51 protein-coding genes and 1 riboswitch (1 of these 52 only partly in view) are annotated in these 57,267 nt (G+C 67.8%); of the genes, 18 read left to right on the top strand and 33 right to left on the bottom strand.

Annotation, left to right across the window (positions count from 1 at the left end):
* The 17 genes from AC1DGE_RS13880 to AC1DGE_RS13800 all read right to left on the bottom strand — a co-directional run.
* Positions 1-612 carry the 5' portion of an FtsB family cell division protein gene (locus AC1DGE_RS13880; RefSeq protein ID WP_476893263.1) on the bottom strand. Its footprint begins 138 nt before the window's first position, so 612 of the gene's 750 nt are visible here — the first part of the coding sequence; the start codon lies at positions 610-612; its stop codon lies off the left edge, out of view.
* A gap of 123 nt (positions 613-735) precedes the next feature.
* Entirely contained in the window at positions 736-2,016 is a 1,281-nt protein-coding gene (gene eno, locus AC1DGE_RS13875; protein WP_441418504.1) for a phosphopyruvate hydratase, read from the bottom strand.
* Between the two features lie 128 nt (positions 2,017-2,144).
* Positions 2,145-2,822 (bottom strand): MazG nucleotide pyrophosphohydrolase domain-containing protein, encoded by a 678-nt coding sequence (locus AC1DGE_RS13870; RefSeq protein ID WP_441418571.1) that lies wholly within the window; start codon positions 2,820-2,822, stop codon positions 2,145-2,147.
* 76 nt (positions 2,823-2,898) lie between these two features.
* The gene (locus AC1DGE_RS13865; protein ID WP_441418505.1) at positions 2,899-4,080 is read right to left on the bottom strand and encodes an adenosine deaminase; all 1,182 of its coding nucleotides are present in this window, start codon (positions 4,078-4,080) and stop codon (positions 2,899-2,901) included.
* Between the two features lie 32 nt (positions 4,081-4,112).
* Complete coding sequence (locus AC1DGE_RS13860) at positions 4,113-4,829, bottom strand: DedA family protein (protein ID WP_441418506.1); 717 nt, start codon at positions 4,827-4,829, stop codon at positions 4,113-4,115.
* Between the two features lie 182 nt (positions 4,830-5,011).
* The gene (locus tag AC1DGE_RS13855; protein ID WP_476893264.1) at positions 5,012-5,662 is read right to left on the bottom strand and encodes a DedA family protein; all 651 of its coding nucleotides are present in this window, start codon (positions 5,660-5,662) and stop codon (positions 5,012-5,014) included.
* Between the two features lie 151 nt (positions 5,663-5,813).
* On the bottom strand, positions 5,814-7,148 hold the full coding sequence (locus AC1DGE_RS13850; RefSeq protein ID WP_476893265.1) for a thymidine phosphorylase: 1,335 nt from the start codon (positions 7,146-7,148) through the stop codon (positions 5,814-5,816).
* Entirely contained in the window at positions 7,145-7,588 is a 444-nt protein-coding gene (locus AC1DGE_RS13845; RefSeq protein ID WP_441418509.1) for a cytidine deaminase, read from the bottom strand. Before AC1DGE_RS13845 ends, AC1DGE_RS13850 begins: the two co-directional genes overlap by 4 nt.
* A 2-nt stretch (positions 7,589-7,590) precedes the next feature.
* The gene (locus AC1DGE_RS13840; RefSeq protein WP_441418510.1) at positions 7,591-8,928 is read right to left on the bottom strand and encodes an ABC transporter permease; all 1,338 of its coding nucleotides are present in this window, start codon (positions 8,926-8,928) and stop codon (positions 7,591-7,593) included.
* Entirely contained in the window at positions 8,925-10,349 is a 1,425-nt protein-coding gene (locus AC1DGE_RS13835) for an ABC transporter permease (protein WP_441418511.1), read from the bottom strand. The genes AC1DGE_RS13840 and AC1DGE_RS13835 overlap by 4 nt, the downstream gene beginning before the upstream one ends.
* A complete protein-coding gene (locus AC1DGE_RS13830; RefSeq protein WP_476917644.1) occupies positions 10,342-11,955 on the bottom strand; it encodes an ABC transporter ATP-binding protein in 1,614 nt (537 codons plus the stop codon). The genes AC1DGE_RS13835 and AC1DGE_RS13830 overlap by 8 nt, the downstream gene beginning before the upstream one ends.
* A gap of 170 nt (positions 11,956-12,125) precedes the next feature.
* On the bottom strand, positions 12,126-13,235 hold the full coding sequence (locus AC1DGE_RS13825; protein ID WP_476917643.1) for a BMP family lipoprotein: 1,110 nt from the start codon (positions 13,233-13,235) through the stop codon (positions 12,126-12,128).
* A 306-nt stretch (positions 13,236-13,541) separates the two neighbouring features.
* Positions 13,542-14,567 carry an NADP-dependent oxidoreductase gene (locus AC1DGE_RS13820; protein WP_476893267.1) on the bottom strand — a complete coding sequence of 342 codons (1,026 nt, stop codon included), beginning with the start codon at positions 14,565-14,567 and terminating at the stop codon, positions 13,542-13,544.
* Positions 14,564-14,995, bottom strand: a complete 432-nt coding sequence (locus AC1DGE_RS13815; protein WP_441418514.1) for an organic hydroperoxide resistance protein — start codon at positions 14,993-14,995, stop codon at positions 14,564-14,566. The genes AC1DGE_RS13820 and AC1DGE_RS13815 overlap by 4 nt, the downstream gene beginning before the upstream one ends.
* Before the next feature lie 76 nt (positions 14,996-15,071).
* Positions 15,072-15,464 (bottom strand): MarR family winged helix-turn-helix transcriptional regulator, encoded by a 393-nt coding sequence (locus AC1DGE_RS13810; protein WP_476909391.1) that lies wholly within the window; start codon positions 15,462-15,464, stop codon positions 15,072-15,074.
* Positions 15,465-15,765: 301 nt separating this feature from the next.
* The gene (locus AC1DGE_RS13805; protein WP_441418515.1) at positions 15,766-16,965 is read right to left on the bottom strand and encodes an amidohydrolase; all 1,200 of its coding nucleotides are present in this window, start codon (positions 16,963-16,965) and stop codon (positions 15,766-15,768) included.
* Positions 16,966-17,049: 84 nt separating this feature from the next.
* Complete coding sequence (locus tag AC1DGE_RS13800) at positions 17,050-18,207, bottom strand: mannose-1-phosphate guanylyltransferase (protein WP_441418516.1); 1,158 nt, start codon at positions 18,205-18,207, stop codon at positions 17,050-17,052.
* A gap of 269 nt (positions 18,208-18,476) precedes the next feature.
* Between AC1DGE_RS13800 and sdhC the strand changes: the two genes are divergently transcribed.
* From sdhC to AC1DGE_RS13775, 5 genes are all read left to right on the top strand, one after another.
* Positions 18,477-18,857 (top strand): succinate dehydrogenase, cytochrome b556 subunit, encoded by a 381-nt coding sequence (gene sdhC, locus AC1DGE_RS13795; RefSeq protein WP_082575171.1) that lies wholly within the window; start codon positions 18,477-18,479, stop codon positions 18,855-18,857.
* A gap of 3 nt (positions 18,858-18,860) precedes the next feature.
* Positions 18,861-19,325: a succinate dehydrogenase hydrophobic membrane anchor subunit gene (locus tag AC1DGE_RS13790; RefSeq protein ID WP_175323591.1), complete on the top strand. Its 465-nt coding sequence runs from the start codon at positions 18,861-18,863 to the stop codon at positions 19,323-19,325.
* Positions 19,326-19,448: 123 nt separating this feature from the next.
* Positions 19,449-21,248 (top strand): succinate dehydrogenase flavoprotein subunit, encoded by a 1,800-nt coding sequence (sdhA, locus tag AC1DGE_RS13785; RefSeq protein ID WP_476917642.1) that lies wholly within the window; start codon positions 19,449-19,451, stop codon positions 21,246-21,248.
* Position 21,249: 1 nt separating this feature from the next.
* Complete coding sequence (locus tag AC1DGE_RS13780; protein ID WP_138770016.1) at positions 21,250-22,032, top strand: succinate dehydrogenase iron-sulfur subunit; 783 nt, start codon at positions 21,250-21,252, stop codon at positions 22,030-22,032.
* A gap of 92 nt (positions 22,033-22,124) precedes the next feature.
* Positions 22,125-22,895, top strand: a complete 771-nt coding sequence (locus tag AC1DGE_RS13775) for an alpha/beta hydrolase family protein (RefSeq protein ID WP_476917641.1) — start codon at positions 22,125-22,127, stop codon at positions 22,893-22,895.
* Here the strand turns inward: AC1DGE_RS13775 and AC1DGE_RS13770 are convergent.
* From AC1DGE_RS13770 to glyA, 11 genes are all read right to left on the bottom strand, one after another.
* Entirely contained in the window at positions 22,852-24,015 is a 1,164-nt protein-coding gene (locus tag AC1DGE_RS13770; RefSeq protein ID WP_476909392.1) for a YihY/virulence factor BrkB family protein, read from the bottom strand. The genes AC1DGE_RS13775 and AC1DGE_RS13770 overlap by 44 nt on opposite strands.
* Positions 23,960-24,637, bottom strand: coding sequence for a 2'-5' RNA ligase family protein (locus AC1DGE_RS13765; protein WP_441418520.1), 678 nt, complete (start codon positions 24,635-24,637; stop codon positions 23,960-23,962). Before AC1DGE_RS13765 ends, AC1DGE_RS13770 begins: the two co-directional genes overlap by 56 nt.
* Positions 24,638-24,641: 4 nt before the next feature.
* The gene (gene trpS, locus AC1DGE_RS13760; RefSeq protein WP_441418521.1) at positions 24,642-25,763 is read right to left on the bottom strand and encodes a tryptophan--tRNA ligase; all 1,122 of its coding nucleotides are present in this window, start codon (positions 25,761-25,763) and stop codon (positions 24,642-24,644) included.
* A gap of 16 nt (positions 25,764-25,779) precedes the next feature.
* On the bottom strand, positions 25,780-26,613 hold the full coding sequence (locus AC1DGE_RS13755; protein WP_441418522.1) for an exodeoxyribonuclease III: 834 nt from the start codon (positions 26,611-26,613) through the stop codon (positions 25,780-25,782).
* 10 nt (positions 26,614-26,623) lie between these two features.
* Positions 26,624-27,196 (bottom strand): hypothetical protein, encoded by a 573-nt coding sequence (locus AC1DGE_RS13750; protein WP_441418523.1) that lies wholly within the window; start codon positions 27,194-27,196, stop codon positions 26,624-26,626.
* Positions 27,197-27,283: 87 nt separating this feature from the next.
* The gene (locus tag AC1DGE_RS13745; RefSeq protein ID WP_441418524.1) at positions 27,284-27,640 is read right to left on the bottom strand and encodes a VOC family protein; all 357 of its coding nucleotides are present in this window, start codon (positions 27,638-27,640) and stop codon (positions 27,284-27,286) included.
* Between the two features lie 40 nt (positions 27,641-27,680).
* Positions 27,681-28,541 (bottom strand): ABC transporter permease, encoded by an 861-nt coding sequence (locus AC1DGE_RS13740; protein WP_441418525.1) that lies wholly within the window; start codon positions 28,539-28,541, stop codon positions 27,681-27,683.
* Positions 28,538-29,404 (bottom strand): ABC transporter permease, encoded by an 867-nt coding sequence (locus tag AC1DGE_RS13735; protein ID WP_441418526.1) that lies wholly within the window; start codon positions 29,402-29,404, stop codon positions 28,538-28,540. Before AC1DGE_RS13735 ends, AC1DGE_RS13740 begins: the two co-directional genes overlap by 4 nt.
* Positions 29,397-30,347 (bottom strand): ABC transporter ATP-binding protein, encoded by a 951-nt coding sequence (locus tag AC1DGE_RS13730; RefSeq protein ID WP_441418527.1) that lies wholly within the window; start codon positions 30,345-30,347, stop codon positions 29,397-29,399. The genes AC1DGE_RS13735 and AC1DGE_RS13730 overlap by 8 nt, the downstream gene beginning before the upstream one ends.
* 173 nt (positions 30,348-30,520) lie before the next feature.
* Positions 30,521-31,462, bottom strand: coding sequence for a bifunctional methylenetetrahydrofolate dehydrogenase/methenyltetrahydrofolate cyclohydrolase (locus AC1DGE_RS13725; protein ID WP_476917640.1), 942 nt, complete (start codon positions 31,460-31,462; stop codon positions 30,521-30,523).
* Between the two features lie 4 nt (positions 31,463-31,466).
* On the bottom strand, positions 31,467-32,768 hold the full coding sequence (gene glyA / locus AC1DGE_RS13720; RefSeq protein WP_441418529.1) for a serine hydroxymethyltransferase: 1,302 nt from the start codon (positions 32,766-32,768) through the stop codon (positions 31,467-31,469).
* 171 nt (positions 32,769-32,939) lie between these two features.
* Positions 32,940-33,025: riboswitch (ZMP/ZTP riboswitch) on the bottom strand.
* Between the two features lie 31 nt (positions 33,026-33,056).
* Here glyA and purU point away from each other — a divergent pair.
* Positions 33,057-33,917 carry a formyltetrahydrofolate deformylase gene (purU, locus tag AC1DGE_RS13715; RefSeq protein ID WP_476917639.1) on the top strand — a complete coding sequence of 287 codons (861 nt, stop codon included), beginning with the start codon at positions 33,057-33,059 and terminating at the stop codon, positions 33,915-33,917.
* Between the two features lie 66 nt (positions 33,918-33,983).
* Positions 33,984-34,397 carry a class I SAM-dependent methyltransferase gene (locus AC1DGE_RS13710; RefSeq protein ID WP_441418531.1) on the top strand — a complete coding sequence of 138 codons (414 nt, stop codon included), beginning with the start codon at positions 33,984-33,986 and terminating at the stop codon, positions 34,395-34,397.
* A gap of 91 nt (positions 34,398-34,488) precedes the next feature.
* Here the strand turns inward: AC1DGE_RS13710 and AC1DGE_RS13705 are convergent, their stop codons facing one another.
* A complete protein-coding gene (locus tag AC1DGE_RS13705) occupies positions 34,489-34,977 on the bottom strand; it encodes a DUF2231 domain-containing protein (RefSeq protein WP_441418532.1) in 489 nt (162 codons plus the stop codon).
* 106 nt (positions 34,978-35,083) lie between these two features.
* Here AC1DGE_RS13705 and AC1DGE_RS13700 point away from each other — a divergent pair, with 106 nt between their 5' ends.
* Positions 35,084-35,602, top strand: a complete 519-nt coding sequence (locus AC1DGE_RS13700) for a gamma carbonic anhydrase family protein (RefSeq protein WP_441418533.1) — start codon at positions 35,084-35,086, stop codon at positions 35,600-35,602.
* A gap of 45 nt (positions 35,603-35,647) precedes the next feature.
* Here the strand turns inward: AC1DGE_RS13700 and AC1DGE_RS13695 are convergent, their stop codons facing one another.
* Together AC1DGE_RS13695 and AC1DGE_RS13690 are read right to left on the bottom strand one after the other, a co-directional pair.
* On the bottom strand, positions 35,648-37,372 hold the full coding sequence (locus tag AC1DGE_RS13695; protein WP_476917638.1) for a flavin monoamine oxidase family protein: 1,725 nt from the start codon (positions 37,370-37,372) through the stop codon (positions 35,648-35,650).
* Positions 37,369-38,907, bottom strand: a complete 1,539-nt coding sequence (locus tag AC1DGE_RS13690; protein WP_476917637.1) for an amino acid permease — start codon at positions 38,905-38,907, stop codon at positions 37,369-37,371. Before AC1DGE_RS13690 ends, AC1DGE_RS13695 begins: the two co-directional genes overlap by 4 nt.
* A 160-nt stretch (positions 38,908-39,067) precedes the next feature.
* Here AC1DGE_RS13690 and AC1DGE_RS13685 point away from each other — a divergent pair, with 160 nt between their 5' ends.
* Entirely contained in the window at positions 39,068-40,825 is a 1,758-nt protein-coding gene (locus tag AC1DGE_RS13685) for a PucR family transcriptional regulator (RefSeq protein WP_476917636.1), read from the top strand.
* Here the strand turns inward: AC1DGE_RS13685 and AC1DGE_RS13680 are convergent.
* Entirely contained in the window at positions 40,804-41,622 is an 819-nt protein-coding gene (locus AC1DGE_RS13680; RefSeq protein ID WP_476917646.1) for a nitrilase-related carbon-nitrogen hydrolase, read from the bottom strand. The two genes, AC1DGE_RS13685 and AC1DGE_RS13680, sit on opposite strands and share 22 nt — an antisense overlap.
* Positions 41,623-41,863: 241 nt before the next feature.
* On the opposite strand from AC1DGE_RS13680, the gene AC1DGE_RS13675 reads away from it, so the two are divergent.
* From AC1DGE_RS13675 to AC1DGE_RS13640, 8 genes are all read left to right on the top strand, one after another.
* Positions 41,864-43,054 carry an ROK family transcriptional regulator gene (locus tag AC1DGE_RS13675; RefSeq protein ID WP_441418537.1) on the top strand — a complete coding sequence of 397 codons (1,191 nt, stop codon included), beginning with the start codon at positions 41,864-41,866 and terminating at the stop codon, positions 43,052-43,054.
* Positions 43,055-43,184: 130 nt separating this feature from the next.
* On the top strand, positions 43,185-44,741 hold the full coding sequence (gene mmsA / locus AC1DGE_RS13670) for a multiple monosaccharide ABC transporter ATP-binding protein (protein ID WP_175323572.1): 1,557 nt from the start codon (positions 43,185-43,187) through the stop codon (positions 44,739-44,741).
* Positions 44,742-44,786: 45 nt separating this feature from the next.
* Positions 44,787-46,055, top strand: a complete 1,269-nt coding sequence (gene mmsB / locus AC1DGE_RS13665) for a multiple monosaccharide ABC transporter permease (protein WP_441418538.1) — start codon at positions 44,787-44,789, stop codon at positions 46,053-46,055.
* A 63-nt stretch (positions 46,056-46,118) separates the two neighbouring features.
* Positions 46,119-47,219: a substrate-binding domain-containing protein gene (locus AC1DGE_RS13660; RefSeq protein WP_441418539.1), complete on the top strand. Its 1,101-nt coding sequence runs from the start codon at positions 46,119-46,121 to the stop codon at positions 47,217-47,219.
* Between the two features lie 152 nt (positions 47,220-47,371).
* Positions 47,372-48,442, top strand: coding sequence for a Gfo/Idh/MocA family protein (locus tag AC1DGE_RS13655; RefSeq protein ID WP_441418540.1), 1,071 nt, complete (start codon positions 47,372-47,374; stop codon positions 48,440-48,442).
* 1,873 nt (positions 48,443-50,315) lie between these two features.
* Positions 50,316-51,599 (top strand): serine/threonine-protein kinase, encoded by a 1,284-nt coding sequence (locus tag AC1DGE_RS13650; RefSeq protein ID WP_441418575.1) that lies wholly within the window; start codon positions 50,316-50,318, stop codon positions 51,597-51,599.
* Positions 51,596-52,117 (top strand): mucin-associated surface protein, encoded by a 522-nt coding sequence (locus AC1DGE_RS13645; RefSeq protein WP_476917635.1) that lies wholly within the window; start codon positions 51,596-51,598, stop codon positions 52,115-52,117. The genes AC1DGE_RS13650 and AC1DGE_RS13645 overlap by 4 nt, the downstream gene beginning before the upstream one ends.
* A gap of 166 nt (positions 52,118-52,283) precedes the next feature.
* Positions 52,284-52,874, top strand: coding sequence for an SRPBCC family protein (locus AC1DGE_RS13640; RefSeq protein WP_441418542.1), 591 nt, complete (start codon positions 52,284-52,286; stop codon positions 52,872-52,874).
* 131 nt (positions 52,875-53,005) lie between these two features.
* Here the strand turns inward: AC1DGE_RS13640 and AC1DGE_RS13635 are convergent, their stop codons facing one another.
* Positions 53,006-55,225 carry an NADP-dependent isocitrate dehydrogenase gene (locus AC1DGE_RS13635; protein WP_441418543.1) on the bottom strand — a complete coding sequence of 740 codons (2,220 nt, stop codon included), beginning with the start codon at positions 55,223-55,225 and terminating at the stop codon, positions 53,006-53,008.
* Positions 55,226-55,495: 270 nt separating this feature from the next.
* Here AC1DGE_RS13635 and AC1DGE_RS13630 point away from each other — a divergent pair, with 270 nt between their 5' ends.
* On the top strand, positions 55,496-56,470 hold the full coding sequence (locus AC1DGE_RS13630; protein WP_441418544.1) for a trypsin-like serine peptidase: 975 nt from the start codon (positions 55,496-55,498) through the stop codon (positions 56,468-56,470).
* Positions 56,471-57,267: the final 797 nt, after the last annotated feature.

Below are 57,267 nucleotides of genomic sequence, written 5' to 3'. Positions count from 1 at the left end.
GGTTTCGCCGGGCATAACCATGTTAATGCGGTCACGGGCTTGTTGTTTCACGTAGTTCGGGTCCTGCCAGCGCGAGACCTCACGTTTGAGGTCCGTCTGCTTCGCCTGCTGGGCCGAAATTTCGGCCTCCAGGTCAGCTATTTCGGCGCGCTTTTCAAGGAAGATCCTGACCGTGGGCGCCAGCATGATCGTGATGGCGATCATCACGACGCCGAGTGCCAGCAGTCGTCCGGAGAAGGCCTTGGCCGGGACGGGATCGAGCCCGTCGGTTTGCCCGGGCTGTCCGGACTTCGTGCCGGCTCCGCTGCCCGCAGCCGGCGTGGCTGGCCCGGTCTCGCGTGCGCCGGTCTTCGCAGCGCCGGTCTTTGCAGCTCCGGTCCGGGCGGGCGCAGCGGTTCCGCCGACGGGGCCGGGTTTGCCGGTTCCCGGCGCTTCAGACGCCGGCCGTCCGGCGTCGTGGCCGGCTGTCCGGCCGGCGGGTTCGATGCCGTGCCGCGGGCTGCCGAAATCAGCCCTGATGACGTCGCCGCCGTCGGCTTCCCCCCGGCCGGAGGCCGGAGACTTCGGGGCCGCAGCAGCGGCCCGGGGAACCTTGGGACGGCGGGTTGCCATGTCACTCCTTCAAACAGGCCAATCGAACCGGCCAAAACAGGCCGCCAAAAAAGAACGGGCCAAAACAGAACCGGTGGCCATGGTCTTTCCACCATAGCCACCGGTACCTGATTCTTGCGGGTACTAGCCCTTGAAACGCGGGAAGGCGCTGCGTCCGGCGTAGCGTGCGGCGTCGTCGAGTTCCTCTTCGATGCGCAGCAGCTGGTTGTACTTGGCGACGCGCTCGGAGCGGGCCGGGGCACCGGTCTTGATCTGGCCCGCGTTGGTGGCAACGGCGATGTCAGCGATGGTGGTGTCCTCGGTTTCGCCGGAGCGGTGCGAGGTGATGGTCGTGTAACCCGCGCGCTGGGCGAGGGATACGGCGTCGAGCGTCTCGGTCAGCGAACCGATCTGGTTGACCTTGACCAGCAGCGAGTTGGCGGTCTTCGAATCGATGCCGGTCTGGAGGCGCTCCGGGTTCGTGACGAACAGGTCATCGCCCACGATCTGGACCTTGTCGCCGATCGAGTCGGTGAGGGCCTTCCAGCCTTCCCAGTCGTTCTCGTCCAGCGGGTCCTCGATGGAGACCAGCGGGTAGTCCGCCACCAGCTCGGCGTAATAGGCGCTCATCTCGGCGGAGCTGAGGGCCTTGCCTTCGAACTGGTACGCGCCGTCCTTGAAGAACTCGGAGGAGGCGACGTCGAGGGCCAGCGCGATGTCCTTGCCCGGGGTGTAGCCGGCGTTCTTAATGGCTTCCTGGATCAGGTCCAGGGCCGCGCGGTTAGACGGCAGGTTCGGGGCGAAGCCGCCCTCGTCACCCAGGCCGGTGGCCAGGCCCTTGGACTGCAGCACCGCCTTGAGCGCGTGGTAAACCTCGACGCCCCAGCGCAGGCCCTCGGAGAAGGTCTCGGCGCCGAGCGGGACAACCATGAACTCCTGGATGTCGACGTCGGAGTCGGCGTGCGAGCCGCCGTTGAGGATGTTCATCAGCGGCACCGGCAGGACGTGCGCGTTGGGCCCGCCCAGGTACTTGTAAAGCGGCAGGTCGGCCGAGGCGGCCGCGGCGTTGGCAACGGCGAGGGACACGCCCAGGATCGCGTTGGCACCGAGCTTGCCCTTGTTGGCCGTGCCGTCCAGGTCGATCATGGCCTGGTCGATGCTGCGCTGGTCGGTCGCGTCGAAGCCGATGAGGGCCGGGGCGATCTGGTCGATGACGGCGTCGACGGCCTTCTGGACGCCCTTGCCGAGGTAACGGCCCTTGTCGCCGTCGCGGAGTTCCACGGCCTCGTGTTCGCCGGTGGAGGCGCCGGAGGGAACTGCTGCGCGGCCGATCTGGCCGTCGGAGAGCAGGACTTCAACTTCTACGGTCGGGTTGCCGCGGGAATCGAGGATCTCGCGGGCGTGGATGGCATCGATAAGCGCCATGAATATGCTCCTTTGGGTGAAGCGATCTGCTGGGAATCTGACTGCTGGAAATCTAGCGGTGGATCAAGCTGGAAACCGACGTCCTCGTCGCCCCTAGCCTAGTCGAGAGTGGGATAAGTTACGGAAAGCTATCCAGTCCCCGGACTCGGTGCTCCCGCGCCGGTGCCGCCGGGCTCGCTGCCGGGCTGGCTCTCCTGGAAATGGCGGTTGACCGCGCGCAGGGCGCGTTCGGCGTCCAGGCCGTTGCGCCGGGCGGCCGCGACAATGCCGAACAGCAGCTCGCCTAGCTCCCGCTCGGTCGCCGGGGCGGGTGGTCCCGCGGCGGGTGCGGAGGCGGCGGCCTCCAAGGCGGGGGCCTCCATCGCGGGCGCCGGCTCCAACGCAGTCGGCAGTCCGGCCCGTTCGGCCCGGTCCTGGAGCTTCTGCGCCCGGGCCAGCGCCGGCAGCGCGGCCGGGACGCCGTCGAAGGCGTGGCCCCGGCCGGGCTTTTCGGTTTTCTTGACCGCATCCCACTTCAGCACGATCTCCTGGACCGTGGCCGGGAAGGAGTCCTGCAGGGAGCCGTCGGCGCGGAAGACGTGCGGATTGCGCCGGACCATCTTGTCCCGCAGGCCGCGGGCGACGTCGTCGAAGTCGAAGGCGCCGCGCTCCTCGGCGAGCCGGGCATGCAGCACCACCTGCAGCAGGACATCGCCTAGTTCCGCCCGCAGCTCGGCGTCGCCGCCGTCTGACTCGATGGTTTCAGCCACCTCATAGGCCTCCTCGAGGAGGTATTCCACGAGGGATTCGTGGCTGAGGGCGCCCATCCAGGGGCAGTGGACGCGCAGCTCGGCGATGGTTCGCAACAAATCCCTGAGCGGCGCGTCCACCGGGTTGGAGTCCTTAGCCAAGGTCGGCGTAGGCCTCGTTGATGTATTCGACCAGGGCTTCCTTCTCCTCCAGCGGCAGGAACGCGGCTTCGGCTGCGTTCAGGGTCAGCTCGAGCAGGTCGTCCAGGTCGTAGTCGAACGTCTCCACGAGCAGTTCGAACTCGTCGGTGAGGGTCACGCCGCTCATCAGCCGGTTGTCCGTGTTGATCGTGACGTTGAAGCCCAGCTGGTAGAGCATGTCCACCGGGTGGCTTTCGATGCCCTCGCCGAAGCCGGCAATGGCGCCGGTCTGCAGGTTGGAGGACGGGCAGATCTCCAGTGCGATGCCGCGGTCCCGGACCCAGCTGGCGAGCTCGCCGAGGGTTACCAGGCCGATGTTGTCGTCGACCTCGTCGCTGTCGGCGTTGATATCGGAGACATCGTCGGCGTCGGCGGCGTCGGCCTCTTCGAACTCGACGGTGACGTCCTCGGCGATCCGAACGCCGTGGCCCAGGCGCAGGGCCCGGCCGTCAACGAGTGCGGATTGGATACTCTCCAGGCCGGCGGCCTCGCCGGCGTGGATCGTGGCCGGGAAGTTGTGCTGGGCAAGGTAGGTGAAGGCGTCCTTGAAGCGGGAAGGCAGGAAGCCGTCCTCGGCGCCGGCGATGTCGAAGCCGACTGCACCCTTGTAGCGGTGCCGGACGGCCAGTTCGGCGATTTCCTGGCCGCGGTCGGCGTGGCGCATGGCGGTGATCAGCTGGCCGACCTGGATCTCGCGGCCGGTCTCGGCGACGGCGTCGACGCCTGCATCGAGGCCCGCCTGGACGGCCTCAACGACGTCGTCCAGCGACAGGCCCTGCTGCAGGTGCTGTTCCGGGGCCCAGCGCACTTCGCCGTACACGACGCCGTCGTCCGCGAGGTCTTCAACGAACTCCTTGGCGACGCGGAACAGGCCTTCCTTGGTCTGCATGACGGCGATGGTGTGGTCGAACGTCTCGAGGTAGCGGACCAGCGAACCGGAGTCGGCGGATTCGCGGAACCACTCCCCCAGCGCGACCGGGTCGGTGGAGGGCAGCGTGTGGCCGACCGCTTCGGCAAGTTCAATGATGGTGGCCGGACGCAGTCCGCCGTCCAGGTGGTCGTGAAGGGAAACCTTGGGAAGGCCCTTCAGGTCGAATTCGAGGTCAGGGGCAGCGTCAAGAATAGTCTCAGTCACGTTCCAACCATAGGGTCGGACGGCTCCCCGCGCTACTTGCGGGAAGCGTCGGTCTCCTTCGACCAGGCGGTCAGCGCCGGCTCGGACCCGGAAGCCGCGGCATCGTCCGCCGCGTCGGCCTCCGCGGCTTCCGGCTCGTCGTGCCGGCCCAGGCGCTTGTGCCACCAGCGCAGCAGGTGGTCAACGGCCACGCCGAGGACAATAGCGAAGACGACGGCGATCCCGGCGCTCAGGAGCGGGTTGTGGTGCAGCCAGGGGAAGGAACTGGCCAGAATGCCGATCCCGAGCGAGTAGATCACCCAGGTGACGCAGGCGAAGGCGTCCAGGAGGAAGAACCTGCGGTGCGGGAACCCGGTGGTGCCGGCGACGTAGTTGACGGCCACGCGGCCCCACGGGATGTACCGGGCGGTGAAGATCAGCACCGCGCCGCGCTTTTCCAGTTCGTAGCGGGCCCAGGCGAAGACCCGCTGGACCTTGGGCTTGCGCATCCAGCGGAACCGTTCGATCCCGATTTTGCGCCCCAGCAGGTAGGCCATGTTGTCGCCGGCGATGGCGCCGATGAGCGCCGTGAGGCCGAGAATCCACAGATTGGGCTGTCCGCTGTGCCGGGAGTACGCGGCGAGGGCGACAATCAGCGTCTCGCTGGGGACCACCATGGCGAAGCCGTCGACGAAGAAGAACACCAGCAGGAGGGGGTAGATCCACCACTGGCCTGCTGCATGGAGGACTGCCTCATTAATGAACTCCACGCGGGCTGTGCTCCTAGAAAACTGAAGGGGTGGGACGTACCCGGGACGGACATGAGATACAGCTGGGCGCACACGGCACGGACGTGACGTGAATCGCACCTAAGTGTCCCACGGGCCGGGCGTCCTGCGCTACGCACCGCAGCGATGTTTCCGGCCGTGGCGCGGGCGTTCCCGGCACGGTCCTAGCCGTCGGCCGGCGGCGCGGGCCGGTCCGGGTCGTCCGGGACCAGCTCCCCCGGCGCACGGCCGCGAAGCCTGCTCAGGGTGAGGTCGACGGCGATGCCGAGGATGATCGCGCAGATGATCGCGATGGTGGCGCCGAGCAGGTGGTTGTCTTCGAACCATTGCCCGAAGAAAAGGCCGATTCCCACCGAATAGCCGGACCACAGCATCGCGGAAAGCACCGTCAGGGCCACAAAACGGGATTGCGCATAGTTGGTGGCGCCGGCGGTCAGGTTGACGGCCACCCGGCCGATCGGGACAAACCGGGCGACCATGATCAGCGACGCGGGCCGCTTCCGGAGCTCGCCGCCGGCCCAGAGGAAGGCCCGCTGCGCCCGGTATCCGCGCATCCACGCCCAGCGTCCGGTCCCGGTGGCCCGCCCGATCAGGTAGGCGATGTTGTCCCCGGAGAACGCCCCGGCGGCGGCCACGGCCACCAGCAGAAGCGGGTTGGGCACCTCGGCCGCCGCGGCGACGGCGGCCAGGCCCACCACCACCGATTCGCTGGGAACCGGGGGAAAGAACCCGTCGATCAGGCAGCACGCGAACACGAGGAACAGGACCCAGGGTTGGCCTGCGGCGGCCAGGATGAAGTCGTTGATTGCCTGCACGGTTTCCTAACGCACGGCGGTGCCCGGTTTCTCCCGGAATACTGTGGTGCCAGTGTACTGCCGGACCCGGCGCCGTTGCCCTATCACTTGGGGCTGCCAACCCCCGGGGGTTGGGGACCAGGAGTGATAGGGCAAGGCGGCAGCCGGAGCCTCAGGCGATGCGGTCGATGATGAGTTGCTGGGCCGGGCGGGAGCCCTCGGGGGCGATCACGGCGGCGTGCTCGAGCGCTTCCTTGGCACGTTCGAACTTCTCCGGGGTGTCCGTCAGCAGGGTCATCAGCGGCTCGCCGGCGCGGACCGTGGCGCCCGGCTTGGCGTGCATCCGCACCCCGGCGCCGGCCTGGACCTGGTCCTCCTTGCGGGCGCGGCCGGCGCCGAGGCGCCAGGCTGCGACGCCAACGGCCATGGCGTCGAGTTCCACCAGCACGCCGTCGGCCGGCGCGTAGATGGTCTCGGATTCCTTGGCCACCGGCAGTTTGGCGCGCGGATCGCCGCCCTGGGCCTCGATCATCCGGTTCCAGACGTCCATGGCGCGGCCGTCCCGGAGCGCGGCGCGCGGATCGGCGTCGTGGACGCCGGCGCAGGCCAGCATCTCCTCGGCCAGCCGGACGGTGAGTTCGACGACGTCTTCGGGGCCTCCGCCGGCGAGGACCTCCACGGATTCCTCGACCTCGATCGCGTTGCCCGCGGTGAGGCCCAGGGGCGTGTTCATGTTGGTCAGCAGCGCCACCGTGTTGACCCCGGCGTCCTTGCCCAGCGCAACCATGGTCTCGGCCAGCTCGCGGGCACGCGCCTCGTCCTTCATGAACGCGCCGCTGCCCACCTTGACGTCCAGGACCAGCGATCCGGTGCCTTCGGCGATCTTCTTGCTCATGATCGAGGAGGCGATCAGCGGGATGGCCTCGACCGTGCCGGTGACGTCACGCAGGGCGTAGAGCTTCTTGTCCGCCGGGGCCAGGCCGGCGCCGGCGGCGCAGATGACGGCCCCCACGTCCTGCAGCTGGGCCAGCATCTCCTCGTTGCTCAGCGCCGCGCGCCAGCCGGGGATGGACTCGAGCTTGTCCAGGGTGCCGCCCGTGTGGCCGAGGCCGCGGCCGGAGAGCTGCGGAACGGCGACGCCGAACACGGCCACGAGGGGTGCCAGCGGAAGGGTGATCTTGTCCCCCACCCCGCCGGTGGAGTGCTTGTCAGAGGTGGCTTTCACGCCGCCGTCGGGCCGGCGCAGACTGGAGAAGTCCATCCGCTCGCCGGAGGCGATCATCGCCGCGGTCCAGCGGGAAATCTCCGCGCGGTCCATTCCGTTGAGCAGGATGGCCATGTTCAGCGCGGCCATCTGCTCATCGGCGATGGCGCCGCGTGTGTAGGCGTCGATCGTCCAGTCGATCTGGGCGGCGCTGAGCACGCCCTTGTCGCGCTTGATGCGGATGATGTCGACGGCGTCGAAGGCTTCAGTGCCGCTGGCAGTGGTGCTGGTGGTCTGTGTCACCGGGTTTCCTCCAGGTGTTGGGGGCCAAATGCGTCGGGAAGCACCTGGTCCATCGTCTTGATGCCCTGTGTGGTCATGAGTTCCATGTCCGGGGCCCGGAATTCGTAGAGCAGCTGCCGGCAGCGCCCGCACGGCATCAGCACGTTGCCGTCCGCGTCCACGCAGTAGAAGGCGCGCAGCAGGCCGCCGCCGCTCATGTGCAGGTTGCCGACCAGCGTGCACTCGGCGCACAGCGTGAGCCCGTAGCTGGCGTTTTCGACGTTGCAGCCGCTGACGATCCGGCCGTCCGCGGTGAGGGCCGCTGCCCCCACCGCGAACTTCGAATACGGCGCATAGGCGTTCTTCATCGCCGCGACCGCGGCGGCCTCGAGGGCTGCCCAGTCCACGCCGGCGGCCGGGACCGCTGCCGGGCTGCCGTTCCCGCTAATGTGATCAGCCATGGTCAGCCCTTCACGTACGGGATGCCGCTGGCCGCCGGCGGCCGGGAGCGTCCGACGAGCCCGGCCACGGCGAGCACCGTCACGAGGTACGGCAGCATCGCCATGAACTGGCTCGGAACCGGGGTGCCGATGATCGTCACGATGCTTTGCAGGTTGTCGGCGAAGCCGAACAGCAGCGCCGCGAAGAAGGCGCCGATCGGGTTCCAACGGCCGAAGATCAGTGCGGCCAGGGCGATGAAGCCGCGTCCGCCGGAGATTTCCTTGGTGAAGCTGTCGATCGCCACGAGGGTGAAGAAGGAACCGCCGATGCCGGCGATGGCGCCGCCGAGGGTGACGTTCCAGAAGCGGGTGGCGTTGACCTTGATGCCCATGGTGTCGGCTGCCTGCGGGTGTTCGCCGACGGCGCGGACGCGCAGGCCCCACTTGGTCTTGAACAGCCCTACCCAGACCACGATCACGGCGATGTACATCAGGTAGCCGATCAAGGACTGCTTGAACAGGATCGGGCCGATCAGCGGGATGTCGCCCAAAACCGGGATGGTGATCGGATCCAGGTGCGCGGGAGAGTTGAACTTCTCCTTGTCCGCCTGCATGACCGTGCTGAACAGGAAGCCGGTGACGCCGGAGACGAGGACGTTGAGCACGACGCCGACGATGATCTGGTTGACCACGTACTTGATGCTGAACAGGGCCAGGATCATGGAGACGAGGGCCCCGGCGATGGCCGCCGCGAGCAGGCCCAGGAAGGGGTTGTGCGTCAGGGTGGCGATGATCGCGGCCGTGAAGGCGCCGCCCAGGAGCTGGCCTTCGATCGCGATGTTCACGACGCCGACGCGTTCGCAGAGCACGCCGGACAGGGAGCCGAAGACCAGCGGCACGGCCAGGGTCACGGACCCTGCGATCAGCCCGGCGAGGGAAATGCTGGTGGTGCGGGCCCCGCCGACCACCCAGATCAGGAACGCGGCGACAAACAGCGCGATGAAGGCGATCGTGACCCAGCCCGGGACCTTGCGGTTCCGGGTCTTGAGGAACACGGCATAGCCGGCCAGCGCCAGCATGATCACCGAGAGAACGATGCCGCCGAGGAAGGCCTGAACCTCCAGGGCCGGCAGCTGGAAGAAGTCGCTCCCGGTGGAGATTCCGAACTTGGCGGTCTGGTGCGGCCCCATCAGTCCGAAGAAGACGAACGCCACGATGGCCAGCACCAGCAGGGTGACCGGGAGCTTCCAGGTCACGGGCTTGGCGGTCACGGCCGTGTGGTGGTGCTTGGCCGCGGGAGCTCCGTCCAGGGGTGCAGGCTGCGGCTTCCCCGGCTGGGGCGACGTTGCTGTTGTGCTCATGCTGCTACTCCGGTGGTTGCTGCCGTCTTGGACTTGTTGGCCTTGACGGCCTTCTTCTTGCGCGGGTTCAGGCCGAACACCGCCCGCACCAGCGGCGGGGCGGCGATGAAGAGCACGATCAGCGACTGGACCACCAGCACGATGTCGATCGGGGTTCCGGTCTGGATCTGCATCTGGACGGCGCCGGCGCGGAAGGCGCCGAAGAGCAGGCCTGCGGCGAAGGTGCCCCACGGCGTCGAGCGTCCCAGCAGCGCAACCGTGATGGCGTCAAAGCCGTAGGTGGCCGCGACGCCGTCGGTGAGGACCTTTTCGGTGCCGGCCACCTGGGCGACGCCGGACATGCCGGCGAGGGCGCCCGCGATGGCCATCACCAGGATGGTGGCGCGCGGGACGTTGATGCCGGCGGTCAGGGCGGCCTTCGGGTTGGCGCCGACGGCCCGGAATTCGAAGCCGATCGTGGAGCGGTTCAGCACCCACCAGACGAAGACGGTCGCCGCGATGGCCAGGATGAAGCCCAGGTGCAGCCGGTACTGGGTGCCCAAAATCTGCGGGTAGACGGCGCTGGGGTCCAGGATCGGGGAAATCGGGTTGGTCTCGCCCGGCCGCTGGAACGCGGGGGTGTTGAGCAGGTAGCGCAGGAAGTACAGCGCGATGTAGTTGAACATGATCGTCAGGATCACCTCGTGGGCGCCGGTGCGGGCCTTGAGGAAGCCGACCAGGCCGGCCCAGAGGGCGCCGCCGAGGATGCCGGCCACGAGGACCAGCAGCAGGTGCAGGCCCATCGGCAGGTGCAGGGCGAAGCCGACCCACGAGGCGAGGATGCCGGCCATGATGATCTGGCCCTGAGCACCGATGTTGAAGAGTCCGGCGCGGAAGGCCAGGGCGACGCCGAGGCCGGCGGTGATCAGCGGGGTGGCGATGGTGAGGGTTTCCATCAGCGGGGCGAACTGCCCGGCCGCGCCGGTGCCGCGGGGGTTGAACACGGAGCCCTGGAAGAGCGCCACGTAGGAGCGGGTAGCGGCGGACCAGACGGCGGAGAAGAAGTCGCTGGGCCGGGCGAAGAGGTAGCCCGCGCTCGCGCTGACGGCCTTGTCCGTGCTGGCGATCAGCAGGCCGCCGAGGATCAGCGCGAGCAGCACGGCCAGCACGGAGACCATGCCGCTTCCGGTGAAGATTTTGCGCATGAGCGAGTCGGGGCCGCCGGGGACGATGCCGCTCTGGCCCGAGACCGGGACGGCCGAGGGGCGCATCGCCCCGCCAGCGGTGTCCAGCGAGGTGGCGGTGGTGGCGTCCGTGGCGTCGGTGGTTTCGGCGGTTTCGACGTCGGGGGTGTTCGGCGTCGCGGTTGGCTGGGCTGCGGTTCCCGCGGTTTTCGCCGGATCGGATTCAGCCGCGTGGCGTGGCCGGTTGGTTTCAGTCATGGTGCTCTCCTACGGCGCCGGAGGTGGACTCCTGTGCGGGCTGGGCGGCGGCGGCCGGGGCGGCGGCTGCGGTTGCCGGGGTCTTGGTGCTGTCGGCGTGGGCCTCGTCGGGCGACAGGCCGGCCATCATGAGGCCCAGGACGTCACGTCCGGTGCCGGCCGGGACGATGCCCACCAGCCTGCCCTTGTAAAGCACAGCGATCCGGTCCGCCAGCTCGATCACTTCGTCGAGTTCGGTGGAGACGATCATCACGGGGGTGCCGTGGTCGCGTTCCGCTACGATCCGCTTGTGCAGGAACTCGATGGAGCCGACGTCGACGCCGCGGGTCGGCTGGGACGCGATAAAGAGGCGCAGCGGGCGCGACAGCTCGCGAGCCATGACCACCTTCTGCTGGTTGCCGCCGGACAGGGTGCCCGCGGCGAGCGAGCCGGACGGGGTGCGCACGTCGAACTCGTCGATCCGGGTCTTCGCGTTTTCCAGCACCTTCGCCGGGCTCATGCTGATGCCCTTCGCGAACGGTTCCTGGTCGTAGCGGTCCAGGATCAGGTTCTCGGCGATCGAGAACGTTCCGATCAGACCGTCCACCGAGCGGTCCTCGGGCACGAAGCCGACGCCGGCCTTCAGCACGTCCTTGACGCTGCGGCCCACCAACTCCTCGCCGTCGAGCAGGATGGAGCCGTGGACCCGGTCCTGCAGGCCGAGGATCGCCTCGGTCAGCTCGGTCTGCCCGTTGCCCTGCACGCCGGCGACGGCCAGGATCTCGCCGCGGGCAATGTCGAAGCTGATCCCGTCCACGACGTGCTGGCCGCTCGGTGCGATCACGGTGAGGTCCTTGACCTGGAACGTGGTCTCCTGCGGCCGGGCCGGGGCCTTGTCCAGGGTCAGGTTGACTGCCCGGCCCACCATCATGGAGGCGAGTTCCGTCGTCGAGGCCGTGGGGCTGGCCGTGCCGACGACCTTGCCGCGCCGGATCACCGTGATGGTGTCCGAGACGGCCTTGACCTCGCGCAGCTTGTGCGAGATGAAGACGATCGAGGTGCCGTGGCTCTTGAGCTGGCGCATGATGTCAAGCAGCTCGTCGGTGTCCTGCGGGGTCAGTACGGCGGTGGGCTCGTCGAGGATGAGCACCTTGGCGTCGCGGACCAGGGCCTTGATGATCTCCACGCGCTGCTGGACGCCGACCGGCAGGTCCTCGATCAGGGCGTCGGGGTCGACGTCGAAGCCGTACCGGTCGGAGATCTCCTGGATCTTCCGGCGGGTGTCATCGAGATTGAGGAAGCCGCCGGCCTTGGTGGTTTCCGCCCCGAGGGCCACGTTTTCGGCGACCGTGAAGACCGGGACCAGCATGAAGTGTTGGTGCACCATGCCGATGCCTGCCGCCATCGCGTCCCCCGGGCCGCGGAAGCTGACGGGTTTGTCGTCGATGAGGATTTCGCCCTCGGTGGGTTCGTAGAGCCCGTAGAGGACGTTCATCAGCGTGGACTTGCCGGCGCCGTTCTCGCCGAGCAGACAGTGGATCTGCCCGGGTTCAACGACCACGTCAATGTGGTCGTTGGCTACCAGGGAGCCGAAGCGTTTGGTGATCCCCTTGAGTTCAAGTTTCAAAACTCTGACCAATCTCGAAGTGTGTCCGGGTCACGACCGGACGGGGTGATGGGGCTGCAGAACCAGCCTAGTGCCTGCCGCCAGCGCTGCGGCTAAGAGTAGCCGCAACGAAAAGCGCCACAGCCCGTGCGGTCTGGGACCGTCCGGGCCGTGGCGCTTAGCGGCGGAAGTTACGCCTTCGGGCTGGCTGCGGACTCAACCTTCAGCTTGCCGTCGGCGATGTCCTTCTTGATCTGGTCCAGCTCGGACTTCAGTTCGGCCGGAACCTGGGAGTCCAGGTCGTGGAACGGAGCCAGCTGGACGCCGTCGTTCGCGAGGGTGCCGACGTAGGGCGTGTTGGTGAACTTGCCTTCCGTGTCTTCCTTCACGACGGTCTCAACGGCCTCGCCCATCTGCTTCATCACGGAGGAGAGCATGATGTCCTTGTAATCCGGGGCGGTCAGGAAGCCGTCGGAGTCAACCCAGATGAGCTTGACGTCCTTGCCTGCTGCCTTGGCTTCCTTCAGCGCTGCGCCTGCACCCTTGCCGACCGGACCGGCGACGGGCATGACAATGTCCGCACCCTGGTCCAGGAAGTTCTGGGTGAACTGCTTGCCCTTGTCCTGCTTCTCGAAGTCGCCGGTGAAGGAGCCGTCCTGCTTGGCCTTGTCCCAGCCAAGAACCTTGACGTTCTTGCCCTCCTTCTCGTTGTAGTACTTCACGCCGTCGGCGTAGCCGTCCATGAAGATGGTGACGGTGGGGATCTTGATGCCGCCGAAGGTCGCGACGGTACCGGTCTTGGTGGTGCCCGCGGCGAGGTAGCCGGCCAGGAAGGCAGCCTGGGCCGTGTCATAGATGATCGGCTTGACGTTGGCGATCGGCTTGTCGTAGCCGAAGTCGATGATCGCGAAGTGCTTGTCCGGGTTCGCCGTGGCCTGGGCCTTGGTGGCGTCGCCGAGCAGGAAGCCGACCGTGATGGTCAGGTTGCAGCCGGCAGTGACCATGGCGCGCAGGTTCGGCTCGAAGTCGTTGTTGGTCTTCGACTCGACCTGGTTGACCTTGATGCCGAGATCCTTCTCGGTCTTCTTCAGGCCCTCGTAGGAGGACTGGTTGAACGACTGGTCGTCGAATCCGCCGGAGTCGGACACGATGCAGCCGGTGTAGTTGCTGGCGCTTGCGCTGGCGGTGCTGCTGGCGGTCGGGGCAGCCCCGCAACCGGTGAGCAGCAAAGCGGCCGCACCTGCGGTGGCGACGCCGGCCATTGAACCGCGCTTGAAAGTTGCGCGCAGTGAGTTCGTCAAAGTTCCTCCAGGAAGAAAGAGATAGGCGCTACGACGGGAGTTCAATGAGTGTCTGCTTCCGGTTTTCCCCCGAAACACTGTTGTCACTGACGGATTCGCAGCACTGCGCCGAGGCGCACTGATGCAAGTTACTTTAGTGTCATGGAACACGTCGAGTAACACACTTCACAGCCATTTCACAGATTGTTGAGAACTTGTTACCAAGCGCTGCGCCGTTCCCGCGCGACCGTACGCGTGAGGCCCCGAAATCGTGGAAATCGGGGCCCCAGGGGCAACGTTCGCGCCTGCGCTGGAGGCGGAGTTAGCTTAGAGGCGGACCAGCATCTTGCCGGTGTTGGCGCCCTCCAGCAGGTCCATGAAGGCCTGCGGTGCGTTCTCCAGCCCGTCCACCACGGTCTCGTCGTAACGGACGGTGCCGTCGGCCAGCCAGCCGGAGAGCTTCTCGACGAACTCGCCCATGTACTGCCAGTAACCGCCCACCAGGAAGCCCTTGAGGGTCAGCTGCTTGCCGATGGCCAGCATGAGGTTCCGCGGGGCCGGCGTCGGCTCGGTGGAGTTGTACTGAGAGATGGCGCCGCACATGGCGACGCGGCCGCCGACGTTGAGCACGGACAGCGCGGCCTCGAGGTGCTCGCCGCCGACGTTGTCGAAGTAGACGTCGATGCCCTTCTCCCCCGCGGCCTCCTTCAGCAGGTCCCGGACCGGGCCGTCATGGTAGTTGAAGGCGGCCTCGAAGCCGAGCTCCAGCAGGCGGGCCACCTTCTCCGGGGTGCCGGCGCTGCCGATCACCCGGGAGGCGCCCATGGCCTTGGCAATCTGCCCCACCAGCGAGCCGACGGCGCCGGCTGCGCCGGAAACGAAGACGGCCTCGCCCGGCTTGAACTCGGCGACCTTGAGCAGTCCGGCGTAGGCGGTCAGGCCGGTCATGCCGAGGGCACCCAGGAAGGCCGACGCCGGGGCCAGGTCGGTGCGGGCCGGCGTCGTCGCGGCGGCGTCCAGGACGGCGTACTCGCGCCAGCCGAGGCTGTGCACCACAGTGTCCCCAACCGCGCGGTCGGCCGAGCGGGAGGCGATGACCTCGCCGACGGCGCCGCCCTCCATGGCGGCGTCCAGGGCGAACGGCGCGGAGTAGGACTTCACGTCGTTCATCCGGCCGCGCATGTAGGGGTCCACGGAGATGAACAGGTTGCGGACCAGGACCTGGCCGTCCTGGAGCTCCGGCAGCGGGGATTCGGCCAGCCGGAAGTTCTCCGGCACGGGGCGGCCGTGCGGGCGGGAGGCCAGCTGGATCTCTCGGGTGGTGGCGGGAAGGGTGCTGTTCTCGGTGCTCATGCGGCGACCTCCAGGATGGTGATGTCTACGGTGATGTTGCCACGGGTGGCGTTGGAGTAGGGGCAGACCTCGTGGGCCTTGGCGACGAGCGCTTCGGCGGTTTCGCGGTCCACGGCCGGCAGCGCGATCTCGAGTTCGGCGGCGATGCCGTAGCCGGAGCCGCCGTCGAGGGCGCCGAGGTGGATCTTCGCGGCGACGGCGGAGTCGGTCAGGTCCGCCTTCTGCTGGCGGCCCACCAGGCGCAGGGCAGAGTGGAAGCAGGCGGCGTACCCGGCGGCGAAGAGCTGCTCGGGGTTGGTGCCTTCGCCGTTGCCGCCGAGCTCAACCGGGCTGGCCAGGGTGACATTGAGTTTGCCGTCGGACGTCTGCGCGTTGCCGTCGCGGCCTTCGCCGGAGGCCAGTGCTTCGGCCGTATAGAGGGTCTTCATGGGGATTCCAATCTGTTGGGGGAAGGGAAGCTTGTGGGGTTGCCGCGCGGCCGCAGCCCGCAATTGGCGGGGCCGGTCAGCGGCCGGACTGCAGCGCGGCGGTGAGCCGGCCCAGGGTCTCGCGGAGCTGGTCGAGCTCGTTAGCGGAGAGTCCGGCGGCATCGGCGAGCCGCTGCGGAATTCCGGTGGCACGGGCGCTGAGGGCGGCGCCGGACTCAGTGAGGAAGACCTCGACGCGCCGTTCGTCCGCCGCGGACCGCCGTCGTTCCACGTATCCCAGGGACTCGAGGCGCTTGAGCAGCGGCGAGAGGGTTCCGGAGTCCAGCCCGAGTTCCTCGCCCAGCTCGCGGACGCTGCGGGGCTGGTCCTCCCAGAGCACCATCATCACGAGGTACTGCGGGTACGTCAGTCCGAGTTCCTCGAGTATGGGCCGGTAGACGGCGGTAGCGGCCCGCGAAGCCGAGTACATGGCGAAGCACACCTGCCTGTCCAGGCGGGGGGCGTCGGTCCCGGCGGACGCAGGGGAATCAGTTTTGCTCACCTAAAAACCTTAGCGCACAACTAAGTTGCGCACAACTGAGTTGCGCACAACGCATTTACCGGTGCAGCCGCCCGCCGGATTTCCCCAACTTCAAGGGGCGCCGACGGCGTGTCCGCAGGCAGCGCTGGCGCGTCCCGGCCCCGCGAAGGGAAAGGTGGGGAATTTCCGCGGGCACGCCCGCCCTTGAGCAGGCGAAGGTGCGGCTCCGGAGCGTCGGCTGGCGCCTGCCCTAGAGGTCGCGGAGGGTGCGGAGGGCCGCCGCCGTGAGCACCCGGATGCCGAGGCCCAGGGCGCGTTCGTCCAGGATGTAGTCGCCGCGGTGCAGGTCGTACTCCTCGCCGCCGGGGGTTTTCGTGCCCAGCCGCATCATCGCGCCGGGCAGGTCCGCGAGGAACCAGGCGAAGTCCTCGCCGCCCATCGACTGCGGCGTCAGCACCACGGAGCTCTCGCCGATTTCGGCCCGGGCCGAAGCCTCGATCAGCGCGGTCTCGTGTTCGGAGTTCACCACGGGCGGCACGCCGCGGGTGTGCTCCAGGTGCACGTCGACGCCGTAGGGCGCCGCGATCTGCTGCACCACCTCGTCGAGGATCTCCCCCGCGCTGTGCCAGGCATCCCGGTCCAGGCAGCGCATGGTGCCGGCCATGTAGCCGCTCGCCGGGATGGCGTTCGGTGCGGAGCCAGCCGAGATGTGTCCCCAGACCACGGACACCCCGCTGCGGACGTCGACGCGCCGGGAGAGCACGGCCGGGACGTTGATGGCGATCTGCGCGAGGGCGAAGACGAGTTCCTCGGTCAGGTGCGGGCGCGAGGTGTGGCCGCCTCGGCCGCTCAGTTCAATCTTGATGGTGTCCGACGCCGAGGTGATGGCGCCGATCCGGGTGCCGATCTTGCCGACCTCGATCCGGGGGTCGCAGTGCAGCGCCAGGATCCGCGGCACCCCCTCCAGCACACCTTGTTCGATGCACGCGTGCGCCCCGCCGGGCATGGTCTCCTCGGCCGGCTGGAAGATGATCCGCACCGTGCCGCCCAGCGGCGAGGAGTCGTGCATCCGCTGCAGGATCAGGGCGATGCCCAGCATCGTGGTGGTGTGGACGTCGTGGCCGCAGGCGTGCGTCACGCCGTGGTTCTTGGACGCGAACGGCAGTCCGGTCTCCTCGATGATGGGCAGGGCGTCAATGTCGCCGCGGAGCGCGGTGGCGATGGGGCCCTCGCCGACATCCACGGTCAGCCCGGTACCCTCGAGCCGGCGCGGGGTCAGGCCGGCAGCCTCAAGCCGCTTGGCCAGCTTATCCGTGGTGCGGAACTCCTTGAAGGACAGCTCGGGGTGCGCATGCAGGTCGCGGCGGAAGGCGATCAGCTCCGGCAGGAGTGGCTCCAGCCACGGCCCCACCAGGGTGGTTGGCTCAGCTTCAGTAGTGTAATTGCGCACACAATCACTCTAGCGAGAGTCAGAAAAATAGCGGCATCGCAGTCGGACGGTTACGGCAGGACAGTCGCGCTTAGCTGAAGAAGACTAGAGGACGTCCGTGTCGCCGCTGGCCTTGAGCGCGTCCACGGCGGCCTTGACCCGCTGCGAATGCGCCTTCGTCATCACGAGCAGGGCATCGGGGGTGTCCACGATCACCACATCCTCGATGCCGATCAGGGCGATCACACGCTTGGTGTCGGAGACCACCACGCCGCTCGAGTTCTCAGTGAAGACCCGGGCACCCTCGCCGATCACGGTGACGTCGTCGACTTCCTTGGCACTGTTGAGCCGGCCCACGGAGGCGAAGTCCCCGACGTCGTCCCAGCGGAAGGTGCCGGGCACGACGGCGACGTCCCCGGCTGCCGCGGCGGGCTCGGCGACCGCGTAGTCGATGGCGATCTTGGGCAGGGTTGGCCAGACGCGGGAGGTGACCTCGTCGCGCAGCGGGGTGTCCCAGGCCTTGGCAATCTCCTGCAGGCCCGCGAAGAGTTCCGGCTGGTTGGCCTCCAGGTGCTTGAGCATGAGCGAGACCGGCGCGACGAACATGCCCGCGTTCCAGACGTACTCGCCGCTGTCCACGTACTGCTGGGCGACTTCCTCGCTGGGCTTCTCGACGAATTCGACGACTGTGTGGGCGCTCGGGGCGCCGGGCACACTCAACTTGTCGCCGGCGCGGATGTAGCCAAAGCCGGTGGACGGGTGCGTGGGCTTGATGCCAATGGTGACGATCTTGCCGGCGGCCGCCGTGTGGATGGCCTCACGGACCGCATCCTGGAACAGTGCGTCGGGGCTGATCACCTGATCCGCGGCGAAGGAACCCATGATCGTTTCCGGATCGCGCTCGAACAGGATCGCCGCGGCGAGGCCGATGGCCGCACCCGAGTCCTTGGGCTCGCTCTCCAGCACCAGGTCCGCCTCGCGCACCTCGGGCAGTTGGCGGCACACGGCCTCGCGGTGCGCCGTTCCGGTGACGACCAGCACGCGGCTGCCGGCGAGGGGTTCCAGCCGGTCGTAGGTGGCGCGCAGCAACGTGCTGCCGGATCCGGTGAGATCGTGCAGGAATTTGGGGGCGGCGGCCCGGGACAGCGGCCAGAGCCGGGTCCCCACACCGCCTGCCGGAATCACCGCGATGAAACGCCGCAGCGGGGAGTCCGCCGCAGCGTCCTGGGGTGAGTCATGGCTGGCCATATTGTCTGTAGTCATCACGGCTACTTTAGCGGAACGCCGCCCGCACACCCCGGAGTTGGCACGCAACGCACGCAAACGGAGTCGACGGCGGCGCAAGCGAATGTGGCGTTCGTCTCAAAAGCGGTCAAAAACCGCGCCGGGCGCCGTCACCATCGATCCGCTGAATTGAATAAGCTGAGGGCGAAGCCTAGATTTAGGCTTGAGCTTACGAGTGCTCTCGCAGCAGGCGTTCCCCCCGCGTGGATCCCATGCCAGCGCCGCTGTGTTGCAGGGAGGTTTATTCAGTGCCGACAAAACCAGCTGGCACCTTGTACCGCGGCCGTGAAGGCATGTGGTCCTGGGTTGGACACCGCGTTACCGGTGTAGTGATCTTTTTCTTCTTGTTGGTCCACGTGCTGGACACCTCATTGGTGCGTGTGTCCCCCGAGGCCTACACCGCCGTGATCGGTGCCTACAAGAACCCCCTTATGGCCCTGGGTGAAACGGGCCTCGTCGCAGCGATCGTATTCCACGCCTTCAACGGCCTGCGGATCATCGCCGTCGACTTCTGGAAGAAGGGCGCGAAGTACCAGCGCCAGATGCTGTGGACGGTCCTGGCCCTCTGGGTCGTCGTCATGGTCGGCTTCTCCATCCGCCACCTGTCCCTCGCCCTCGGAGGTCACTAAGCCATGAGTGCAACCATTCAGAGTCCGCGCAGCGGCAAGATTGCGCCGCAGTACCGCCGCAGCGGTTCGTCCAAGGGCAACTTCGAAATGCTGGCATGGCTCTTCATGCGGCTTTCCGGCGTCGTCCTCGTGGTCCTCATCTTCGGCCACCTGACCGTCAACCTGCTGGTGGGCGAAGGCATCCACGCGATCGACTTCGGCTTCGTGGCCGGCAAGTGGGCCGACCCGTTCTGGCAGGTCTGGGACCTGGCCATGCTGTGGCTCGCCATGCTGCACGGCACCAACGGCGTGCGCACCATCATCAACGACTACGCCGAAAAGGACGCGACGCGTCTCTGGCTGAAGATCGTGCTCTACGCCGCGGCCGCAGCCATCATCATCCTCGGCACGCTGGTGATCTTCACCTTCAACCCGTGCCCAGTGGTCGACGGCGTGCAGCTGCCCGGCGGGTTCTGCCCCGCTCCGTAGCGGCCCGGGCCTCCGGGCGCTAATCCTTGCCTGCCCGCGCGGGACACAGGGATCACGAGACTTCACTGCGCAGGCTCCGCCGGCGGTGTTTTACAGCGAATTTTGAGAGAAAGAGCATCTGGTATGCAGGTCCATAAGTACGACGTCGTCATTGTCGGTGCCGGTGGCGCTGGCATGCGCGCCGCGATCGAATCCGGTCAGCGTGCGCGAACAGCAGTACTGACCAAGCTTTACCCCACGCGCTCCCACACCGGCGCGGCACAAGGCGGCATGTGTGCAGCCCTGGCCAACGTCGAGGAAGACAACTGGGAGTGGCACACCTTCGACACCATCAAGGGCGGCGACTACCTGGTGGACCAGGACGCCGCCGAGGTCATGGCGAAGGAAGCGATCGACGCCGTCCTGGACCTTGAGAAGATGGGCCTGCCGTTCAACCGCACGCCCGAGGGCCGGATCGACCAGCGCCGCTTCGGCGGCCACACCCGCGACCACGGCAAGGCTCCGGTCCGCCGTGCCTGCTACGCCGCGGACCGCACCGGCCACATGATCCTGCAGACGCTGTACCAAAACTGCGTCAAGCACAACGTCGAGTTCTACAACGAGTACTACGTCCTCGACCTGCTCACCGTCGAGGAAGACGCAGTCCGCGAGGACGGCACGGCGTACAAGCAGAAGCGCGTTGCCGGCGTCGTGTCCTACGACCTCGCCTCCGGCGAACTGCACGTCTTCCAGGCCAAGTCCGTGGTGTTCGCCTCCGGCGGCGCCGGCAAGGTCTTCAAGACCACCTCCAACGCCCACACCCTCACCGGTGACGGCATGGGCATCGCGTTCCGCCGCGGCATCCCGCTGGAGGACATGGAGTTCTTCCAGTTCCACCCGACCGGCCTGGCCGGCCTGGGCATCCTGCTCTCCGAGGCCGCCCGCGGCGAAGGCGCGATCCTGCGCAACTCCGAGGGTGAGCGCTTCATGGAGCGCTATGCACCCACCATCAAGGACCTCGCCCCGCGCGACATCGTGGCCCGCTCCATGGCCAACGAAGTCCGTGAAGGCCGCGGCTGCGGACCGAACAAGGACTACGTCCTGCTTGACCTGACGCACCTCGAGCCGGCGCACATCGACGCCAAGCTCCCGGACATCACCGAGTTTGCCCGCACCTACCTGGGTGTGGAGCCGTACACGGAGCCGGTTCCGGTCTTCCCGACGGCGCACTACGCCATGGGCGGCATCCCCACCAACATCAGCGCCGAGGTCCTGCAGGACAACGACACCGTCGTCCCGGGCCTCTACGCGGCGGGCGAGGTTGCCTGCGTCTCGGTGCACGGTTCCAACCGACTGGGCACCAACTCGCTGCTGGACATCAACGTCTTCGGCAAGCGCGCGGGCATCGCCGCCGCCGAATACGCCAAGACCGCGGACTTCGTGGAACTGCCCGCGGATCCCGAGGCCTACACGCTGAACCTGCTGGAGCACGTCCGCACCTCTGACGGCACCGAGAAGGTGGCCCAGATCCGCAAGGAACTGCAGGACACCATGGACGCCAACATGCAGGTGTTCCGCACCGCCGAGACGCTCAACCAGGTCCTGAAGGACATCGCGTCCTTCGAGGAGCGGTACCAGCGCATCAGCGTCCAGGACAAGGGCAAGCGCTTCAACCTGGACCTGCTCGAGGCCGTGGAACTGGGCTTCCTGCTGGAGCTCGCCAAGGTCATGACCGTGGCGGCCCTGCACCGCGAGGAATCCCGCGGCGGACACTTCCGCGAGGACTTCCCCGAGCGCGACGACGAAAAATTCATGAAGCACTCCATGGCGTACAAGGATGACCACGCACCGGCGGACGGTTCCGCCGAGTCGATTGCCGGCATCCGGCTTGCCACCAAACCGGTGGTCTTTACGCGCTACGAGCCGATGGTGAGGAAGTACTAAGATGACCGCTGAACTCGCTGAGCCAGCCTCCAAGATCGAACTGCCCGCCGGCGTCGGCGGCGGCGGGGACATCCCGTCCTTCGACGTCCACCTGCGGGTGCGCCGCTACAACCCGGAGGTCTCCGACGAGTCCACCTGGGACGACTTCCACGTCACCATGTACGGCACGGACCGTGTCCTGGACGCCCTGCACAAGGTCAAGTGGGAGATTGACGGCAGCGTCTCCTTCCGCCGGTCCTGCGCCCACGGCGTCTGCGGTTCCGATGCCATGCGCATCAACGGCCGCAATCGCCTCGCCTGCAAGACCCTGCTCAAGGACCTGGACACCTCCAAGCCCATCACGGTCGAGCCGATCAAGGGCTTGCCGGTGGAAAAGGACCTGATCGTGGACATGGAGCCGTTCTTCCAGTCCTTCCGCGAAGTCATGCCCTTCCTGATCAACCGCGGCCACGAGCCGACCAAGGAACGCCTGCAGTCCGCCGAGGACCGCGAACGGTTCGACGACACCACCAAGTGCATCCTGTGCGCCGCGTGCACCTCGTCCTGCCCGGTGTTCTGGACCGACGGCCAGTACTTCGGCCCGGCCGCGATCGTCAACGCGCACCGCTTCATCTTCGATTCCCGTGATGACGCCGGCGACATGCGCCTGGAGATCCTCAACGACAAGGAAGGCGTGTGGCGCTGCCGCACCACCTTCAACTGCACCGAGGCGTGCCCGCGCGGCATCCAGGTCACGCAGGCAATCGCCGAGGTCAAGCAGGCCATCCTGGCCCGCAAGATCTAGCGCACGCCTGCCACCAGCTCCAACGACGACGGCGCCTCCCACCCTCCGGTGGGGGCGCCGCCGTCGTAAGCCCCCTAAATGAAAGGGCCCCCGTGTCCCGCTCCGAAAAAGTGTCCTTCGAAGGTTCCACCGGCGAGCTGCTCTCCGGCGTCATCGACCTCCCCGAGGGTCCGGTAAAAGGCTGGGGCGTGTTCTCCCACGGCTTCACGCTGGGCAAGGACAGCCCCTCGGCCTCACGGATGTGCAAGGCGCTGGCGGACAACGGGGTGGGCATGCTCCGCTTCGACAATCTCGGCCTGGGCGAGTCCGCGGGGCTCTGGTCCGAGGGGTCCWTCAGCCACAAGGTGGCGGACACCRTCCGGGCGGCCGAGTTCATGCGCGACTCCGGCCGCGCCGTCTCGCTGCTCGTGGGTCACTCGTTCGGCGGGGCCGCGGTGCTGGCGGCCGCCGGCAGCATCCCGGAGCTCGACGCCGTCGCCACGGTAGGCGCACCGTTCTCGCCCAAGCACGTCGCGCATGTCTTTGACGCCGCGCTGGACCGCATCCTGAGCGAGGGCAGCGCCGAGGTGGACCTCGGCGGCAAGCGGGTGGAGATCCGCCGGCATTTCGTCGAGGACCTGGAAAACGCGGACCTGACCGATTGCATTCGGCGGCTGCACAAGCCCCTGATGGTGCTGCACTCCCCCACCGACAACACGGTGGGCATCGACAATGCCAGCAGCATCTTCCAGACCGCGCGGCACCCGCGCAGCTTCGTCTCGCTCGAGGGCTCCGACCACCTGCTCACCGGCAAGGGCCAGGCAGCCCGCGCCGCCAGGATTATTTCGGCGTGGGCCGATCAGTACCTCGACGCCGGAAGCTAGCCGCCGGGCGGCGTCGCTCCCGCTGCTCGGCCGGCGTCTTCCCGGGCTGGACCTGGCGTGCACCCCAGCCGGCAGTCCTGGCGGACGGGGCGGTTGTGACGTCCTCTTCGCGGATCGCTGACCACGCGGCCGAGACGAGGTAGACCTGGCTGACCAGGTTGAACCAGATGAGCAGGCCGATGATGATGGCGAAGGGCGCGAGGATAGGGTTCCGGCCGGCGCTGGCGAGGAGTTCGGCGCTGAAGATCTGGAGGACGCTGGTGCCCACCGCGGCCAGGATGGTGCCTTCCAGCAGGGCCCGGCGCTGCAGTTTGAGCCCGCCGGCGAGCCGGAACATGATCAGCGCGGTCACCCAGCCCAGAACCAGCGGCACCGCGATCTTGATGGACGTGGTCAGCGGGCCGGCCACCAGCGGGTCCAGGTGGAGCTGTTCGGCCACCCAGCCGGCGGCGGTGCCGAACACGAGCGAGGCACCGGCGCTGATCACCAGGGCGACGCCGAGCAGCAGGAGGGTGCCGGTGTCGCGCAGTTTCAACAGGACCGGGTTGACCTTGAGCGGGGGAAGCCGCAGCACGCCGCGCAGGCCGTCACGCAGGCCGGCAATCCAGCCCAGCGAGGTCACCACGGTGACGACGGCGGCGATCACCGCCGTCCAGCCGAGGCCGCTGGGGTTCAGCAGCTCCTGCGGGTCCACCAGCCCCTCCCGGCCGCCGACCTTGAGCAGTCCGGGGGCACTGGTGGCGACGCTGCCGATGACCTTGTCCAGCAGCGCCGGCTGGCCGCGCAGCAACAGCCCGGCGATCGAAAAGCCGGTGGCCAGCAGGCCGGTGATGGAGAAGAACATGTTGAAGCCGATGCCGGCGCTCATCAGCGGGCCGTGCTGCAGGTTGTAATGCCGGAAGGCCCGCATCGGCCGGAACACGTTGAGCCGGGCGAGCAGCCACTGGACCATGGCCAGCGGCGCGGCCAGGCCTCCGCCGGCGGAGCGCCGAGCCTTGCCCCAGTCCACCCTTTTCCGGATGACTTCCAGCCTCAGCTGGGCGAGGTCGGTGGGAAGCGGAGGTTCAGCGGGCGCCTGTTGCGCCGGCCGCGCCTCGGTGGTCGTCAGGTTCGGTGCCAAAGTCAAGCTCTTCCCGTAGCTGCCAGATGCCGTTGTCGTCGTGCTCGTAAAGTCCCATGCTAGCCACCGGGAAGCTGGCCCTGTAATTCTTCAGCGCCGTCTCGGCCTCGTCGAGGCTTTCCGGGGCCACGTCGTGGGCCACGGTGACGTGCGGGTGGTAGGCAAACGGCAGTTCGCGCTCCAGCGGCCCGGTCTGGAGCTGCTGGTGCAGCCTGACGCACTCGCCGAAACCGGCCTCGACGTTCAGGTAGACCACCGGCGATACCGGGCGGAAGGACCCGGTGCCGGCGATCGTCACGGTGAACGGCTCCTGCCCCCGCGCCACCTCGCGGACGTGGTTGCGGGTTGCTTCCCAGTCCTGCGTCATGGTGGTGGTGACCAGGGTTATGTGCGCCGGTATGGACGCGGCCATCGGGTCCCCGAAGGAGGCCCGCCAACGCTGCAGTTCCTCGGCGATCTCCCGCGGGAAACCGAGGATGACGCCGATGCTGATGCCCTCATCCGGGGTCTGTCCGTTGCCGGCCGCCGCACTTTGGTGGGGTGCGGCGCCTGAACCCTTGCGTGCGCTGTGGTGGACGGCGCGCCCGGTGTCGTTGGCGGTGACTTTGCTGGCAGAGGACATTGCGCTAGTGGACTCCCCGTGCTCCGGCGTAGGGCAGGAAGCCGACCTTGGCGTAGACGTCCCGGAGGGTGACCGAGGCGATCTCCCGGGCTTTGTCCGCGCCCAGGGCGAGCAGCCGGTCCAGCTCCGCAGGATCGTCCAGCAACTGGTTCGCCCGGTCCCGGATCGGGCTCAGGTGTTCCGTGACCACCTCGGCGAGGTCCACCTTGAGGTGGCCGTACATCTTGCCCTCATACGCGGCGACGAGTTGCTCCACGCTCTGCCCGCTGATGGCCGAGTAGATCGTCAGCAGGTTGGAGACGCCGGGCTTGTTCTCGCGGTCGAAGCGGATTTCGGTTTCCGCGTCCGTCACGGCGGATTTGATCCGCTTGGCGATCACCTTGGGGTCGTCCAGCAGGTTGATCAGGCCGGCCGGCGACTCCGCGGACTTCGACATCTTCGCCGTCGGGTGCTGCAGGTCGTAGATCTTGGCCGACTCCTTCTGGATGAAGGGCTGGGGCACCGTGAAGGTCTCACCGAAGCGGGTGTTGAAGCGCTGCGCGAGGTCGCGGCTCAGCTCCACGTGCTGGCGCTGGTCCTCCCCCACCGGCACGCCGTGCGGCTGGTAGAGCAGGATGTCCGCGGCCTGCAGGATCGGGTAGGTGAAGAGTCCGACGCTGGCCTGGTCCGAGCCCTGTTTCAGGGCCTTGTCCTTGAACTGGGTCATCCGGGAGGCCTCGCCGAAGCCGGTGATGCAGTTGAGCACCCAGGCCAGCTGGGCGTGTTCCGGGACCTGGGACTGGACGAAGAGCGTGCACTTGTCCACGTCGACGCCGCCGGCAATGTACTGCGCGGCGGTGACGCGGGTGCGGTGGGCCAGCTCGGCAGGATCCTGCGGCACCGTGATCGCGTGCAGGTCCGGGATGAAGAAGACGGCGTCGTATTCGTCCTGCATCCTGACCCAGTTGACGAGGGCACCGAGGTAGTTGCCGAGGTGCAGCGAGTCGGCGGAGGGCTGCATGCCGGAGAGAATGCGGTGCCTGGCACCGGGAACCGCCGGAGCCTGTCCGGCGGGTGAGACGACGGCGTCCAGTGCGACGCCGGCGTCGACGCCGGCCAGAGTCGACGCGTTTGAAGGAGAGGTCATGGGAGGAACCTTAAGACTAGAGCCGGTAGTCCACTACCAGCGGGGCGTGGTCGGAGAAGCGTGTGTCCCAGGACGGCGCCCGGTCAACAACTGCTGACACCGCCGCGGCGGCGAGAGCGGGCGTGGCCATGTGGTAATCAATGCGCCAGCCGGTGTCGTTGTCGAAGGCCTGTCCCCTCTGCGACCACCAAGTGTAGGGGCCGTCGACGCTACCCGCCAGGCCCCTGTGAACATCCTTCCAGCCGATTTCCTCGCCGAAGAAGCGGTCGAAGTAGGCACGCTCCTCGGGCAGGAAGCCGGCACGTTTGACGTTGCCCTTCCAGTTCTTGATGTCCAGCTCGGTGTGGCCGACGTTGAGGTCGCCCACCACCAGGGCATGGTCGCTGTGCTTGGCCAGCTCCGGCAGCCGGTTTGCCATCACGTCCAGGAAACGGAACTTGTCATCCTGCTTCGGGGTGCCGGCCTCGCCGGAGTGCACGTAGGCGCTGGCCACGGTCAGCTGCGAGGCCTGGCCCGCGGCGTCGCGGACAATGTAGTCGGCTTCCACCCAGCGGCCAGCCGTCGCGAAGTAGTCGTCGCCGATGCCGGAACGGGTGGCGACGGGCTCGGTGCGGGAGGCAATGGCGACGCCGGCCCGGCCTTTGGCCTCGGCCTCGGCGTGCAGGATGTGCCAGCCCTCGCCGAGGAGCTCGTGGACGATCGCATCAGGCGCGCGCACTTCCTGGAGGCAGAGGATATCGACCTCACGCGGCGCCAGCCATTCCGCCATGCCTTTTTTGTAGGCGGCGCGGAGGCCGTTGACGTTAACCGATGCGATGCGAAGGTGGTCCTTCTTCAATGCCGAGCTCACCCGTTCCACTCTAGTCGATGATGGTTCCGTGGACCGGCTGGTCGGTGCCATCCGCGGACTTGATCATGTCCCGTGCATTGGTGGCCGTGATCTCGATGGTTTCCAGCGCCCGGCGAATGGTGTCCTGGTCTGCGGCGCCGCCCTTGGCCTGTTCCTGCTCCACCACGCGGACCTGCACCTGGACAATCTTGAAGGAGTGGTCCAGCTTCATGTCGCGGACCTCGTCCGCTCCGCGGCGGTCGCCGACAAGGCGGGTGCCGCCGTGGTCGGCGCTGCCGGACGACGGCGCCCGGCCCACCGCGGAGTTGAACGCGTTCTGCGCCTCGTTCAGCTTGGCGCCGGCTTTCTTGGCAGCCCGCTGGATGCTGAACACCACGAACGACGCCAGAGCGAGCCAAAAGGCGGCGATGACCGCGACAACCCAGCCCACGACGTCGTTCTGGTTCGCCGCGAAGATGACGGCCACCAGGAACGCGATGATGAAGACCGTCATCCCGAGACCGCCGATGCGGAACATCGAGAATTTTCCGGTGGCCGCGTTGAACGCGGACGGCTTGGCAGAAGGGTTGTCCAGAGATCGCATGTGCCTATTATCGCAAACCGGCCGGACCCGGGGTTGCGCTTCCACCCCGGGCGAACGGCGCGGGGGAACTACGCCGTCACTTCGCCGTCAGGACAGCACCAGGCAAAACGGGTGCCCGCTGGGGTCCGAGTAGACCCGGAAGGACTCTCCGCCGGCGAACAGGTTCGTGGCGCCGAGCTTCAGCACCTCGTCCTCCGCGGCGTCGAGGTCCCCCACCATCACGTCCACGTGCATCTGCTGCGGGTGGTCCGCGTCCGGCCACTGCGGCCGGACCAGCCGCTGGACCCGCTGGAAAGCGAGCGCGGGGCGGTCGGCCGCGTCGCCGATCGTGATCCAGTCCGCATCCTCGTCCACCCGGACCATGCCGAGCAGCTGCTGGTAGAAGGTCGCGGCCGTGTCCGGCTGCTCGCAGTCGATGACGAGGGCGTGCCATTTGCCGATCATGGGGTTCTCCTTTGCGCCGGGCCCGTGACGACCGGTTGTGTCACTTCAGGAACAGTTTGCGGAGCCGGCCGGTGGTCAACGCCACGCCGAGCACGATCATGGCGAGGTAGTAGCCGATGTGCACCGCGGTGGCGGGGGTGAACACGCCGACGCTGATCTGGCGCAGCAGCTCCACCCCGTGCCACAGCGGCATCGCCTGGATCAGCCACTGGATCCACTGCGGGTACACGCTCAACGGGTAGAAGGTGGCGCTGAAGAGGAACATCGGCAGCATCACGAAGTTGATCCAGTCCATCTGCTGGAAGGTCTTCATGAAGCTGGTGATGCCCATGCCGAAGCTCGCGAAACCGAACGCGATCAGCACCGACGCCGGGATCATCAGGATGGCCCACGGCGTGGTGATCAGGCCCATCACGCCCATCACGGCGGTGAAGCCGGTGGCGTACATGAGCCCGCGGAGCAGGGCGAGGAAAATTTCGCCCATCGCGACGTCGATCGGTCCCAGGGAGGTGTAGAGCATGCCCTGGTACAGCTTCGCGAAGTTCATCTTGAAGAAAACGTTCCAGGTGGAGTCGTAGACGGCGCCGTTCATCGCCGAGACCGCCAGCAGGGCCGGGGCGATGTAGGCCGCGTACGAGATCTGCTGCCCGCCGGGACCCTGAACCGCGCCGACGATCGCGCCCAGCCCCACGCCCATCGAGATCAGGTACAGCACCGGTTCGAAGAATCCGGAGACCATGACCATCCAGTTGCTGCTCTTGGTGGCCATCAGCCCGCGGGCGACGACGGCGCGCACGTTGCGCGAGTAAAGCGGCCCGAAGCGGCGGTTGCGGGCGGCCTCGGTGACGCTCTGGCCGCCCGCCTGGTTTCCCGGATCGCGGTGTCCGGCGAGCACGCTCATGATGCCATCCTTTTGGCGAACTGGCGCCGGGTCAGGACCCAGCCGAGAACGGCGAGGCCGAGCAGGAAGACGACGTGGACCACGGTGAGCAGCGGCGCTTCCTGATAGCCGTAGCTGAAGACGCGGCCCAGTTCGGTGCCGTGCCAGATCGGCGAGATCCAGCCGATCCAGCGGACCGCCAGGGGCAGGGTGTCCAGCGGGAAGAAGGTCCCGGAGAAAAGGAACAGCGGCATCACAATGAAGCGCATGACCATGGCGAACTGGCCCCTGTCGTTCTTGATGGTGGCCGCGTAGGCCATCAGCGGCAGACCGAAGGACAGCCCGGCCAGCGTGGCCACCAGGATCGAGACCCAGCCCCAGGCGCCCGGGGACGCACCGAAGAGTGCGACGACGCCGAAGTAGATGGCGGACTGCAGCACGAACCGCACCGTGACGGCAATGATCTGCCCGGCCGCGATCTGCTCCGGGGTCAGCGGCGAGGCGTGCGGACCGTAGTAGACCCGGCGCCATTTGAAACCGTCCAACACCGGGAAGGTGAACTCGTTGGCGGCGGTCATCACGGCGGCGGAAATTAGCAGGGCGGGCGCGATGAAGGCCAGGTAGCTGACGCCGCCGAAGGCCGCCGTGGAGTTCGTGTCCACCAGCGTGGCCAGGCCCACGCCCATGGCGAAGAGGTAGGCCACCGGCTGGCCGACGCCGTACATGACGATGGTCCAGCCGTAGCCCTTCATGACCCGCAGGACCTGCTCGGCGTAGTAGAAGGCGCCCCAGCGGCGGGCGCGGGCTGCCGAGACGGCCGGCGAATGAGCGCGCAGGGCGGGCGGTGCCGTCGTCCCCGCCGCGGCGTTAATTGAATTAGTCAACGAGGCTCCGGCCGGTCAGGCGCAGGAAGACGTCTTCCAGCGAGGAACGGCGGACCAGCGAGGTGACCGGGTGCAGTCCCCGGGCGGACACCTGCTCCAGGGCGGCCTCGCCGTCGTGGGCGTAAATGAGGACGCGGTCCGGCAGGGTCTCGATCCGTTCGCCGATGCCTTCGAGCTCGGAGCCGACCGTGGCGTTGCGTTCGGAGCCGAAGCGCAGCTCCAGGACTTCGCGGGTGGAGTATTCGCGGATCAGGCTCGCCGGGGACCCTTCGGCCATGATCTTGCCCTTGTCCACCACGATCAGGCGGTCGCAGAGCTGCTCGGCCTCGTCCATGTAGTGGGTGGTGAGGATCAGGGTGACCCCTTGTTCCTTGAGCCGGAACAGCCGGTCCCAGAGGATGTGCCGGGCCTGCGGGTCAAGCCCGGTGGTGGGCTCGTCCAGGAGCAGGATCCGCGGTTCGTTGATCAGGGAACGGGCGATCGTGAGGCGGCGCTTCATGCCGCCGGAGAGCGCGTCGACCTTGGACTTGGCCTTGTCCGTCAGCTGCGCGAACTCGAGCAGTTCGTCCGCCTTGGGTTTGAGGTAGCTCATCGGCAGGCCGAAGTAGCGGCCGTAGACCAGCAGATTGTCCCGGACCTTCAGTTCCTCATCCAGGTTGTCCTGCTGCGGCACCACGCCGAGGTGGGCACGGACTTCGGGGCCGTGCTGCTCCGGGTCCAGGCCCATGATGCTGAGGCTGCCGGAGGTGCGCTGCGAAACGCCGCCGATCATCTTCATGGTGGTGGACTTGCCGGCGCCGTTGGGCCCGAGCAGTCCGAAGGCTTCGCCGGCGGGCACGCGGAAGGAGATGCCGTCGACGGCGGTGATGTCACCGTACTTCTTGGTGAGGTTTTCGGCGGTAATGACGTACTGGGGAGAGCCGGATCCTTCGGGGCTGCTCACAGGGGATTCTTTCGAGACAAGTTCAGACACCCGAAACACGGTAGTCGATCCCGGCAAACTATGAAAGAGTCTCTTCGTAAAATATTCCAGACGTTTGCCAATCCGTGATGTCCGGCTTAAACGGCCAGGGCGCCCGCTCCCGAAGGAGGGGGCGCCCTGCGCGCTCAGTACACCTAGGCGGCGGGCCCGCTTGCCAGCTGGCGTTCCGCGGTTTCCACCACGTTGGCCAGCAGCATGGCGCGGGTCATCGGCCCCACTCCCCCGGGGTTCGGCGACAGCCAGGCGGCGACGTCGGCCGCGGCAGGCTCGACATCCCCGGTCACCACGGCCTTGCCGGTGCCGTCGTCGACGCGGCTGACGCCGACGTCGAGCACGATGGCGCCGGGCTTGAGGTCCTCTGCCTTGATCATGTGCGGCTGGCCGGCCGCAGCGATCACGACGTCGGCCTGCCGGAGTTCGGCGGGCAGGTCCACGGTGCCGGTGTGGGCCAGGATGACGGTGGCGTTGACGTCTTTGCGGGTGAGCAGCAGGCCCACCGGGCGGCCGATCGTGACACCGCGGCCCACCACGAGGACGCGTTTGCCGTTGAGGTCGATGCCGTGCCGGGTCAGGAGTTCCACGCAGCCCTTGGGCGTGCAGGGCAGCGGGGACTTCATGGGCCCGCTGACGTTAGCCACGAGCCGGCCCAGATTCATCGGGTGCAGGCCGTCGGCGTCTTTCTCCGGATCCATGGCCTCCAGGATGACGTCCTGGTCAATGTGCGCCGGCAGCGGCAGCTGGACGATGTAGCCCGTGCATTCCGGGTTCTCATTGAGCTCCCGCACCACGGCCAGCAGCTCCTCCTGGCTGGTCTCTTCCGGCAGGTCGCGGCGGATCGAGGTGATCCCCACCTCGGCGCAGTCCTTGTGTTTGCCGCCCACGTACCAGGTGCTGCCCGGGTCGGAGCCGACCAGGATGGTGCCGAGGCCCGGAACGATCCCGTGCGTCTTCAGCGCGGCGACGCGTTCGGTCAGTTCGGCCTTGATCGCGGCCGCGGTCGCCTTGCCGTCCAGGACCCGGGCGGTGTTCGCCTGCGTCGGTGCGGAGTCTGCGGGGACAGAGTCAGTGGCGGTCATCGGATCACCACTGCTCGTGCTGCGGGTACAGCGGGAAGTCCTCGGCAAGCTTGTCCACGCGGGTTTGGAGCGCTTCGACGTCGGTCGCAGAACCCGCCTTGAGCGCGGTGGCGATGATCTCCGCGACCTCGGTGAATTCCTTGGCGCCGAAGCCTCGGGTGGCCAGGGCCGGAGTGCCGATGCGCAGGCCCGAGGTGACCATCGGCGGGCGCGGGTCGAAGGGAACGGCGTTTCGGTTGACCGTGATGCCGACCGAGTGCAGGAGGTCCTCAGCCTGCTGTCCGTCCAGCTGGGAGTTGCGCAGGTCCACGAGGACCAGGTGCACGTCGGTGCCGCCGGTCAGCACGGAGACTCCGGCGTCGGAGAGATCGGACTGGTTCAGGCGGTCGGCGATGATCCGGGCGCCCTCCAGCACACGCTCCTGGCGCTCCTTGAATTCTTCCGTGCCGGCGATCTTGAAGGCGACGGCCTTCGCGGCGATGACGTGCATCAGCGGTCCGCCCTGTTGGCCCGGGAAGACGTTGGAGTTGATCTTCTTCGCCCACTCCTGCTTGGCCAGGATCACGCCGGAGCGGGGACCGGCGAGGGTCTTGTGCACGGTGGAGGTGACGACGTCGGAGTGCGGGACCGGGCTCGGGTGCAGTCCCGCGGCCACCAGGCCGGCGAAGTGCGCCATGTCGGTCCAGAGCAGCGCGCCGACCTCGTCGGCGATCGAGCGGAAGGCCGCGAAGTCGAGGTGGCGGGGGTAGGCCGACCAGCCGGCGATAATGACCTTGGGCTTCTCGGCGATGGCCTGCGCGCGGAGCTTGTCCATGTCGATCCGGAAGTTGTCTTCCTCGACCTGGTAGGCGGCGACCTCGTACAGCTTGCCGGAGAAGTTCAGCTTCATTCCGTGGGTGAGGTGGCCGCCGTGGGCCAGCGAGAGGCCCAGGATCTTATCTCCCGGGGTGATCATGGCGGACAGCGCTGCGGCGTTGGCCTGCGCACCGGAGTGCGGCTGGACGTTGGCGAACTCGGCGCCGAAAAGCTCCTTGACGCGGTCGATCGCGAGCTGCTCGGCGATGTCGACGTACTCGCAGCCGCCGTAGTAGCGGCGTCCCGGGTAGCCCTCGGCGTACTTGTTGGTCAGGACGGAACCCTGTGCCTCCATCACGGCGCGCGGCGCGAAGTTCTCGGAGGCGATCATTTCCAGGGTGCCGCGCTGGCGGCCGAGCTCCTGGGCCAGGACGGCGGCAATTTCGGGGTCGAGTTCAGCGAGCGGCTGGTTGCTCACGGCTGCTGAGGAAAGGCTAAGGGAAGTAGTCACGAAGAACTCCTGGCTTGGCAACGGTCACTGCTTTAAGGTCAGGTTACCGGCTGGCCCGCCGCGGCGCCGCTAAATTACGGGCACCCGAAACGGGGCCCATACTGCAGGCGCAGCACCCTGAGGGGATGCCGTCGGCGGGACGGCAGCGTGGCTGCCGTCCGGAAAAACATGACCCTCGGCCCAGGCGTACGATCCGTGGTCTGCGTGCGTGCCGCTCCCTGGTGGTTAGCCACCCAACGCCAGTTGCGACGGGTCCAGACTATCCCAGCCGCGGGTAGGCTGTCTTTCGTGACTGAAGACCAGCTGACTGCCTCCTACGTTCTGACCCTCTCCTGCCCGGACCGCCCCGGGATCGTGCACGCCGTGGCCGGCGCCCTCCTCGTGGCCGGCTGCAATATTACGGACTCGCAGCAGTACGGCAGCCAGGGCACCGGAACGTTCTTCATGCGGGTCGAGGCGACGACGGCGGCCGCGCCGGCCGAGTTGCACGCCGCGCTTGAACCGGTGGCCCAGGCCTTCGGCATGCAATGGAGCCTTAACCCGGCCGGGCGGAAGGTCCGTACCCTGCTGATGGCGAGCACCTCGGCGCACTGCCTCAATGACCTGCTGTTCCTGCAGCGTTCCGGCACCCTGCCGATCGAGATCCCGGCTATCGTCTCAAACCACCGGGATCTCGCGGGCCTGGCCGAGTTCTACGGCATCCCGTTCCACCACATCCCCGTCACCCGGGACACCAAGGTCGAGGCCGAGGACGCGCTGCGCAAGCTCATGGCCGAGCACGACATCGAGCTCACGGTGCTGGCCCGGTACATGCAGATCCTCTCCGACGAGCTGTGCACGGAGCTCACCGGCAAGGCCATCAACATCCACCATTCCTTCCTGCCCTCCTTCAAGGGCGCCAAGCCGTACCACCAGGCCCATGCCCGCGGCGTGAAGCTTATTGGCGCCACGGCTCACTACGTCACCGCAGCCCTGGACGAGGGGCCGATCATCGAGCAGGAAGTCATCCGGGTGGACCACCGGCGCACCGCCGAGCAGTTTGTCCAGATGGGCCGCGACGTCGAGGGCCGCACGCTCGCCCAGGCCGTCCAGTGGCACGCCGAGCACCGGGTGCTGCTGGACGGCAACCGAACCGTTGTTTTCAGCTAGGGCCGTCCAGCTAAGGGCGTTCAGCCAGGGCTTGTCTTCACTCCGGCTCCGCCCTTAACTGGAGCCATGGCATCAACGCGGCAGGACAATCTCTCCGGTTTTCTCGCCCTCCTCAAGGCCGAGGGCCGGCGGGGCGTGCTGGGCCTGGACTGCGGCTCCGGCGCGGACGGGCTGCTCTTTGTCCGCGCCGGGATCCACTTCACCGGCGTGGACGCCTCCGAGGAGAACATCCATGCCGCCCGGGCCAGGGGGCTCTCCGCCTCCGTCGCGACCGGCCGTGCGCTGCCCTTTGCCGATGCAGCCTTCCCCGCCGTCTGGGCGGTGGACGCGCTGGCGGGATCGCCGCCGTCGGAGTGGGACGACGTCGTCCGTGAGCTGCGGCGGGTGGCGGAACCCGGGGCGCCGGTCGCCGTCGTCGTGCCCGAACCCGGGCACCCCGGCCTCGGACGCGGCTTCACGGTCCTCCGCTCCCCCGCCTGAGCAGCGCCCCCGGCGTCGCCAGCACACGCTCCCGCACGTGTGGCGGGAGCGTTCCCCCGATTTCCGCCGGATCCGCGGGAGCGTCTGTCTGTCAGGGGCGCCGGACGCTGCGCATGTAGCCGCCCAGGAAGCCGCCCGCAACCAGCAGGACGGCGCCCACCCGTGCCAGGCGCACGCCCAGCCGGTGGCGGTCCTTGCGCCGCGCGCGCCAAGACGCCAGGAAGAGCAGCGTCGCAGCGAGGTTGGAGGCGGCATGGACGACGCCGACGCGCCGCGTGGCTGGGTCGGCCCGCGCCCATTCCGCCCAGCCGCTGAGTCCGGTCGGCGCCGCTGCGAGGAGGCCGAGGCCCACCAGCCGGCGGGCGGCGCGCCGGCTGCCCTCGTCCGGAAAGAGGTCCAGGAAGATCGCCATGAACCACGCCCCGAAGGGTACATCGGTGAGGATCACGTGCGGCGGGATGCCGGTGGCGTCGCCGCGGAAGAAGCGCCGGAGCCGGGCGTCGGCGATCAGGCGGGAGGCCAGCGGCTCCGCGGCCCGGACGGCCGGGTCGAGCACATCGGCGCCTTCCAAACGTTTCATCAACTGCAGGAACATCTCGGCCACCTCCAGGGGTGTGCGTTGGAATGGCCCCGATACTACTCAGCGCCGCCCTGCCCGCAAGAGGCCGGTGTCCTAGGCTGGAGGCATGAGTCCCGTTTACGCTTTCGCCGGTGACACCCCGGCCGTCCACGAATCCGCCTTCGTTGCCCCGAGCGCCTCGGTGATTGGCAGGGCCACGCTGGCAGAGAACTCCAGCGCCTTCTACGGCGTCTCGGTCCGGGCCGACACCGCCGCGATCACCGTGGGTGCCGGCACCAACCTGCAGGACAACGTCGTGCTGCACGCGGACCCGGACTTCCCCTGCACCATTGGCGCCCGGGTCAGTGTCGGCCACAGCGCCGTGGTGCACGGCTGCACGGTCGAGGACGACTGCCTGATCGGCATGAGCGCCACCATCCTGAACGGCGCGGTGATCGGCGCCGGCTCGCTCGTGGCCGCCGGCGCGGTGGTCCTGGAAGGCACCGTGGTGCCGCCCCGGTCACTCGTCGCAGGGGTGCCGGCGAAGGTCCGCCGCGAACTGAGCGATGAGGAGTTCGAGGGCGTCAAGCACAACGCCGCCCACTACCAGGAGCTCGCCCGCGCCCACCGCGAACTGCACGCCTGACCGCCCGGGTGCCAGCGCGGGGGCTGGACCCTCCGTCCGGACCGTTCAGTCCAGGGCGATCGGGCCCAGTTCGGAGAGCAGCTCTCCCGGTCCCGGGTTCCCCGGGGCGCTCCGGCCGCCGAGATGGTTGACCACGCCCCAGACCGCGTTCAAACCGGTGGTGACGGCACCCTCCGCCCAGCCGGCGGTGAAGGAAATGTCGTCGCCGGCGAGGAAGATGCCGCGCTGTTCGGCGGCCAGGGCATCCTGCTTGAAGTGGGTGAAGAGCCGCTGCTGGTAGCGGTAGTGCCCCGGCAGGTTGGCTTTGAACGCGCCCATGAAGTTGGGGTCGGCCTCCCATGAGACCGTGATCGGCTGGCCAACAATGTGGCTGGCAATGTCGACGCCCGGGTAGATCTGCTCGAGCGAGTGCAGCATGAGCTTCACGCGTTCTTCGGCATCGAGTGCCAGCCACTTCAGCGCGTCGTCGTTCCAGGTGTAGGACAGCAGGATCACGGCCGGCTGGTCCGGGCCGTTGTCCAGCAGGTACGTGGCCCGGTTCAGCCGGTCGGTCAGCGTCATGGACAGGACCTCACGGCCGCTCTCCGCGTCGATGTCCTTCCAGAACGGCCGGTCGACCATGACGAAGGTCTTGGAGGACTGCATGTAGTGCGAGCGCTCGATCGCGGTCCACAGCTGCGCCGGAAACAGGGACTCGTCCGTGTGGATGCGCGTCGACAGCAGCCACGACTGGCACGTGGTCACCACCGCCGGGTACGCCGCCTCGCGCCCCCAGCGTTCCCGGACCCGGAAGTCCCCGTCGCCGTCCCGCGCGATGCGGTCCACGGCGCCCCGCGGGGCGCCGGCGTGCAGGGAAGCCAGGGAGGTGCCGTCCGGCCAGTGGGCCATGCCCGACGGCGCGTGCTCCCACAGCGCCTCGGGGAGCCGCTGCGCGCCGCCGGCGATGAGCCGGTGCTGATCATCGGCGTCGGTGTAGACCACCCGAAGGATTTCGAGGATGGAGTTGGGGAAGTCGGTGTCCCAGCCGCCGGTGCCGAAGCCCACCTGGCCGAACGCCTCGCGGTGGGCGAAGCCGGCCTGCTTGAAGGCGTCGCTGCCGGCGATGAAGCCGTAGAACGTCTGCTCGTCCAGTTCGGGGAGCAGCGCGTTCCACAGCTCCTTGATCCGGGCCGTGTCCCGGGCCCGGATGGCCTCCTGCATCTCGGCGAACGCGGCGCCGTCGTTCACGGCCGCCTTCCAGGCGTCCGCCACCTCAAGGAAGAACGGCGGCAGGTCCGCGGCGGTCTCGGCGTAGTACTTCTGGCCCGCGAGCTCGATCACGGTGCTGGAGGTCGCCGGCGCCAGCGGATTCGGGAACTCCTGGGTCTGCAGGCCGAGGAGGTCGACGTAGTGGTAGAAAGCCTTGCCCGAGACCGGGAAACGCATGCCGCCGAGGTCCGCCACGACGCCGGGGGCGGACGGGAAACTGGCGGTCCTCAGCCGGCCGCCGATCCGGTCGGCCTCATAGACCACCGGCCGCAGCCCCAGCTTCATCAGCTCGTAGGCGGTCACCAGCCCGGACAGGCCGGCCCCGACGACGGCGACTTCGGTCCCGTACAGTTCGGGCGGCACGGATCCCAGGCCGTCCGGGTGGGCCAGGTAGTGGTCGTAGCTGAACGGGAAATCCGGATTCAGCATGGTGATGGGCGCCGCGGGCGTTCCGTCCCCGGCCGGGACATGAGCCGGGGTGGAAGCCGGACCGGGCGGCGGCAGTTCGGTGGCGGTGGTCATGAGATCTCTGCCTTCACTTCCTGGGTTGGGGTGGTGTTTGCGGGTTGGCGGCCGGATAGTTCACGGTATTCCTCGTGGCTCAGGGCTGCCACCCTGGAATTCTTCCGGCCGTAGCCGAAGTAGGCGGCAAGGCCCACGAGCATCCAGGCAGCGAAGACCGCCCAGGTCTCGGCACCGAGGTTGGCCATCAGGTAGGCGCACATGATGGCGCCGAGGACCGGTGTCAGCGGAAAGAGCGGGACGCGGAAACTGCGGGTGAGTTCCGGCCGGCTGCGTCGCAGGTGGATGACGGCCACGTTGACCAGCGCGAACGCGAAGAGGGTGCCGATGCTGGTGGCGTCCGCGAGGGCGCCGAGCGGTACCAGGCCGGCGGTCAGCGCGACGGCGGTGCCCACGATCAGGGTTCCGGCAACCGGGGTGCCGGTCCGGGCCGAGACCCGGCCGAAGACCTTGGGAACGAGGCCGTCGCGGGACATGGACAGCAGGATCCGGGTCTGTCCGTAGAGGACGGTCAGCACGATGCTGGCGATGGCGAGCACGGCGCCGACGGCGAACAGCACACCGACCCACGGCTGGCCGGTGATTTCCTCCAGGATTTTCACGAGCGCCGCTTCGGTGCCGTCGAACCAGCCCCAGGGCCGGGCGCCGATCGCGGCGACGGCCACCAGCACGTAGATGCTGGTGACGATCAGCATGGAGAGCAGGATGGCCCGCGGAAGGTCGCGCTTGGGATTGCGGGCTTCCTCGCCCGCCGTGGAGGCGGCGTCGAAGCCGATGTAGGAGAAGAAGACCCGGGAGGCAGCGGCCGAGACTCCGGCGGCGCCCATTGGCATCAGGGGTTCGAAGTGCCCGCCGTTGAAGGCGGTGAAGGCCACGGCGCAGAAGAACAGCAGGATGCCGACCTTGACCAGGACGATCGCGGTGTTGATCCAGGCGCTTTCCTTGGCGCCGCGGACCAGGAGCACCATGGCCAGGACGACTATGACGATCGCGGGCAGGTTCAGCACGCCGCCTGCTCCCGGCGGCTGCGAAACAGTGTCCGGAAGCGTCAGGCCGAAGACAGCCAGGGCCTCGTTGACGTACTGGCCCGCACCGACCGCGACGGCGGCCACGGAGACAGCGTATTCGAGCACCAGGCACCAGCCGCAGATCCAGGCCATGCCCTCGCCCATCGTGGCGTACGTGTAGGAGTAGCTTGACCCGGCGGCGGGCACCAGTCCGGCCATCTCCGCGTACGACACGGCCGAGAGCAAGGCCGCCAAGCCGGCGATGGCAAAGGAGATCCAGATGGCCGGGCCGGCCAGCGGGACCGATTCGCCCAGGATCACCAGGATGCCAGTGCCGAGCGTGGCGCCGACGCTGATCATGGTCAGCTGCAACACACCGAAGCTGCGGACCAGCCGCGTGCCGCCGTGCCCGGTTTCGGCCTCGCGGACCAGTTGTCCGATCGGCTTGCGGCGCAGGAGCTGGGCGGCGAGCCCGGGGCGGCTGGCGGCGGCCGGTGGGCGTTCCCCGAGCAGAGTTGGCACAGTCATCGTTGACGTCCTTATCTTCAGTAGTGGTCGGTTTCCCCAGACCAACCCTAGGGCTGTGAGCCACCTCTCACCGTTGTGCAAAATGACCTATAGTCTTCAGTCATGAGACATATTGCACCGGGACACGGCGCGCCGGGCCGCCGCCGGAAAGGCCCCGGCCGTGGCTGCTGAGGACGCCGAGCGCTTCGGCTTCGTCACGCTGGCGCAGTTCCTGCGCCAGCTCCCTGCTCTGGAGGTCCTGCACGACGCCGGCAACGGGGACGAGCGCTTACGCTGGGTCGAGCCGAGCGAGCTGGCCGACCCGACCCCCTACCTGCTCGACGGCGAGTTCCTGCTTACCGCCGGCCTTCCCTTCGAGGGCGGCGGCGGCAGCGAGGCGGCGGTGGATGCCTACGTGCAGCGCCTGGTCCGGGCCCGGGTCGGGGCGCTCGGCTTCGGCCTGGAACCCTATTTCGAGGCCGTGCCGGACGCTGTGGTCGCGGCCTGCCGGCGCCACGGGCTGACCCTGGTGTCCATCCCGGGCAGCCTCCCCTTCGCCGCCCTGGGACTCGAATTCTCCCGGCTCCTCGAATCCGACAACGCCAAGACTTTCCGCCAACTGGCCGACACCAACCGGCAACTGATGCGCGCGGTCCTGTCTGCGCGTCCCGAACATGAACTCCTCGCGGCCCTCGTGCAGCGCGTCCCGGTCTGGGCCGTGTTGTTCGGCGCGGACGGACGAGTCCGGGCCCGCGGCGCGGCCGGTTCCGCCGGGCTCCAGGCCGGCGCCGGCGCCGCAGCGGGAGTCGATTCCGCCGCTTTGCAGCCGTTGCTGACCCGGCTGCTCGCCGGCAGCGGTCCCCGGGTGGAAATGGATTCATTCGACGCCGCAGGCTCCTCGCTGGTCTTCGGGTATCCGTTGCGCAGCACCCGGGACGCCAACCTCGGCGCGCTTGTCCTCGGCACGGACGCACCGCTGACCCCGGCCCAGAACAGTGTCGTCTCCACCGCCGTCGGGCTGCTGGAACTGCTGGTCCGCCAGCGCACAAGCGGTTCCCTGGCCCCGAGCCAGCTGGCCACGGCGTTGCTGTTGCATCCGGAGACCGTGGCCTCCGGAACGGCACGGCACGTCACCGGCTTGAAGGACCTGCTGGCGCAGAGCATTTCCTCCACCCGGTCCGGGCAGTTGCGCGTCGTCCAGGGAGTCCGGGTCGGCGCCGCCGCCGGGGGCGCCCGGCCGGCGGACGGTCCGCGCCGCACAGGCGAAGCCCCGGTGCGGGAGCTGCTCGAATGGCGCCGGCTCTTCGACACCAAACTCGTGGAGCTCACCGACTACGGCTTTGCCGCCATTACCCGGCTCAGGGTCGACGACGCGCTGCTCGCCGAGGTGGAACGTCTCGGCTGGCGCCTGGTGATCGGCGGGGGCACCGACTTCGAGGGCCTGGCCGGCGCCCACCAGCGCGCCTCCTCGCTGCGAAACCAGGTCCTCACCGGCCGCCGGAGCGTGCGGGAGGACGACGTCACCTGGTCCGTGACGGGCCTGCTCGGCCCCGAGGCCGGCACCCTGCTGGCCGGGCGCCTGCTGGCACCCGTACTCGCCCTCGAACCGGAGCGCCGCGACAGCCTGCTCGGCATCCTGCGCGCGTGGCTTGGCGAGAACGGCAGCTGGGACGCCACCGCGAAGGCCACGGGACTGCACCGTAACAGCGTCCGCCGGCACCTCGGCGTCATTGCTGACCTGCTGGGCCTGGATCTCAACCAGGCCCAGGCCCGCGCGGAGCTCTGGGTCGCGCTGCAGTACCTGGGCGGCCCGGAGCTGGCCGACGCCGGGGCCGGCGCCACCGTCCCGGCTGTCTTCGCGGCCGCCGCTACCGACTCCCCGGCAGCCTCAACGTCCGCCGGACGGACGTCCGCCGCTCAGATCCCCCAGGCGCGGTAGAGCTCCGGGCGGCGATCGCGCAGATAGGCCACCGCGGCGTCGGCACCGTGCTCCGCGGCGTCCTCGGCGGCGTCCGCCGGCACACCGACGTCGGCGAACAGCAGCTCCACGCCGGGTCCGGCCGCGGCCAGGACGGAACCGTCCGGGCCGGCGACGATGCTGCCGCCCCGGAACTCGCAGCCCGCCTCCACGCCGGTGTGGTTGGCGTAGGCCACGGTCAGCTGGTTCTCCAGCGCCCGGGCCCGGACCAGCACCTCCGGCACGGCGTCGAATCCGCCGGCGAGGGCCGTGGGCACCAGCAGCAGTTCAGCGCCGCGCAGGGCGGCGGCCCGGGCGGACTCGGGAAACTCGATGTCGTAGCAAATGACCAGCGAGGTCTTGAACCCGTGGAACTCCACGACATCCGGGGCCTCGGTGGCGGCAGCAAACGCTTCCCGTTCATCGGGGCCGAACAAGTGCACCTTCTCGTAGCGGAGCAACTCCTCGCCGGACTCATCCACCAGGGTGGCGGAGATCCGCCACTCCCCTGCCGGCGTCACGGCGGGCAGGCTGTACACCAGCGCGATCCGGTTCCGCCGGGCCACCCCGGCCAGGGCCGCGCGGAGCGCCGGCAGCGTGGCAGGATCAAAGGCCGCACGCAGCCGGATCGGCGCGTACCCGACCGGAAAGAGTTCCGGCGTCAGCAGCAGCTGCGCGTCCTCGGCGGATGCTGCACGCGCAGCCTCCTCGACCGCCGCCACGTTCGCCGCCACGTCGAGCACGGCCGAGTTCGCTTGCATCAGGGCCAGCAGCACCATTACCACCTCGAGATTCTCCGGACTTTCCGCAGGCCTGCCGCGGACTCTATTCCAGCCTAGCCTCGGCCCGGTAAGGCCGGCCTGGTGCAAATCCGCCCGGTCGGAGGGCGGTCAGGGCGGAACGTCCCTGCGGCGGGGCGCAGGCCGGGTGGCACCCCGCGGCGCCGCCGGAATCCCGTAGCGCCGCACTCCATGCGTTAACTTCTTGACTACAAGCCCCGGATGCGGCACTCTTCATTGCATGCCCTCACCAACGCGCTCAACGAGGAGCCGCACTAAAAACCCCGGGTCGCAGTCCGCGCTTCGACATCTGAACCAGCAGCGGATCATTGAATGCCTACTGGCCGGCCCCTCCACCCAGGCGGAACTGGCCCGGCAGACCGGACTCTCCACCGCCACGGTCTCCAACATCGTCAAGATCATGCAGGACGCGGGGCTGGCGTCCACCGAACCAATCACCAGCTCCGGGCGCCGCGCCCTGAACGTCCGGCTCAACAGCAACGGTGCCGTCGCCGTCGGCATCGACTTCGGCCGCCGCCACCTGCGGGTGGTCCTGGCCTCGCTCAGCTACCACGTGGTGGCGGAGGAATCGGTCCTGTTGCCACTGGGCCACCACGCCGAGGAGGGCATCACCGCCGCCGTCGGGGTGCTCGACCGGCTGCTGGCCAATAGCGGCGTGGAACGCAGCGCCCTGGTGGGGGCCGGCGTCGGCATCCCGGGCCCTATCGACCGCCGTACCGGCACTGTGGCGCAGGGCGCCATCCTGCCCGAGTGGGTGGGCATCAACATCCTCAAACGCCTTGAGGAAGCGCTGGATCTGCCGGTATTCGTCGACAACGACGCGAATCTGGGCGCGCTCTCCGAGGTGACGTGGGGCCCGCACACCGGCATCAGCAACCTGCTCTTCCTGAAGATCGGCTCGGGCATCGGCGCCGGGCTGATCCTGAACGGAATGCCGTACTACGGGAACGTCGGGATCACCGGCGAAATCGGCCATGCCACCATCCACGAGCACGGCCTCGTCTGCCGCTGCGGGAACCGCGGCTGCCTGGAAACCATCGCCTCCACCACCACCATGATCGAGCTGCTGGGCCGGGGCGAGGACGCACCGCTGACCCCGGAGGACATCGTGCGCAAGGCACGCGCCCGGGACTCGGCAACGCTCCGGGTGGTGGACGACGCCGGGCTCGCCGTCGGCCGCGCGCTGGGCAACGTCGCGAACCTCATCAACCCGGAGGTGATCGTGGTGGGAGGCCCGCTGGCGGGGCTCGGCGAACTGCTGCTGGACCCGATCCGGCGCGGCCTGGTGCGCCACGCGGTCCCCGTCATCGGTGAAACCACCACCCTGACGATGTCCTCGCTTGGCGACCGTGCCGAGGCCCTTGGCGCCACCGCGCTGGTCTTCCAACATGCCGGAATACGGCGAAACTAAAGCAGCCGTTACCTAGCCGTTGCGTTAAAGACTTGACGACAACGGCGTGATCCAGTTTACTTTTCCATCAGACGGCCCTGCGGTTTGCAGGGGCGGACAACGAAGTCATGCATTGGAGGCGTAAGGGCAGATGACGTCCCTCAACACGCACAGCGATCCGATAATTCTCGAGATGCGCTCCATCACCAAAGAGTTCCCCGGCGTTAAAGCATTGGCCGAGGTGAACCTGCGGGTGAAGGCCGGCGAAATCCACGCCATCTGCGGCGAAAACGGCGCCGGAAAATCCACCCTCATGAAGGTGCTCTCGGGCGTTTACCCCTACGGCAGCTACACCGGCGACATCGTCTACCAGAGCGAAGTCCAGCAGTTCAAGGACATCCGGGCCAGCGAGCACGCCGGCATCGTGATCATCCACCAGGAACTGGCCCTCATCCCGGAGCTGTCCATCATGGAGAACATCTTCCTGGGCAACGAGCCGACCAGGCGCGGGGTGATCGACTGGGCCGAGGCACGGATCCGCTCCACCGAACTGCTCGCCCGGGTCGGGCTCCGCGAGGACCCGGACACCCCGGTCAAGGAAATCGGCGTCGGCAAGCAGCAGCTGGTCGAGATCGCCAAGGCGCTGAACAAGAAGGTCAAGCTCCTCATCCTCGACGAGCCCACCGCGGCCCTGAACGAATCGGACTCCCAGCACCTGCTGGATCTGATCCTGGGCCTGAAGGGCCGGGGCATCACCTCGATCATCATTTCGCACAAGCTCAACGAGATCGAGCAGATCGCCGACTCCATCACGATCATCCGCGACGGCAAGTCTATCGAGACCCTCGACGTCAAGGCTGACGGCGTCGACGAGGACCGCATCATCAAGGGCATGGTGGGCCGGACCCTGGAATCCCGGTTCCCGGAGCACGAACCCAAAATCGGCGAGACGTTCTTCGAGGTCAAAAACTGGAACGTGGGGCACCCGCAGATCCAGGACCGCCTGGTCTGCAAGAACTCCAACTTCTTCGTGCGCCGCGGCGAGATCGTCGGCTTCGCCGGCCTGATGGGCGCCGGGCGCACCGAACTCGCCCGCTCCCTCTTCGGCCGCTCCTACGGCCGCTTCATCTCCGGCCAGGTCTACAAGGACGGCAAGGAACTGCACCTCAAGACCGTCAAGCAGGCGATCGACGCGGGCCTCGGCTACGTCACGGAGGACCGCAAGTCCCTCGGGCTGAACCTGCTGGACGACATCAAGGCCACCACGGTTTCGGCGGCGCTGAAGAAGATCAGCAAGCACAACGTCGTCGACGCCGACAAGGAATTCACCGTCGCCGAGCAGTATCGCAAGTCGCTGCGCACCAAGACGCCGTCCGTGGAGGAAGGCGTCGCCAAGTTGTCCGGCGGCAACCAGCAGAAGGTGGTGCTGGCGAAGTGGATGTTCACCGACCCGGACCTGCTGATCCTGGACGAGCCGACCCGGGGGATCGACGTCGGCGCCAAGTACGAGATTTACGGGATCATCCAGCAACTGGCCAACCAGGGCAAGGGCGTCATCGTGATCTCCTCGGAGCTTCCTGAACTGTTGGGGCTCTCCGACCGCATCTACACCATCTTCGAAGGCGCCATCACCGGCGTGCTGAACAAAGAGGAAGCCAGCCAGGAAAGCCTCATGAAACTCATGACTTCCGCCCGCAAGACTGCCTGACCCTCTGGACCATCCAGAACATTCCGGACAACAAGGACTGACAAAATGAACGCGCTCAAGAAGCTCTTTGGCGGCAATACCCGCCAATTCGGCATGATCTTCGCCCTGGTTGCACTGATCGTCTTCTTCCAGATCGCCACCGGGGGAAACACCCTCACCCCGGGCAACGTGATCAACCTCTTCAACGGCAACTCCTACATCCTGATCCTCGCGATCGGCATGGTGCTGGTGATCATCGCCGGCCACATCGACCTCTCCGTAGGGTCGGTCGCGGCATTCGTCGGCGTCAGCGTCGCCCTGATGATCCAGGACTGGGGCATCCCGTGGTACCTCGGCATCCTGTTCGGCTTGCTGCTCGGCGTCCTGATCGGCGCCTGGCAGGGCTTCTGGACCGCCTATGTCGGCATCCCGGCCTTCATCGTCACCCTGGCCGGCATGCTGCTCTTCCGCGGCTTCAACCAGTTCGTCGGCAAGTCCAACACCATCCCCGTCCCCGCCGACTTCCAGTACATCGGTTCCGGCTACCTGCCTGAATTCGGGCCGGTCACCGGCTACAACAACCTGACCCTGCTGCTGGGGCTGGCCGGTGTGGCATTCGTCATCGTCAGCGAGATCCGCTCCCGCCGGAAGGCCAAGGCCCTGGGCGCCGAGGTTCCCGAAGCCTGGGTGACCGTCACCAAGCTCGTCCTGATCTGCGGCGCCATCCTCTACGCCACGTACCTGTTCGCGACCGGCCGTCCGGGCACCTCGTTCCCGATCCCTGGCCTGATCCTCGCCGTACTGGTCCTGGTCTATGGCTTCATCTCCTCCAAGACCATCGTGGGCCGCCACGTCTACGCCGTCGGCGGCAACCGGCACGCGGCCGAGCTGTCCGGCGTGCAGTCCAAGAAGATCAACTTCCTGGTCATGATGAACATGTCCATCCTGGCCGGCCTCGCCGGCATGATCTTCGTCGGCCGCTCCACCGCCTCGGGCCCGTTCGACGGCGTCGGCTGGGAACTTGACGCGATCGCTGCCGTCTTCATCGGCGGCGCCGCGGTCACCGGCGGCGTCGGCACCGTGATCGGCTCGATCGTCGGTGGCCTCGTGATGGCCGTGCTGAACAACGGCCTGCAGCTGCTCGGCGTCGGCGCCGACCTCACCCAGATCATCAAGGGCCTCGTGCTCCTGATCGCCGTCGCCTTCGACGTCTACAACAAGTCCCAGGGCAAGCGGTCGATCATCGGCATGATGATGAAGAACTTCGGCCGCGGCAACGAGATCAAGCCCGACGAAACCACCTCCACCAAAGAGGTCATTGCCAAGGAAGCCTGACCGGTTTCTTGGCCCCGATACCCCTGATTCTCCGAACACCATCTATAGAAAGTGAACCAAGCAATGCAAATGATTGGTAAAGCAGGAAAGGCAGCAGCGATCGCTGCTATTGCGGCACTGGCGCTGACAGCCTGCGGCCGTTCCGACAGCGGAACGTCCGGTGGCGCGAGCAGCGGCGCCGAGGCGTTCCCCAAGGACTCCTCGATCGGCGTCGCACTCCCCCAGAAGACCAGTGAAAACTGGGTGCTGGCGGAGAAGCTGTTCAACGACGGCCTCAAGGGTGCCGGTTTCAAGGCAGATGTGCAGTTCGCCAACGGCGGCGTCTCGGAACAGCAGAACCAGATCAGCGCCATGGTCACCAAGGGTGCCAAGGTCATCATCGTGGGTGCCATCGACGGCGCCCAGCTGGGTACCCAGCTCAAGCAGGCCAAGGACGCCGGCGCCACCATCATCGCGTACGACCGTCTGCTCCTGAACACCCCCAACGTGGACTACTACGTGGCATACGACAACTTCAAGGTTGGCGAGCTGCAGGGCCAGGCCCTGCTGGACGGCATGAAGGCCAAGAAGCCCTCGGGCCCGTACAACATCGAACTGTTCGCCGGATCCCCCGACGACGCCAACGCGAAGGTCTTCTTCGACGGCGCCATGAAGGTGCTCCAGCCGAAGATCGACGACGGCACCCTGGTGGTCAAGTCGGGCCAGAAGACCTTCGAACAGGCCGTCACCCAGGGCTGGAAGGCTGAGAACGCCCAGCGCCGTATGGACACCCTGCTCGCCGGCACCTACGGCAGCGCCTCCGTGGACGGCGTGCTGTCCCCGAACGACACGCTGGCCCGCGCCATCCTGACCTCGGTCAAGGCCGCAGGCAAGCCGTTGCCGGTCGTCACCGGGCAGGACTCCGAAGTTGAGTCCGTGAAGTCCATCATGGCCGGTGAGCAGTACTCCACCATCAACAAGGACACCCGCAAGCTCGTCGAGCACGCGATCACCATGGTCAAGGACATCCAGGCCGGCAAGACGCCTGAGATCAACGATGACAAGTCCTACAACAACAAGGTCAAGACCGTCCCGGCCTACCTGCTGGAGCCGGTCATCGTGACCAAGGAAAACGTTAAGACCGCTTACGTCGACGATCCGGTACTCGGACCGATCACCAAGTAGTCTGACGCTCTAAAACCGGGCCCCGGTTCTCCCGCAGTGACCAGTTCACTGCGGGAGGGCCGGGGCCTTTTTGTACCCCAAAACCGCGCCCCTCCCGCAGCTCGCGCCGCCAAACACCCGCCCCTCCCGCAGCCGGGTGAGAAGATGGCAGCATGTCTGCCCCTATCGCGAAGCCGTGGCTGTCCAACCAACCCGACCAGGACCCGCGGACGGCCACCGGCGCCCGGCTGCGGTGGGGTGTGGTCGCCACCGGCGGGATCGCCGCCGCCGTCACCAGGGACCTCGAACTCCTCCCGGACGCGGAGCTCTACGCGGTGAGCTCGCGCAGCCAGGCAGCGGCCGACGCGTTCGCGGCCGACTATGGCTTTGCCCGCGCTTACGGGGACCACGACGGCGTGGCCGGCTACGACCGGCTGCTGGCCAATGACGCCGTCGACGTCGTCTATGTCGCCACGCCGCACGCCCACCACCACGAAATCGCATTGGCGGCCCTGCGGGCCGGCAAGCATGTGTTGTGCGAGAAGGCCCTTACCGTCAACGCCCGGGAGGCGGCCGAGCTCGTGGAGCTGGCGCGGGACAAGGGCCTGTTCCTGATGGAAGCAATGTGGAGCCGGTTCCTGCCCAGCATGCAGCGGGCCTTCGAGATCGCTGCTTCGGGTGAGATCGGCGAGGTCAAGTGGGTCGGCGCGGACCTGGGCTTCCCGGCCCCCTACTCCCCCACCTCCCGGCTGTGGGCTCCCAGGGACGGCGGCGGAGCCCTGCTGGACATCACCATCTATCCGCTGCTGTGGGCGCTGGGCACGCTGGGTTTCCCGCAGACGGTCAGTGCCACCGGCTGGATCAACGACGACGGCGTGGACGCCCAAAACGCGCTGACCCTGGGCTATCACCACGGGGCCCAGGCGCAGCTGACCTCCTCGCTTCTGGCCCATGGGCCGCGCGCCGCCACGGTGGCCGGGAGCCAGGGGTTCCTGCAGAGCCTGGGCTCGGTCAACAACCCTACGGAACTCGTCGTGCGGGTCGGCTTCGAGGAGCCTCGCACCGAACAGTTCAGCGTTGTGGGGCGCGGCTACAGCTACGAACTCCGCGAGGTCACCCGATGCATCCAGCAGGGCCTCACCGAGAGTCCGGTGATGCCCTTGGAGGACTCCCTCAACACCATGCGGCTGTTCGACGGCGTCCGCGCCCAGCTGGGAGTGAGCTACCCGAACGACGTGCGCTGACCCTGGATTTCCGGGCTTTGCGGGCCCAAGTTTGCCGTGGACTATGGACTCGCCCCGGCCCCCGGACTTACTCTGTAGGCCAATCGTCGATGGATTTCGGGGAGGTGTGTTGCGCATGGAATCTGCAGCCAGCCGTCCCCGTGCGCGCCGCTTCCTGCGACGGGGGCTGCTGGCCTTGGGAGCCGGACTGTCCTGGCTGGCGCTCTCCGCCGCCACGGCCAACGCCGACGAACTCAAGGTCTCCAGCGCAGTTCCACCCGCCCCCGGTTCGGCCGTCGTGACCATGATCCAATTCCCGAAGGCCGATGACCCGATAGCACCCGTAAGCCCGGCACCGTCGGCTCCAGCCCCGACTGCGCCTGCCGTCACCCCGGCTCCGGTTTCGGCGCCGGTTTCGCCTCCGGCTGTACCTGTGCCGGCTGTCCCGGCGCCAGTTGTCGCGGCGCCCGCCGTCGTGCAACCCGTTGTGCCGCTTGCGGAGTCCGACGCACCTCCTGTCGTCCCGCAACCGGTGTTGCCTGTTGCCCAGCCCGAACCGGCCTCCCAGGTTACCGAGACTCCGGCCCCCGTCCCACCGGTCAGTGAGCCGGTCGCCAGTCCCCCGGCCGAGCCCGCCCCGGCTCCCGCGCCGGTCCCGCCCGGAGAGCCTGCGCCCGCCCCTTCCAGTGATCCGGCACCAGTCACGGACCCGGCTGTTCCGGTCACGGCTCCCGACACCGGCGCCGGAGACCTCCCGGCTGTCCCGTCCGCTCCCGAGCCAGCGCCCCCAGTGAGCGGATCCGTCCCCGGCACGGTACCCCCGGCCACCCCGCCTGCGGTGGTACCGGTGCCGGTAGTCGTCCCCGTGGTCGTCCCGGGCCAGGTCGGGGCCGGCCCTGCACCGCTTGTCCCGCCCCGGAAGACCGTCGCAGTTTCTCCGGCAAGCGCTGATCCCTTGCTGAAGCAAAGCCCGGCGGCTGTGGACCGGCCGCGCGGCCTTCAGGCCGTTTACCCTGCGGCGGGCTACGGCTACGTTCCCTCCCTGACCCTGCCGGACGTCCCGGCCCGCGGCAGCCTGCCGGGTGCCTTGGCGGCAGGAAACCGAACTCCTGCGAGCCCCCGGTCGACCGGAGACGGTGCCCCCGCGGCGCCCACGGGCGGCAATGACGCGCCCCGGCCCCGTGGCGGCGACACCGGGCTGCCTGCCCCCGCTGCGCTCCCGCCGACCCCAGGGTCGGGGTCCGGCAGCGGTTCCACGTCCAGCGGGCCTTCCGGCGCTGCTGCGTGGACGCCAAGCGCGTTCTTCCTCATCCCACCAATGGGCACCGACCCCATCAGCGGCCCGCTACAGCACGTCCATCCTGCTGTCGCCGCCGATCCCGGATCTTCTCCTGACTAGTAGGGCCGTCCTCTGCCACTTTCCTGCGCAGAGCACGGTCCTTCGGGCTGCCACGCACGCCCGCCACCAGTCATTCAGGAGATTTCCCCATGGACACCACCGTCCGCCACCGGATACCCGGCACCAACGCTTCGCCTAGGCGCGCCGTCTCAGCGCTCCTCGCGTCCGGTCCGGCCCCCACCCATCGCGCATCCCTGCGGCAATGCCCACACCGGCTGCTGCGCCCGACGCCGGCGCAAGCTCCGCCCGCGGGACGGCCACCGTAACGCGTGGCCGCTCCCGTCCAGGTCTATTGCCGCCGGAGCGAAGTCGTTGGGTCCGCTGGGGGATTCAACGGCCTCGCAGGCTCCGGCGGCACCCCCTCCCTTCGCGAGAAAGGTGAAACCGCCACCACAGACGACAGCTGAACGATGCGGCCCGTGCCGGAACCCGATACCCGCACCCGTATTATTCTTTAGGGACGCCACCGCGGCGCCAGGACGAAAGACGGGGAACATCGTGGACGCTTTACCCAGTGAGGTCACGACCGAGATCCTGAGCGGCCGCTACCGTCTGGGCGAAGTGATCGGCCGGGGCGGCATGGCGTCCGTGTACTCTGCCCGGGACGAGAACCTGGGCCGGGACGTCGCGCTCAAGCTCTTCGCCCCGCAATCCGCGGAGGCCGATGAGCTCAAGCGCCAGCAGGCCGAGATCGAACTCCTGGCCACACTGAACCATCCGAGCCTCGTAACGCTCTTCGACGCCGGCACGGACACCCGGATCCCGGACGAGCCCAGGCCCTTCCTGACCATGGAACTGGTGGAGGGCCAGGACCTCCGGAGCCGGATCCGGCACAGCCCGGTCCCTTTCGACGAGCTTGCCGTGATCGGCGCGGGACTCGCGGATGCCCTCGCCTACGTCCACTCCCTCGGAATCATCCACCGCGACATCAAGCCGGCCAACGTCCTGCTGGTGCAGGTCCGACCCGGAGAACCGCTGCGGCCAAAGCTGACCGATTTTGGCATTGCCAGGATCATCGACGGGACCAGGCTCACCGCCACCGGAACGATGGTGGGAACGGCCGCCTACCTGAGTCCGGAGCAGGCCCGCGGCGCCGACATGGGCCCGGCCAGCGACATCTACTCGCTGGGACTGGTCCTGCTGGAGTGCATCAAGGGCTCCGTGGAGTACCCGGGAAGCGCCGTCGAATCGGCAGTGGCCCGGTTGCACCGCGCCCCCGTTGTTCCTGACGCGGTGCCGGCCGAGTGGGCCCAGCTGATCCGGGCCATGACCGCACTGGACCCCCTGGACCGGCCCTCGGCGGCCGACCTGGAGGCTGCGTTGCGCCAGGCCCTGGTCTCCCCCGACTCCTTGCCGGGCCTGCTGGCCGAAGAACGGACCAGGGTACTGCCCGCACCGCCCGCCAGGCCGCCGCGCTCGGCGACGGGAGTTCGGGACTTTGTCCAGGACACAGCTCAGGACCCTGTCCAACGCACAGCGGCGGGCTCGGCCGGCCACGCCCCGGGCATCAGGCCCGGAACCCGCCGGCACCACGCACTGACCCCGGACGAGGCCCCGGCGCGCCGCGCAGGCGTGCTGGCCCGCCCGCTCGCACGCTTCCGGCGGGCCCGACTCCGCACGAGGATCGCCGTCGTCCTCGCCTTGGTGGCGCTCCTAGCGGCAGCCGCCGTCGCCGTCTCCCTCACTGTCCCCCAGCCGCCCGCCGTCGTGCCCTATCCGGCCGTCTCCGGCGATTTGGGCGAGCACCTGAAGCAACTGCAGAAGAGCGTGCAACCATGAATGCCACTGGCAAACGGCGGTGGAACCTGGCCATAGCCGGTCCGCTGCTCACCGCTGCCCTGATCGCAGGGTCGCTCACCGGATGCGGCGCTCCTCCCGAGCTGGACGGCACGGCTGCACGTCAGCTCCAGTCCCAGGTCCTGGCAGTGACCGAGGCCGCAGCCACCAACGACTCCGCCGGCGCATTGAAACTGCTGGACGAACTGACGGCCAGGCTCGACGCGGCGGCAGCGGACGGACAAGTGTCCTTCAAACGCCACCAAAGCATCAAGGCGGCCATCGATGCCGTGCGCGCCGACCTCACGGCCAAGCAGGCGGCGGCCGACAAAGCCGCCCGGGATGCGGCGGCGGCCAAGAAGGCAGCAGCCGACAAGGCTGCGGCGGCAGCCAAGGCAGCGGCGGYAGCAGCAGCCGCGAAGGCGGCCGCCGCGGCCCAGGCAGCGGCGGCGCCGGCTCCCGTGGCGCCTGTCCCCGTAGTGAAGAGCAAGCCCAAGGGCAAGGGCAAGGGCGGCCACTGACGGCGCGCGGACTTTCACAATTAGCCGGATCCGGCTAGCTTGGTCAGTCAGGCCGGAAACGGCCTGACTGACCCAACCGCTGTCCGAGCACTTGTACCAACCTTGTATCCGTCCCTTGCAACGACGCGCAGGCCGCAGCCTGCCAGCCGAAGGAGTGAAAGCAAGCATGGCAACAGTCCAGGAATCCATCGCCGTCAACGTCCCCCTGAGCCAGGCCTACAACCAGTGGACCCAGTTCGAAGACTTCCCGCAGTTTATGAGCGGCGTCGACGCCGTCCAGCAGCTCGATGACACCACCGTCCACTTCCAGACCAGCATCGGCGGGGTCAAGCGCGACTACGACGCCAGGATCACCAGCCAGGACCCCGACCGGCAGGTGTCGTGGGAAAGCCTGGACAGCCCCCGAAACGCCGGCACCGTGCGCTTCGCGGAGCTGGGACCGGCGGAGACCCGGGTCGACGTCGAACTCAGTTGGGAGCCCGGCACTGCAACCGAGAAAATCGGCGCTGCGGTCGGGCTGGACTCCCGGCAAGTGGGGGCGGATCTGCAGCGGTTCAAGAAGTTCATTGAGGGCCGCGACTTTGAGACCGGCGCGTGGCGCGAACGGGTCAACAGCGGGGAAGCGGGCGGGCTGACGCCGGTGACAGACCCGGAGTACGACGTGCTGGGGACCGGAGCGCCGCTGGACGCGGACCCGGATCTGGCAACCGAACCGGCCAGCGAGGCCGGCGGCGACCGGAGGATCTCCGACCGCTAGGCACTCGCCGGCCGACACGGTCCGACGACGGTGGGACGCACCGCCGTCGTCGGCCGGACATGGACCGGCCGGTTGCTTAAACGCCGAACGGCGCACCGGGAACTCCCGGTGCGCCGTTCGCGTTGTGCGGGCTAGCCCAGCAGGGACAGCACTTCGCTGAACTTGGCCGAGGGCCGCATCACGGCGGAGACCTTGGCTTCGTCCGGACGGTAGTAGCCGCCGATGTCCACCGGGGATCCCTGGACCGAAAGCAGTTCGCCAACGATGGTTTCCTCGTTGGCGGCCAGGGCGTCCGAGACGGCGGCGAAGGCCGCGGCCAGCTCGGTGTCGTCGCTCTGGCGTGCCAGCTCGTCGGCCCAGAACTTGGCCAGGTAGAAGTGGCTGCCGCGGTTGTCCAGCTCGCCGGCCTTGCGCTTCGGGGACTTGTTCTCCAGCAGGAACGTGCCGGTGGCGCGGTCCAGGGTGTCCGCGAGGACCTGCGCGCGGGCGTTGCCCGTGGAGGTTGCCAGGTGCTCGAAGCTCACGGCGAGGGCAAGGAACTCGCCCAGGCTGTCCCAGCGCAGGTGGTTTTCCTTGAGCAGCTGCTGGACGTGCTTCGGGGCCGAGCCGCCGGCGCCGGTCTCGAACAGGCCGCCGCCGTTGATCAGCGGAACGATCGAGAGCATCTTGGCGCTGGTGCCGAGCTCAAGGATCGGGAACAGGTCCGTGAGGTAGTCGCGGAGCACGTTGCCGGTGACCGAGATCGTGTCCTCGCCCTTGCGCAGTCGGGCCAGGGTGAAGGCCGTGGCCTCGTCCGGGGACATGATTTCGAGCTGCAGGCCCTCGGTGTCGTGGTCCTTGAGGTATTCCTCGACCTTGGCGATCATCCGGGCGTCGTGCGCGCGGCCCTTGTCCAGCCAGAACACGGCCGGGGTGGCGGAGGCGCGGGCGCGGGTGACGGCGAGCTTGACCCAGTCGCGGATCGGCACGTCCTTGGTCTGGCAGGCGCGCCAGATGTCACCGGGGGCAACCTGGTGTTCGATCAGGACGGTGCCGGCGTCGTCGACCACCTGGACGGTGCCGGCGGCCTGGATCTCGAAGGTCTTGTCGTGGCTGCCGTATTCCTCGGCGGCCTGGGCCATCAGCCCGACGTTCGGGACCGTACCCATGGTGGTCGGGTCGAAGGCGCCGTTGGCGCGGCAGTCGTCGATGACGACCTGGTAGATCCCGGCGTAGCTGCTGTCCGGGAGGACGGCGAGGGTGTCGGCCTCCTGGCCATCGCGGCCCCACATGTGGCCGGAGCTGCGGATCATGGCCGGCATCGAGGCATCGACGATGACGTCGGAGGGAACGTGCAGGTTGGTGATGCCCTTGTCCGAGTCGACCATCGCCAGCTCGGGGCCGTCGTTGAGGCCCTTCTCGATGGCGGCTTCGACGTCGCCGCGGATCTCTTCCGGGAGGTCCTCGAGGCCGTTGAGGATGGAGGCGAGGCCATTGTTGGGGCTCAGGCCGGCCGCGGCGATCTGGTCGCCGTAGGTGGCAAAGAGATCCGAGAAGTAGGCCTTGACGACGTGGCCGAAGATGATCGGGTCGGAGACCTTCATCATGGTGGCCTTCAGGTGTGCGGAGAAGAGCACGCCTTCTTCCTTGGCCCGGGCAACCTGGGCGGCGAGGAAGGTGTCCAGGGCGGCGGCGCGCATCACGGTGCCGTCGATGACTTCGCCGGCCAGCACGGCGAACGCCCGCTTCAGGACCTTGACCGTGCCGTCTTCCTTGACCAGCTGGACCTTGAGGTTGGTATCCGCCTCAATGACCACGGACTTCTCGTTAGAGCGGAAGTCGTCGGCATCCATGTGGGCGACGTTGGTCTTGGACTCCGGGGTCCAGGCGCCCATGCTGTGCGGGTTCTTCCGGGCGTAGTTCTTGACCGAGAGCGGCGCGCGGCGGTCGGAGTTGCCTTCGCGCAGGACCGGGTTCACGGCGGAGCCCTTGATCTTGTCGTAGCGGGAGCGGATGTCCGTCTCCTCGTCCGAGGCCGGGTTGTCCGGGTAGTCCGGCAGGGCGTAGCCCTGGCCCTGGAGCTCGGCGATGGCGGCCTTCAGCTGCGGCACGGAGGCGCTGATGTTGGGCAGCTTGATGATGTTGGCCTCGGGCTTTTTGGCGAGCGCGCCCAGTTCAGCCAGGGCGTCACTGACGCGCTGCTCTTCGGTGAGGTAGTCGCCGAAGACGGCGATGATGCGGCCGGCTAGCGAAATGTCGCGGGTCTCCACTTCCACACCGGCCGTCGACGCGAATGCCTCGACAATCGGCAAGAACGAATAGGTAGCCAGCATCGGCGCTTCGTCGGTGTGGGTATAGATAATCTTGGCCATTGCTCGGGCGTCTCCCTGAAAGTCTGCGGATATCCGGAAATCTTGTGTTATCTCAACGGCTCTAACTTACCCGAGGTGGCCCCATTGGCGCCTATCCGGGACGGGCTCCGGCGCCCCCGTGACTCGTGCAGCCGGCCTAACCCTGCGCGAATCTGCTGTGACAGTTGTTGACAAAGTTCTTTACATGTTCGTCAAGTTGACGTAGTTTCTAACCCATCACAGCGGCCCGCACCCGCAGGCCGCCCCGCATTCCTCCCGGTTAGGACACCCATGAGAACACCCAAGACTCTGGCCACCAGCCTCCTCAGCCTCTCCGCCGCGGCCCTCCTGGCCATCTGCGCGGCCGGCGGCGCCACCGCCTCGACCGTTGCGGCGCAGGACAAGAAGGCTCCCCAGGTGGCCAGCCAGTCCGTCGACGGCTCGCGGGCCGCCGACTACTGGACGCCCGAGCGGATGAAGTCGGCCATTCCGGGCGACGTGCTGGCGGACAAGGCTCTGGCCCGCGGGAACAAGTCCTCCGCTGCCACCGTGGAGAAGGGTGCCAGCACGCAGATCTCCGGCAAGGCCGCCAAGGGCAAGACCACCCTGCACGCCGACGAGTCGCCGATCTCCAACATCGGCAAAGTGTTCTTCACGATGGGCGGCAGCAACTACGTCTGCTCCGGCAACTCGGTAACCTCCACCAACAAGAGCACCGTCTCCACCGCCGGACACTGCGTCAACGAGGGTCCGGGGGCCTTCGCCACCAACTTCGTCTTCGTCCCCGCGTACCTCAACGGCGCCGCCCCGTACGGCAAGTGGGCTGCCAAGGCCCTCTACACCACGACCCAGTGGAGCTCGGCCGGCGACATGCAGTACGACACCGGATTCGCCGTCGTGTCCCCGCTGAACGGACAGAACCTGTCCGACGCCGTCGGCGCCTCCGGCGTCCAGTTCAACGCAGCGCGCGGCCTCACCTACAAGTCCTACGGCTACCCGGCCGCGGCGCCCTTCGACGGCCAGTCGTTGAAGAGCTGCACCGGCCCGGCCTCCGATGATCCCAACAATCCCCAGTTCAACGCCCAGGGCATCCCGTGCGATATGACCGGCGGATCGTCCGGCGGCCCCTGGTTCATCGGTACCAGCTCCGCCGGCTACCAGAATTCCATCAACAGCTACGGCTACGGCAGCCGCTCCACCGTGATGTACGGCCCGTACTGGGGCTCGGTGATCCAGCAGGCCTACAGCACCGCCGCAGCCGCCTAAGAACCCCACCCCCAATACACCCACACCCTAGGAAAGGAATAGGGCAACGCGGGGTCACTTGCCACCCTCCCCCTCGACAGGGCCGCAAGTGACCCCGCGTTGCTGTGTGCTGGTCCCTGAGCCTGGCCTCCCACCGGACATGCCCATCGCTCAGACCACCCGCCGGACATGCCCATCGCTCAGACCACCCGCCGGACATAACCCCCTTATGTCCATTCGTGGGTTCCAAGGATGGGCATGTCCGTCAGGCCTGGAGGTCTTGCCCGGTCCGAACTGCGAAGGATGGACATGCCCGTCGGCGATGCTCCTTGGCGCTCCGAGTGGACATGCCCGCCGCACGCGCCGGCCAGTGGACATAATCCCCATATGCCCGCTCCTTGGCGCGCAGGATGAGCATGTCCCGCCGAGTCTTCCGCCCGCGCCCACTCCATGGCGCGCACGATGAGCATGTCCCGCCGAGTCTTCCGCCCGCGCCCACTCCTGGCCCCGAAGAATGAGCATGTCCCGCGGCCTCAGCTCCCTGGACCCCGAAGCACACCAAAGACAGCACAAAAATGGACATGCCCTCCCGGAAAGGAAGGGCATGTCCATTCTTGGTGGCAGCAGTTGAGCATGTCCCCTAGTGGAAGAAGTGCCGAGCTCCAGTGAAGTACATGGTGATGCCGGCGGCGTTGGCTGCGGCGATGACTTCCTCGTCGCGGACGGATCCGCCGGGCTGCACGACGGCGCGGACGCCGGCGTCGATCAGGATCTGCAGGCCGTCGGCGACCGATCAGGATCTGCAGGCCGTCGGCGAC

The organism is Arthrobacter sp. 05N425 (assembly GCF_056397125.1).
The sequence above is the reverse complement of the archived record's forward strand: the minus strand, read 5'-3'. Positions and strand labels throughout refer to the sequence as shown.

What these genes read in the sequence shown, in the direction of transcription:
- eno (WP_441418504.1), bottom strand. Translation starts at nt 2,016, where the DNA reads ATGGCGCTTATCGATGCCATCCACGCCCGCGAGATCCTCGATTCCCGC.
- AC1DGE_RS13870 (WP_441418571.1), bottom strand. Translation starts at nt 2,822, where the DNA reads ATGGGCGCCCTCAGCCACGAATCCCTCGTGGAATACCTCCTCGAGGAG.
- AC1DGE_RS13845 (WP_441418509.1), bottom strand. Translation starts at nt 7,588, where the DNA reads ATGGCTGATCACATTAGCGGGAACGGCAGCCCGGCAGCGGTCCCGGCC.
- AC1DGE_RS13840 (WP_441418510.1), bottom strand. Translation starts at nt 8,928, where the DNA reads ATGAGCACAACAGCAACGTCGCCCCAGCCGGGGAAGCCGCAGCCTGCA.
- AC1DGE_RS13835 (WP_441418511.1), bottom strand. Translation starts at nt 10,349, where the DNA reads ATGACTGAAACCAACCGGCCACGCCACGCGGCTGAATCCGATCCGGCG.
- AC1DGE_RS13820 (WP_476893267.1), bottom strand. Translation starts at nt 14,567, where the DNA reads ATGAGCACCGAGAACAGCACCCTTCCCGCCACCACCCGAGAGATCCAG.
- AC1DGE_RS13815 (WP_441418514.1), bottom strand. Translation starts at nt 14,995, where the DNA reads ATGAAGACCCTCTATACGGCCGAAGCACTGGCCTCCGGCGAAGGCCGC.
- AC1DGE_RS13810 (WP_476909391.1), bottom strand. Translation starts at nt 15,464, where the DNA reads ATGTACTCGGCTTCGCGGGCCGCTACCGCCGTCTACCGGCCCATACTC.
- AC1DGE_RS13800 (WP_441418516.1), bottom strand. Translation starts at nt 18,207, where the DNA reads ATGACTACAGACAATATGGCCAGCCATGACTCACCCCAGGACGCTGCG.
- AC1DGE_RS13790 (WP_175323591.1), top strand. Translation starts at nt 18,861, where the DNA reads ATGAGTGCAACCATTCAGAGTCCGCGCAGCGGCAAGATTGCGCCGCAG.
- sdhA (WP_476917642.1), top strand. Translation starts at nt 19,449, where the DNA reads ATGCAGGTCCATAAGTACGACGTCGTCATTGTCGGTGCCGGTGGCGCT.
- AC1DGE_RS13780 (WP_138770016.1), top strand. Translation starts at nt 21,250, where the DNA reads ATGACCGCTGAACTCGCTGAGCCAGCCTCCAAGATCGAACTGCCCGCC.
- AC1DGE_RS13765 (WP_441418520.1), bottom strand. Translation starts at nt 24,637, where the DNA reads ATGTCCTCTGCCAGCAAAGTCACCGCCAACGACACCGGGCGCGCCGTC.
- trpS (WP_441418521.1), bottom strand. Translation starts at nt 25,763, where the DNA reads ATGACCTCTCCTTCAAACGCGTCGACTCTGGCCGGCGTCGACGCCGGC.
- AC1DGE_RS13750 (WP_441418523.1), bottom strand. Translation starts at nt 27,196, where the DNA reads ATGCGATCTCTGGACAACCCTTCTGCCAAGCCGTCCGCGTTCAACGCG.
- AC1DGE_RS13745 (WP_441418524.1), bottom strand. Translation starts at nt 27,640, where the DNA reads ATGATCGGCAAATGGCACGCCCTCGTCATCGACTGCGAGCAGCCGGAC.
- AC1DGE_RS13740 (WP_441418525.1), bottom strand. Translation starts at nt 28,541, where the DNA reads ATGAGCGTGCTCGCCGGACACCGCGATCCGGGAAACCAGGCGGGCGGC.
- AC1DGE_RS13725 (WP_476917640.1), bottom strand. Translation starts at nt 31,462, where the DNA reads ATGACCGCCACTGACTCTGTCCCCGCAGACTCCGCACCGACGCAGGCG.
- AC1DGE_RS13710 (WP_441418531.1), top strand. Translation starts at nt 33,984, where the DNA reads ATGGCATCAACGCGGCAGGACAATCTCTCCGGTTTTCTCGCCCTCCTC.
- AC1DGE_RS13705 (WP_441418532.1), bottom strand. Translation starts at nt 34,977, where the DNA reads ATGAAACGTTTGGAAGGCGCCGATGTGCTCGACCCGGCCGTCCGGGCC.
- AC1DGE_RS13700 (WP_441418533.1), top strand. Translation starts at nt 35,084, where the DNA reads ATGAGTCCCGTTTACGCTTTCGCCGGTGACACCCCGGCCGTCCACGAA.
- AC1DGE_RS13695 (WP_476917638.1), bottom strand. Translation starts at nt 37,372, where the DNA reads ATGACCACCGCCACCGAACTGCCGCCGCCCGGTCCGGCTTCCACCCCG.
- AC1DGE_RS13690 (WP_476917637.1), bottom strand. Translation starts at nt 38,907, where the DNA reads ATGACTGTGCCAACTCTGCTCGGGGAACGCCCACCGGCCGCCGCCAGC.
- AC1DGE_RS13680 (WP_476917646.1), bottom strand. Translation starts at nt 41,622, where the DNA reads ATGGTGCTGCTGGCCCTGATGCAAGCGAACTCGGCCGTGCTCGACGTG.
- AC1DGE_RS13675 (WP_441418537.1), top strand. Translation starts at nt 41,864, where the DNA reads ATGCCCTCACCAACGCGCTCAACGAGGAGCCGCACTAAAAACCCCGGG.
- mmsA (WP_175323572.1), top strand. Translation starts at nt 43,185, where the DNA reads ATGACGTCCCTCAACACGCACAGCGATCCGATAATTCTCGAGATGCGC.
- mmsB (WP_441418538.1), top strand. Translation starts at nt 44,787, where the DNA reads ATGAACGCGCTCAAGAAGCTCTTTGGCGGCAATACCCGCCAATTCGGC.
- AC1DGE_RS13660 (WP_441418539.1), top strand. Translation starts at nt 46,119, where the DNA reads ATGCAAATGATTGGTAAAGCAGGAAAGGCAGCAGCGATCGCTGCTATT.
- AC1DGE_RS13655 (WP_441418540.1), top strand. Translation starts at nt 47,372, where the DNA reads ATGTCTGCCCCTATCGCGAAGCCGTGGCTGTCCAACCAACCCGACCAG.
- AC1DGE_RS13640 (WP_441418542.1), top strand. Translation starts at nt 52,284, where the DNA reads ATGGCAACAGTCCAGGAATCCATCGCCGTCAACGTCCCCCTGAGCCAG.
- AC1DGE_RS13635 (WP_441418543.1), bottom strand. Translation starts at nt 55,225, where the DNA reads ATGGCCAAGATTATCTATACCCACACCGACGAAGCGCCGATGCTGGCT.
- AC1DGE_RS13630 (WP_441418544.1), top strand. Translation starts at nt 55,496, where the DNA reads ATGAGAACACCCAAGACTCTGGCCACCAGCCTCCTCAGCCTCTCCGCC.